Below are 57,671 nucleotides of genomic sequence, written 5' to 3' on the forward strand. Positions count from 1 at the left end.
GCCGAGTTCGGATGGTTTAGCCTTGTGCAGTAATTTTTAGCTTAAGGAGTCATAGCCTTGACTTTTTGGTTCGTTTGTGTCAAGACAAAAGAACAGAGTAAAAAATTTATTGCATTTAGATTCTTCCTGTCGTCAGAATGACAACCTCATCTATCATGTCGACAACAGGAGACATCTCCATTCAAAATGTAAAAGAGATTTCTCCACTACACTTCGTTTCGGTCGAAATGGAAAACAGATTCTTTCCTTCGTCAGGATGACAAACATTCCTGTCATTACGAGGAAGAACGACGCGGCTATCTAAATCTACTCCAATAAAAAAAGCAGCCCTAAGGCTGCTTTTAGTGAGTTTTAGTTTAGTTATAATCTTAAGGGAAAATTCCTCTTTGTTTATAAGCCATTTCAATTCTGGTTAGTGCCTGTATGTAAGCGGCAGTTCTCCAGTCTGTTTGATACTGTACAGAAGTGTTGATTACTTTATTGAAAGCATCTTCAAGTTTCTTTCTCAGTTTCACAATAACATCGTCCATTGTCCATATCTCACCGTTACGGTTTTGCAGCCACTCAAAGTAACTACCAATAACCCCACCTGAGTTACAAAGGATATCCGGAATCATTTGTACACCGTTAGCAAGTAAAATAGCCTCACCTTCGGTATCAATAGGTCCGTTAGCACCTTCTGCAACCACTTTAGCTTTTACGGTGTTAGCGTTATCTTCGGTAATCTGGTTACCTAAAGCAGCAGGAATAATTACGTCACAGTCAATCCCGAAGAAATCTTCAGACGGGTAATCCTGTGTACCTTTATAACCTGTAATGGTAGCATTATCACTTTGGTATCTTAATAAAGCTTCCGGGTCAATACCTTCAGGATTATAAATTGTACCTGTAGCATCCTGTACACCTATAAGTATTGCACCGTTTTTGTGCATAAAGTGTGCAGCCCAGTAACCTACGTTACCAAATCCCTGTACAATATATTTTTTCCCTTCAAGTGAAGTACCGTTAAGCTTAGCCCACGACTCCAGTGTAACAACTACACCAAAACCGGTAGCACGATCACGTCCTTCAAGACCACCCGATCCTACAGGCTTACCTGTAACCACGTGTTGGTTTTTAGAACGCTCGCTTGGAGATTTTGTAGACATATAAGTATCTGCAATCCAAGCCATCATTTGTGCGTTGGTATTTACATCGGGAGCAGGAATATCGTGCTCAGGACCAATATTGTCACCCAGTGCATAGGTGAAACGTCTTGTAATCCTTTCAAGTTCACCCTGAGAGTATTTTTTAGGATCCAATTGGATACCACCTTTACCACCTCCGTAAGGAAGTCCGGCAAGCGATGTTTTCCATGTCATCCAGGTAGCAAGAGCCCTTGCGGCATCAATATCTACTGTTGGGTGATATCTTAAACCTCCTTTGTAAGGACCTAAAGCATTATTGTGTTGTACCCTATAACCGGTAAAAACTTCTACTTGACCGTTATCCATCTTTACAGGAAAGTGAACTACGATTTCGTTATTTGTAATGGAAAGGATTTTCTTTACGCTTTCATCCAATCCCATAACGGCTGCAGCTTTTTCAAACTGATTCTTTACGTTTTCGTACATGCCCACGCGACGGGGCTTTTGAGTTGTTGCCATAACAAATTTTTTACAACGTGTGTTCTCTATAACAAAATTGCCTTAAAAAGACGTACAAATATATGGGAATTCCCAATATACAACGCTTTTTGATTAATAATTTTACAAAAAATAAAACCTAAAATTATCATTGCTGTAATTTGAACGTATTTTTAAGTATTAAAAATATACATATCATAAAATGTACCAAACTTCACAATTACCTAAACCACTAACTATCAACGTGCTATAATGGCAGTTATTTTTTTCCGTATTCAAGTTGTAAATAGTTCACTTTTATAATATTATCTTTAGCCGCATTAACTAAAAAAATGGAACTGATAACAGCTTATGCCGGAGCGTGTGCCATTGGTCTTGTTTTAGGATTAATGGGCGGTGGTGGCTCTATACTTACCGTACCCCTGTTAGTATACGTAATGGGCATAAACCCGGTTTTGGCAACCGGCTACTCGCTGTTTATTGTAGGCTTCACTGCCGCTTTTGGCGGAGTGCAAAATTTCCTTAAAGGGAATGTTGCCATAAAACAGGGATTACTAATAGCCGTTCCGTCATTTATAACCGTATACTGCACCCGTAGGTATATAGTACCTTCCCTACCGCAAATTATTATTGATACTAAGAACGTTACCTTACACAAAGATACGTTTATTATGGCATTATTTGCTATAATAATGCTGCTTGCAGCACTTTCTATGCTTACAAAAAAAGAAACCGTACAACAACCTGACACCAATAAAGAAAAAACCAGCTATGTGCGCATACTTCCCTATATCATTTTAACAGGTATAACCATGGGGCTTGTAGGTGCCGGCGGCGGATTCTTAATTATACCTATGCTGATATTTTTTGGCGGTCTTAGCATGAAAAAAGCAGTAGGTACATCCCTATTAATCATTGCAGTAAACTCCCTAACCGGGTTTTTAGGCGATTTACATAACACAACCATAAACTGGCAGTTCCTGTTATCTTTTACTGCCATCTCGATTTTTGGTATATTTGTGGGCAGTTACCTGCACAGGTACATAAACGAGAAACAGCTAAAAAAAGGTTTTGGAGTATTTATACTTGTTATGGCCTGCTTTATTCTCTCAAAAGAAGTTTTTGGATATTAATCTAACCACGATATGAAAATAGAACAAATATACACAGGCTGTATTGCACAGGCAGCCTATTACCTTGAAAGTAATGGCGAAGCTGCCATTTTTGATCCGTTAAGGGAAGTGCAGCCCTACATTGAAAAAGCGGCAAAAGACAACGCTAAAATAAAGTACATTTTTGAAACCCATTTCCATGCCGATTTCGTTTCGGGTCACTTGGATCTGGCTAAAAAAACCGGAGCCGAAATTGTATATGGTCCAACAGCTGCTCCCGAGTTTAACGCTATTATTGCCGAAGACAATCAGGAATTTAAAGTTGGTAAATATACTATTAGAGCTATATATACTCCGGGACATACTTTAGAAAGTACCTGCTACCTGCTGTTAGATGAAAACAATAACATGCATGGTATTATTACAGGAGACACCTTATTTATTGGTGATGTAGGAAGACCCGATCTTGCACAGGCTCTTACCAGCGAACTAACGCAGGAGGTACTTGCCTCTCACCTGTTCGATTCGCTTCGCAACAAGATAATGGTATTGCCCGATGAGCTTATAGTATACCCTAGCCACGGTGCCGGAAGTGCCTGCGGAAAGAACATGAGCAAGGAAACTACCGATACACTGGGTAACCAAAAGAAAACCAACTATGCCCTAAGGGCAGATATGACTAAAGAGGAATTTACCGCCGAACTACTTGACGGACTGGGAGCTCCTCCTGCCTACTTCCCTCAAAATGTTTTAATGAACATTAAAGGGTACGACAGCCTTGACAACATTATAAAAAAAGGTGCTACACCACTTACTGCAAACGAACTGGAAGCTACAGCAAACAGCACCGGTGCCATAGTACTTGATGTAAGACATGAAAACGACTTTGTAAAAGAACATATTCCTAACTCTATATTTATAGGTCTTCATGGAGGTTTTGCTCCTTGGGTAGGTGCGCTTATCCGCGATGTAAACCAGCCTATACTACTGGTTACTCCCGAAGGTAAGGAAGAAGAAACCATTACAAGACTTGCACGTGTAGGGTTTGATAACACACTAGGCTACCTTAAAGGTGGTATTGAAGCATGGAAAGCGGCAGGTTTTGAAACCGAAAGCATCCGCTCTATCTCTCCTGATGAGTTTGCCGAAGGACTGGCTCAAAACCCAATCACAGTGGTAGATTCACGTAAACCGGGTGAATTTAGTAACGGTCACGTAGCTGAAGCCGTAAACATTCCGCTTGATTTTGTAAACGAACGTTTTGCAGAAGTACCTGCTGAGGCCGACTTTTACCTTCACTGTGCAGGTGGTTACCGTTCGGTAATAATGGCATCAATTTTGAAAGCAAGAGGTTACCATAATATGATTAATGTAGAGAAAGGTTTTAGCGGAATTAAAAATACAACAGTGCAAACAGTTGTAAGCCAAGCTTCTTCATGCAGTAATTCATAAATATAAAATAATTGTTAATGCTGCTGTATACCATTTATTTTTAGATAATTTAGCAGCTTAAATAAAAAACTATAAAAACCACATGAAAAAATTTCTTCTGTTTGCATCTGTAGCTGCTTTAGCTGTTTCATGCAACGATTCACTTAAAGAAAACGAGTTCCTTGTTTCAGGAACTATAGATACTATTTACAACGGTAAGCAAGTATTCCTTAGAGAAGCTCCAAAAGAGCGTAACGCTCCGGGAGTATCTTTAGACACTGCGGTTGTTGAGAACGGTAAATTTACTTTTAAAGGAATGACCGAAACTCCGCAGGAACGTTTCCTTTTTATAGAAGGTGAAGAACAAAATGCACCTATCAGATTTTTTGCTGAAGAAGGTAATATTGCTGTTAACGTAAATAAAGATACTATTTACAATTCTAAAGTTAGCGGTACATTTAATAACGATGTGCTTGCTAAGTACAACAAACTTAATAACGAAGTAAGTAAAAAAGGGCAGGAACTTAGCCAGGAATACACCAAAGCTTCTCAGGAACAAGACGAAAATGCTATAAAGAAAATTGAAGAAGAGTTTGAAACATTCTCTGACCAGATGTATACAAAATTCAAAACTTTTATTGAAGAAAACCCTACAGCAGAAATCTCTATTCAGGCATTTCCTTCTTTATTAAGAAGTCAAAACGCTACTTACGAAGAGCTACAGTCTGTTTTTGACAAACTGTCACAATCAAGTAAAGACAGTGATTTAGGTAAAAAAATAAGCGAATACCTGGAAAAGAAAAAAGAGGCAGACAACGCTAAATCGGCTACTTCTGTTGGAAAACAGGTTCCTGATTTTGCTGCCCCAACTCCAGACGGAAAAATGCTTTCTATCAAAGAAGCTATGGGTAAAGTTACTATTATCGACCTATGGGCATCTTGGTGTGGTCCTTGCCGTAAAGAAAACCCTAACGTAGTTGCTATGTACAATGAGCTTCATGGTAAAGGTCTTAATATTATTGGTGTTTCTCTTGATCAGGATGGTGACAAATGGAAACAGGCTATTGCTGCCGATAAACTTACATGGCAACATATCTCTAACCTTAAAGGTTGGGATGAGCCAATTGCAAAACAGTTTGGTGTAAACAGCATCCCTGCTACTGTAATACTTGATGCTAATGGTGTTATTGTAGCAAGAGACCTTAGAGGTGATGAGCTTAAAGCTAAAGTAGAAGAACTTTTAGCTAAATAATTCATTTACAACAAAAAACAAAAGGCGCAGTTAACCCCTGCGCCTTTTTTTATAAATATAATTTAGTAACTTAGGCGTACCTATGTAACAAATCAAAACCTTTACACTATGAAAAAAATTCTTGTAATCACCTTAACCGTTTTAGCCATTATGTCCTTTAAAGGCATTGATTTGGCTGGAAACGAGTTTAAAATTGTTGGGACAGTAAGTACTGATTTTAATGGGCAGAAAGTTTACCTGGCAAAAACTATTAATGAAGAAGTAATGGACAAACTGGACTCAACTACAGTAAAAAACGGAAAATTTACTTTTAGCGGTGTGGCAGACAAGCCTGAACAGCGACTGATATATTTTGAAGATAAACTAATGGACGGGCAAATTGCTCTTTATACCGAAAAAGGAAATATTACCGTAAATGTTAATAGCGAAGACATTCCAAAATCAGTAGTAGGCGGCACATTAAACAATAACGCACTGGCTAAGTTAAACGTAATACTTATTGAAGTTGGCAAAAAAGAGCAGGCTTTTAAAGATGAACACATGGACAACTTTAATAAAGCCAAATCAGAAGGCGATGTTGAAACTCAAAACAGGATAGTTAATGAGTACTCAAAACTTACTAAAGAATACAATAAAAAATATATTGCCTTTATAAAAGAAAACCCAAACAGCCTAATATGTGCAGAGTTGTTTCCTATTATACTTAAGGATCAGGATGCTAAAGCAAAGGATTTGAAACCGGTTTACGATAAAATGGGACCTGAGCCAAAATCTACTCAAATGGGGCAGAAAGTAGAAGAATACCTTAACCAAATGTTAGCTAGTGAAAAAGCTATGGAAGCTACCGAAATTGGTAAAACAGCTCCTGATTTCTCGGCTGCCACTCCAAACGGAAAAACGCTTTCCCTTAATCAGGCTAAAGGTAAGGTTACCATTATTGATTTTTGGGCTTCATGGTGCGGACCATGCCGTAAAGAAAATCCTAATGTAGTCGCTATGTACAACGAACTACATGATAAAGGTCTTAACATTATTGGGGTTTCTCTTGATAAAGACGATGCCAAGTGGAAAGGTGCTATTGAAAAAGATAACCTTACATGGCAACATATCTCTAACCTACAGGGTTGGGACGAACCAATAGCGGTACAATATGGTGTTACATCTATACCAGCTACAGTAATACTGGATAAAAACGGTGTTATTGTTGCCCGTAACCTGAGAGGTGAAGCACTTAAAGCCAAAGTAAAAGAGCTTTTAGCGGAGTAATTCTTGCTATAAAAACATAAATAAAAAGCCACACTATAGTGTGGCTTTTTCCGTTTTATAATAATTAGTATATTTATTTTCAAATATTTACATCTTACCAAACTAAACTGTTATGAAAAAATTACTCCTTATTGGCGCAGCTATACTGGCTGTTTCCTGCAACAACCTTAAAGAAAATGAATACCTTATTACAGGCACTGTAGATTCTGCTTTTAACGGCAGATATGTTGTTTTAAAAGAAAATGGCGGAAGTATTATAGCCTTAAATACGGTTGACTCTACCACAATAGAAAATGGGAAATTCAGTTTTAGAGGCACCACAGACAGTATTAAAAGCGGATTCTTTTACATTGAAGGAAAAGAGGAAGACCCTATGGCTCTATACATTGAAAAAGGGACTATTGATATTAAAGTAGATAAAGATACCGTTTCTAACTCAGTTATTAGTGGTACACTTAACAATGATGCATTTTATAAGTACTTACAGCTTGATAAAGAATTCAATAACCAATATTCCAAAATATATAATACTTATAATGATGATTATATGAAAGCGGTTAAAGATAATGACACTATTAATGAAAAAAGACTTGAAAATATATTTGATGATTTTTACAAAAAAAACTGTAGCAAATATATTGATTTCATTAAAGAGCACCCTGACTCTGAAGTGTCCCTTTTAGCATTTACCTCCTATTATCGTTATACAAAAAACAAAGGCTTTACCTCAATAAATAAAGTTTATCAAACGTTAAGTCAAAAAGTAAAAGAAACCGAAAAAGGTAAAAGACTAGGCGAACTAATTAAAAATATGGAATAAAGTAAGTAACCAGTAATAAGAACCAAATAGCTTTTAGTATGGCTTACGCTAAAAAATATAAATAAAAATCCCCGCAATTGCGGGGATTTTTATATTCCTTTAGTTTCTGTTCTGTAAATCAGCTGTAATCGTCGGGTTCAATGTGTATCAGTACACGCCCTACTCCGGTGATTTGCTTACGCAGGTAATCTTCCAGTTCATGTGCCAGCTTATGCCCTTGCTTAACTGTTATATTGGCATTTACAATGGCATGAAGCTCTATGTGATATACCATTCCTGTTTTCCTTACAAAACACTTTTCGGTACCCAATATACCTTTTACTTTAACCGATGCTTCTCTTATATCCTCAACCACATCATCATACAAATGCTCGTCCATTATCTCGCCCAGTGCCGGGCGGAAAATAAGATAACTGTTGTAAATAATAAAACCTGAAGCAAACAGCGCAGCCCAGTCGTCTGCCGACTCATACCCCTTGCCGCAAAAAAGTGCAATAGAGATTCCTATAAATGCAGCTATAGATGTTATAGCATCACTACGATGGTGCCAAGCATCGGCCTTAAGTGCCGAACTGTTGGTTTCCTTACTTCTTTTAAGCACCAACCTAAATGAGATTTCTTTCCAAATGATAATAGCTCCAAGCACGATTAATGTCCAGCTTTTGGGCAAATCGTGTGGTGTTTGTATGTTCACTATACTCTCATAAGCAATAACGGTCGCTGCCGTAATTAAAAAGCCCACTACGATAAAGGTGATAAGTGCCTCTGCCCTTCCGTGTCCGTAAGGGTGGTTCTCATCTGCCGGACGTGTGGAATATTTAATTCCAAACAGCACCAGTATTGACGAGAATATATCGGTGGTCGATTCAATCGCATCGGCAATAAGCGCATACGAATTACCAAAAAAGCCCGCCGCACCTTTAAACAATGCCAGCAGGGTATTGCCTATAATACTAAAGTAAGTGGCCTTTATGGCTTTATCTATATTCTCTTTAACCATATAAATTTTTACGCAGGATTATAGTCAGAACAATCATCGGCAGGCTTATGTACCCCTGCACCCTGCTCGTATACTACCGATGCTCCAAGGTGACCCGCATAGCCTAAAATTATTCCGCCTGCTATTAATAAAATTACAATTAAAACATTAATTATTAACCTGTTTAGTGCTGCAATATATTTTTTAAATACCACTAGCAGCAATGCAACCGTGTAAATAATAACAGATACATAGCTCCAGTACTGATGGTTTTGCAACACCTTTGGATCACATATTTTGCGAACCTCAATATTATAAGCCAGCTGACCTGTGTAAATACCTGCCCAACCGGTTACAACACCTATAGCAAGCATTACAAAAATGAACCTTTCTAAAAAAATTTTATCATTGCTTTTTGCCGGATACCTAAGTAGCCCTGCCACCGACGCAAGCAGCAGGGTTACAACAGGCAAATGGACTATAAGCGGATGAAACAGTTCTGTTCTCCACATACCATTTGTATTTAAGGATTAGTCTAATATACTAACAGAAAGGGGCTCCAGCCTGTTTCCTTTTTTCTCTACCTTAACTTCAACGTTACCGCCTTCGTGCAGTTCACTAAACTCAACAGCAGTACCATCTTTAGTAAGTGTTGTAGCATCGGTAAAATAAAGTTCAAGCAGTTTGTCATCTGCTGTTCTTACATAAATCTCTTTTTCATCGGCATCTACCTCTTCGGCTTTACCCTGGTAAGTTCCCGATTCTACAATGTCAGTGTCCTTGTTTTCCCCGCAGGAAACAAATAGCGACAGGCCAGCAAAAGCAAGCATTGCAATACTTTTTTTCATGATAATAAAATTTTAGGTTAATAATAAAAGATTACCACAAGCCGGTATGGCATATGGAAATATGATAGTATGAGTAGGTACTTACCCACTCCTTACATAAGTTAAGATGGAATTATAAAGCCGGGGGCTTAATAAGCGAACTGTAATACAGGCAGGAATACAGGTTATTTTTGTATGCCGTTACCCTGTTTACAAGAGGTTGTATATAAACCGCAGTAAGTGTTGCGGTAAGGTTTTGTGGTAAGAACACTACAGTTAACACATTATGGGCAATGTTTTTAAACGGTAGCTGCATATCACGGTTATCATCGTTATCATTTAGGTCGGTTCCCCAGTAGTGCATGGACAGGAAGTCCATTATGCTTATATCATTATTCACCGATTTATGCTCCATATAATGCTGGCACAGTACAGGTAGTTTTAAAAACTCCCTTATGCTCAGGCTATTGAAGCTAATCAGCGAAATTAATATGTATACAAGCGCTTTTCTCACAGTACAAAAGTACTACACGAGGGTTAATATATAAAGCTATTAACACTTTTTAATTTAAAGATAACACCCAAAACACAAAAAGTAAATTTTTATTTATTTAGATTCCAGCCATTTAAAAAATAGTTTTTAAAATACCCCAAAATATGTTTGTTTAGTAAGAAAACAGTACTATATTTGCACCGCATTAAAACAATAATGCATGTCTAAAACGGCATGGGGAGATACTCAAGCGGCCAACGAGGACGGACTGTAAATCCGTTGGGAAACCTTCGCAGGTTCGAATCCTGCTCTCCCCACGAAATGGGTTAAAATAAGGAAAACTAAGCTTTTCCAAATTTTTTAAAAACCCGTGAAAAACGTGTAAAACCCTGTAAATCCAACGATTTGCAGGGTTTTTTATTTCCCTGCACTTCATCAGAATTTATAAAATGGCATAAAAGTTTTGTGGCAAAATCGTGGCACATTTACCTCTAAAAAAAATGTGCCACAGAATTACACTTAAACACCTGTATATCAACAGGTAAAACAGGTTAACGACTTGATTTTAAGACGCTGTATTTCTACATTTATTAATCTAAAAAGTTGAATTATGTTAGAGAACAGTTTTGGGTTGTCTTTCTTTTTGAAAACACCCCGTAATGGAGGTAATCTGAGGAATATCTACCTGAGGATTACAGTAGATGGCGTTCCTAGGGAAACCTCTACTAAAAGAAAGTGGGAAGTAAGCCGATGGGACCAGAAAACAGAGCGGGCTATAGGAACTAAAGAAGATGCTAAGGCACTTAATTTTTTCCTGGACTCGTTGCTGATGAAAGTAAATGAGTGCAAAACCGAACTCCTCTACAGCGGCAAGCCGGTCACTTCGGAAAAGATTATGGATTATATTTTAGGAAGGTTAAAACCAAGAGTTAAGGTCCTCGAAGAGTTCGAATCTCATAACCGGGAAATGGCTGCCCTGATAGGCAAAGGGTATGCAGAAGGTACGCTGGACCGTTTTACGATAACGATAAATCATTTAAGGGAGTTTATCAGGATAAAGTTCAACCGTCTTGATATGGAATTCGCTGATCTTGACCTTACTTTCATTAAAGATTTCGAATTTTATCTTCGGACAGTGAGAAATTGCAGTAATAATACGACCTTAAAGTATATTGCCAATTTCAAGAAAATCGTATTGCGCGCAATAGACAAAGAAATAATACTGAAGGATCCGTTCAAGAACTTCAAAGGCCGTAAGACTAAGGTAATCAAGAAGCCATTATCAAGCCAGGAACTGTATGAACTGGAGAACCATTACTTTACCACGGATAGGCTGAACGTTGTCCGTGACGTTTTCGTATTCCAGTGTTATACAGGATTAGCCTATATTGATGCCTATCAATTGAAGAAGACAGAGATTAAGAAAGGAATTGATGGGAAACTCTGGATTATATCCGCCAGGCAAAAAACCGGCTCAGAAACCAACGTTCCGCTTTTACCGCAAGCCTTAAAAATAATTGAAAGGTATAAGGATCATCCTCTTTGTCTTGAACGGGGCACTGTGCTGCCTGTATCATCGAATCAAAAGATGAATGAGTACCTAAAAGAGATAGCCCATTTATGCGGATTTCCCTTTACCCTTAACACGCACATGGCACGCAGGACTTTTGGCAGTACCGTTACCCTGAACAACAATGTACCAATCCATGTGGTGAAGGAGATGTTAGGGCATGCATCAGTAAAACAGACAGAAGCCTACGCAATTACCGAACAGGCTTCAATTGGACGAGAAATGACTATTCTGGATAAACGACTGAACAAAAAGAGCAGAAAGATATCAGAAACAGACAGAGAACTACTTACCAAACTGGAAAAGGAAATACTCAAAATAAAAGAAAAGTATAATATCTGATCCCTTTATCGTATTAAATTTCAGAGAGTTTACCCTTTAAATCGTCCTGGTAACAAAAAATAACAGACACAGATGTAGTTTGGCAATAGCCAAAAAACAAATGATATTGCTATTCCTTCTAAATAAAAAAACCACCTTACTTTACTGGTAAGGTGGTTTTTTTATATCTACTTCACTTTTAACTCCCGGATGATAGGATGGTCTGTAAACGATTATTCCCCACTCCTGTAGTTCCCTGAAGTACTTATGATACGTAGGTAAGGTCCGGATATGTGCCAGAGTCATAATTCTGCTTCTGCTGACCCTGATACCGATAAAACGTTTTTGTCTGACTGCAAGCAGAAAAAGTGCAGTCAGTAGCGCACCATGCCACACCGTTAACTTGGGGTCTTTTGCCATACTGTACTGATAATCGATAAAATCGCTAAAGGTCATGATTATTCTGTTTCATCATTAAAAAGATTATCTACATCGGCTTTATTGTAGTAGTAAGAGCCTAAAACTTTCCTGAATCGTACCTTTCCCGTTATTCTAAGGTTCTGAAGTGATCCGGGTGAAATATCCAGTATTTTACGCACTATCCGTCCTTTCAGCCAGTGTAAAGTAACCCCCTTTTCTTCCTTTACTTTTTCTTGCTCTATCATTATACGTATCTTTCCCAAAAGAAAATCTCCAAACTGGTGCAGGTCATTCTTAGTAAGCTTTTCTCCCATATAAATTCCATAATTAAATTATTCTGCTATGTCATCCTCACTCTATAAAAAAGATGGTACTGGGTCTTGTTTTCTTTTTTGAAGGCGTATACTGAAGGTATCCGTATGCATCAAGATCTTTAAGGCAACGGCAATAGGTCTTCAATGCTGAAATTTTGGCCAGAGGCATAATCTGCCTGCTATAGGCAGCAATAGGATTAACAAAATCCTTTTGCTGCCGGTAGTATAACAGGGCTGCAAATATCCCGATGTGGGTGCTGCTGATACGGCCGTCATCCCGAATCCGCTCAAAAAAAACCATCAGAGGATGTAACTGATTCATCACTATAGTTTTGTGGTTTTACGACGCTGTTTCTTTTGCGGTTTTGCATCATCACTTTTCGATGTCGAATTTTTCTTACTTTTTGTGCTTTTTCTGTCATGACCTTTTTGTTGTGACTGTTCCTGCTGCTGACTTTTACGGTTATCTAGCCTGTTTCGGTTACTGTCGAAAACAGTAATAGTTTTAAATTGCGGATTGGCTTCGATATACTGTCTGACATCGGTTCCTTCCTTTTGAAAGGTTACCGATTGTTGGTTTCCTTTCTTCAGCGAGTTGATTAGGTCTTCTTTATGGGACTCATTCTGTAGCTCTTTTATCGGTAGCCTGGAAAGGGCAGCCTCAAGATCATATCCGTAATTCTCATGATAGTGGTTCAGTTTGAAGTTGCCGTTAGGGTCGGTATCTTTAAAATCGAGTTGCACCCAGCTATTATAGACTTCACCTTCCCTACTGGTAAGATTCTTGTTTACGGCCCTACCCTCCATAAGATTATAGGCCTCCTTCAGGGTAATATTATTGCCTTTATTGATATAAAAGGTTTGTTCGAGCGCTTCTTTTGTTCCCTCTTTCTCCAGCTTTACACCGTAAGAATTAAAAAAATAAAGATCGGTCTGTTCAGACTTTTTAAAATGAAGTTCAGCACTTACATGATCATTGCCATAAAACGTATCGTGTTTAAGACTAAAAGCTGCCTGAAGCTGCTCCATATTATTTTTCAGTTCTCCTTCCATAGCTTCCCCAAAACCGGTATACTTTAACTGGTCTTTCAGGTACTCAAAATTTTTATCATTCATAATATAATCGTTTAAGGTTATTCTGAAAACAAGGGTAAAGTGAGTACTGCGGCAGTTTTAGTGTTACGCAGTTTGAGTTGCAGGTGCCTTCCTCCTGATTTTTCAACCAGTTGAATATGCAGGTTCTTGCGATCAGGAATAGTAAACTTAGGCAGTACGCAGATGAAAGTGACCTGGGAATGGGGTCGTACGTTCTGCACTTCCCTATACCAGGATAAGGGTTGGATTTCCAGATCCTGCGAGGCAGTACGTTTGGCTCTTTTCTGATCCCGGATATAGAATCGAAGCTGGTCGATATCATAACTGATCGGGGTAGAATTCTCCAAACGCATACGGTAAAATATATAATCATTTGCGGTATACATTCCGGTAACTGCCAATGCTATACCATACGCATTTTCCCCGAATTCTCGTGTATAATTACGGTCATGATAAGCAAGTTCTGAGAGATGATCTAAAACTGCTGCATTATTGCCGTCCACAATGGTTTTGGGATACGGTTCACTGTTTTCATTACAGGAATAAGCGGTAATTTCAGGTGCTGCTTCATAACAAAGATTAAAACTGTATACCGTTCCGTCAGCTGTAATTACAGTAAGATTGGTAGCACAGTAATTTTCCTGTGCTGCTTTTATCTGTAATATATTCTCCAGTCCCTCCGGTATCTGAGCCAGGACCTCTCCGTTACCCCTATCCACACTGACTATGGGATAGGAAAACAAAAGGCTCGTGGTATAGTTGTAGGATACCGGGAGCTGCTGTCCCGTTATCGGATGGGACAGTGGCTGTGCACCGGCTAAGGATACGGCCAGCAACACCAATAAAAATAGATTTTTTTGATATTTCATATAACTATCGGATAATAGGTTCATCTTGTTGTTTTTCATCAATTAATAAAATCTGGTAACCTGCCTTCAGGCTGACCTTAACCTGTTTTGCCTTTTTCCTTACCAATCCTTTAGCGGCCTCAATACCGGCACCTGCGGCCTGGGCGCTCCAGGAATCACTAAGGGTCGTAAGACCAATGTTCTGGGAAGAACGCTCAACACTGTTTTTGGCTACATCCCTTGTAATGGCACCGGGAATATAGATTCCTTTCAGTCCATCCAGGTCATACGCTTCAAGCTCCACCGGATAAATCGAATTGCCGGAGCGGATGCCCGTAACAGAGATCATCAAACGTTCCCCCTTAAGGCCGGCCAGACCATAGATAAATGTATTGGGTTCAATTGTACTACCGTTGAGATACACTTGTTGATCCAGTCGTAATTTGACGGTTGCTCCACTCACCAGCGTCTGTGCTTCAGCTATACTGGCAGTAATAGCATTAGGATAATTATCCGTCGTCTTCGACTCTTCCAGGGAGTAGAAACGGTTTGTACCGCTACTACTTCTCTCTGTTGTATTATATGCTCTGATGATGTTGGGTGAAAGATATCCCACCTTGGATTGCTGCGGTGATGCGAATACCGAAAATACCGTGCCTCTGGACTGTTGTGAAGCTTTTCTGAGTTTCTCTTCCATTCGTTCCGGATATTGTATATCCAGTATCGTTTCCAGCATACCATTTATCTGTTCCATCTCGGGATCCCTTTCCGGGGCTTTTTCCATGGAAGTCATAAGAGCCTGCATTTGTTCCAGTTCCCTCCTCCCGTTACGCTCCTCTTCAAAAGCAGGAGCAATGCTATGTTGTTGGGTAGAATAATTGGGTTGTTCAAGTACTTTTTGAAGTGCTTCCAGTTTTTTATAGACCTTTTGTTCGTTGGGGTTATGCAGCAACTGTAATCCCTTCGGTTCACCATCGTCCCTGTAATCGGAATCCGGACTGTCCCCGGTGGGCTCTTCCGTCTGCGCAAAACGATAATTAGGATCTTTTTTTCGCCATTCTTCCGTCTTCGCCTCTTCTGCTTCTGCCCTTTCGTAATAGCGTAACTTGTTTTGCAGTTCTTTCTGCTTTTCCCCCGAAGTGGGAAGTATCAGGTTAAAACCTTCCCTTTTCCTAACCGTCTCTGAAGTACTTCCGCCACCCATTACCATAAAAAGAGCCGCAGAAAGTGGCAGGAGTATCAGGGGTAGTAACAGGAGTACTTTACGGTGTCGTTTGTTCTTTTCCTTTTTTTCTTTTTTCATAGTTTTCCATTTTAGAGTACGTGTAATAATGCCTGAACATTTTAATACTATCCAAAAAGCCGGGATTTAGCCTTTGGATACTGTCGTAAAAGATCAATCCTTCTTCTGGGTATCTAAGACGTTCCAAAAAATGGTTTAAGTCCGGGATGGCATTGCTAAACGCACTGTCGGTTACCACGGGAAAGGGGTCATCGGGTAGCGGAGGTATCAATACCCGTACAGATTCCAGTACCACAGTTGGCGGAGCATATCCCCTGATGCCTCTGTAAACGGAATACGTACATCCCAGCAGTCCTAAAACAAAAAAAGAGACCAGACTAATTCGCAATTGTACGTTGCTCATTTTGGCTGATTGCTCTTCCAACCATTCTATCCATTTGTATTTGTACTGTAGATACAAGTTATAGGCCTGTCCCTTTACGGACTTCAGAGAAAAAATCCCTTGTATACTATTCCCTTTATTCATGATTAGTTTCTGTTTTCTGTTTTCAAATCCCGGTTTTCTATGGTCTCCCAGCGTTCAATTAAGAAACCGTGAGGATTGTTGTCACTTCGTGATACATTTCGCAGTTGTCCCTCGGTAACCAGCGAACGTGTAAGGATGCTTGTAGGACGTACAATCTCCTGCCGACCGTAGCAGCGGAAACGATACGGGTAATTATCCGTTACTACCTGAATGCTGTCAACAGTAAGCCTTTGGCTGATATTTCCCGAGATGATTCCGGCATAATATCCGTTTTCCCTCAGATCATCATAGGTCCTTTTAGCCGAACCGTCAGCCATATAGAGCGCCGAAGTAATATGATCACGGATAGCTTTGTCGTCAGGATCAAGGGTAAAAAATAACTCATGGAAGGTTCTGATATGGTCGCGCGCTTCAACCGGAATATTATCCCTGCGTTGGGACGCCTCTGCCTGCAAAACTTTACCCCCCGAGAGAATATAGATCTTATCCTGCATCCTGTTGACTGTGCTGAAACTCTGGTATAGGACTAAAAGGCTTATCGTCGTACAGCAGGCAATAATAACCAGCGTAAAAGTACGCACATGTCGGAAAGCCGTGTCAATATTCTTTAGTCGTTCAAACATGATTCACCGCTTTAGGAGTTGCCTTTTAATTTATTACTGCTATAGTGGTCTCCCTCATTGAAATAGGGACTGTTGGTGCCGTGGCCTGCCATACTGTTCGAGAGTTGTCCTGCTGCATTTCCAAGGGCATCGGCAGTCATTGCCGTTCCCATCGAGACACCTTTCAGTGCACCACCTGCCGTACCACCAAACATACGTGTTACCTTTTGCCCCAGTGCACTTCCTCCTCCGGCATGCACGATATAATTGGCGACCGAGGGTACGGTAAAATAACCGACAATACCAATGATCATAAAGACGAGATACGCCATATCGGTACGGCTAAAAAAGGTATCACCGTACTGATTGACCTGTGCAATATCCAACTGTAGCATTTGTTGCTGAATCTGCCCAATAATACTTCCGAAAATATTGGCGATGGGAAGCCATAGGAAAATGTTGATGTATCGCGCCAGCCAAACCGTCAGCGTATGCTGAAAACCGTCAAAAACGGCTAATCCGAAGACCAGGGGCCCCAGAATGGAAAGTACCACCAGCTGAAAGGTACGCAGGGTATCGATACACAGGGAGGCGGCCTCAAAAAGGATGCGCAGTACTTCGCTCATCCACTCCTTTACCGAATTGCGAAAATTGTAAGAGGCTTTGGCCATAGCAAACTTAATGTCATTTCCGATGCCTTCCATGATTCCTTCTCCCGAGGGGCTGTCCCCGTCGTGAGTGTACCTATACCAGCGATCCCTGTCACCCGAGCCGTCACTACCAACATACATCTGCCAGGCATCGGTCGTTTTAATGGCGTCCTCTTTCTGCTGTAATAACTCGGCGATCGCCTGATTGGAATCCCCTACCATGGAAGCCGTTGCGTTTACCGTTGGCTGTAATACACCATTGATCAGAGCAAGCACCATCGGGAAAAATGCAATGCAGAAACCAATGGCAAAAGGGCGCAGCAACGGATAAAAATCAATAGGCTCCGCATTAGCAAGATGGCGCCATACCCTCGAGGCAATATACCACAGGGCACCAAAACCAGCCAAACCCTGAGCCACACTGACCAGATTACTGCAAAGGGGCATCATCTCGTTGTAGAGCTGTTCCAGTATGCCGTGCAATCCGTTCATCTCATCGGCAAACGACTGGGAATACAGGGCTGCGGGCATCAGTAATAATACTGTTATAATTACTTTTGAAATTATTTTATTCTTCATCTCTGACTGGTATTAAGGATTACTTTGAAGAAGTAGCCGCATGGCATTGACATCATTGTATTCACGGGCACGCTGCAGGACTAATAACAAAGCGTCCTGGCTAAAGTTTTCCACAAATAACACTTTGTCCTGCATAGCTGCGTGTATACGGTCAATTGCGGTAAGACGCTCCTCATCCGACATCCGCAGGCGTCCTGCAGTTAATATTGTGGTCAGTTCCTCAATGTTCTGTAGGCTTTCATCGACTACTCTTGCATACACACCATCTACATAATAGAGTTCTTCCTGATGAAGAAGTTCACTGCTGTTCAGTTGGTTTAGGGAACTGCCACACGCGGAAATTATTTTTATCTGGTAATGGATGACCTCACCAACTTTATAATAATCCCTAACCGTAGGACTAACCTGTAAAAGGGCATCCAAAAACGTTTTATGAAGTTGGAAATTGCCCTGGGTTAGATCTCTAACCCCGTTATACCCCCCCTCAAGCAGATCATAGCCTTTTTTCATATCACGTAGCAGGGTTCGGAATTGAGCCAGTTTTTCCACATTCAGGGCCAGTTGGCGCAGCTCCTGTACCTGTCCCCTGGCGCTCAATACGGTGATAAAAGTCAACAGAAGACTAAAACAGACGATTTTCTTCATGGCGTAACGGTGAGGTTATACAATCGGCGCACAGCCTGGGTATCACGATAATCTGCCGCCCGGACCCTGACCACTGTGGTGAGACTTTTCAGAAAATTGCGGTAAAAGATATAGTTATCCTCCATATCCAGATAAAGCTGTTCGATACGCCTGATTCGCTGCGCATCCTCCATTGCAAAGCTGCTGTCACTGACAAGCAGGAGAAGTTCAGACAGCCTTGTCTGACAATCCTGCAGCACTCGATCAAAAACCCGTCTGAGGTAGTCCTTTTCGTCTCCGTAAAAAAGATCATCTGAGAGCAATCCTGTTACCTCCGTTTCGTTCTCAAGTATTTTCTCTTGCAGAGCAATAATCTGCAGCACCTTTGAATGGCCGCTAACAAGCGGACTGATCCTGTCCATTCCCTGGTAAAAAAGCCTGTGTAGGGAAAGTTCTCCGTTTTTCAGCCCGTCAATCAGCCCCAGTCCATCGTGTGCAATACCATAGCCTTTATTGATATAGTTCCCGTAAACTTTTAAGGCTGCAATCTGTTTGATTAGTTCCCCCGACTGGCAGTAGCCGTTCAATGAGAGGAAACTCAATAGGAAAAAGCATAGCATTTTCATAAATCGAATAGTTAAGGGTTACTGTTGATTCCGTGTAGCCTTCGTATGGCATCGGTATCCTGCTGTGTTTTGCTGCGTTGTAGTTGCAGTAGCAGGTTTTCCCTGTTAAAACGAAGCAGGTCCAGATAATTTACTTCAACTTTCGCTGCTGCGGTATTGATCAGTTCCAGTCGTTGCGCATCACTCATACTGGTAGTAAAGGATTCCAGGATTCCCAGAATATCATCCATGTTACTCAGGCTCTCGGCTAAAATGCCGTTATACACTTGCTGCATATAAGATAATTCCTCCTCATTAAAGTGTCCGCCCTGCACCAGAAGAGGCCAAACCTGCTGATAGGAAACAAGCAGTGTCGCCTGCTTTTGGGTAACATCACGAATCCGCTGATAATAGCTAATCACATATTTTACTTTTTGAAGTTCCTCATAATAATCACGATAAAGATCGCGCTGTCGTTGTGCCCAGCCCGATATGTCCTCCAACTTTAATTTGGTAAGGGTATTCTCTATCTCCTGTTGCGCATTCTGTAACCATATGGTCTTGTTCTGCAAACGCTGTATCTTAAGATCCATGGCCTTTATGGCCCTGACAACTGCCTCACGAACCAATCCGAAAAGCGGTAATGCCACAGGGGGCGATGCCGGTCGGAATGAAGTCAGACCGATGAGCAGTAGTCCGCAGAATAGTTGTCGTATCCAATGCTGTATTTTCATAATTGTAGATTTAGATGGTGTTTTCTCTCATTTCTCTGACCAGTGCCTGTATCCCTTTACGAATATCACCCCCGAAACGGGCAGCAGCCTCATGCACCCGGAGCTTTTCACGCTCTTCCGTGGTATAAGCCAGGTACTCCTCTGGCGATACTTCGGTTCGATAGACCTTAGAGAGGACTCCCCCCAGGGATATGAAAACTTCTTTGTAGTTATGGTTTGGGTCATTGGCCCGGTTCACTGACAGTACCAAAGCTTTTTCCTTTTCGGTAAGTCCAAGCAGTTCCTGTATCTGGTCGAACTTGTTCTGGTACTTACTCTGGTCCAGCAGTATCTTACAGTCACTGTTATTGATGATAGCCTGTTTGACCACCGGTGAGGAAATAATATCCTCCACTTCCTGGGTTACCACAATGGCTTCTCCATAGAACTTACGTACGGTCTTAAAAAGGTACTTTATGTATTCTGCCATGCCTTCCCTGGCTATAGCTTTCCATGCTTCCTCAATAAGTATCATTTTACGCACGCCTTTCAGTTTCCGCATTTTACTGATAAACACTTCCATGATAATAATGGTGACCACAGGAAAAAGTATGGGGTGATCCTTGATGTTATCCAGTTCAAATACAATAAAGCGCTCCTGTAACAATTCGAGATTGTCCCGCGAATTCAGCAAATAGTCAAATTCACCGCCATGGTAATACGGGCGCAGCACATACAGGAAGTTATCGATATCAAAATCCTTTTCTTTCACTTTATCTCCCTCCAGGCTCCGTGTAAAATCCGCTGTAAGGAAATCATAAAAGGTATCAAAGCAGGGAAATAGTTCCGGTTGCCGCTCCAGCTTTTCATAGTACTGCTGAAGCGCATTGGAAAGGGCCACATATTCGCTTCGTTTAAACGTCTCGTTATCCTTTTTCCAAAGTGCCAGAAGCAGGGTCTTGATACTTTCCTTTTTTTCGGTATCCAGACGGTCACCTTCTCCGATATAAAACTGGTTAAAACGTATCGGATCCGCTTCACTATAGGTAAAGTAATAGCCCTTTACAAGATCACATAACCCTTTGTAACTATGTCCTACATCTACCAGTACGATATGGGTGCCCTGCTCGTAATAGCTGCGCAGCATGTGGTTGGTAAAAAAGGATTTTCCGCTACCGGAGGGTCCCAGTATAAACTTGTTACGGTTAGTACAGATTCCCTGTCGAACCGGTTCATCACTGATATCCACATGGACCGGTTTCCCGGTAAGCCGGTCTCCCAAGCGAAGTCCGCAGGGACTCAGGGAGGAGCGGTAACCTGTCTCCAGGTTGAGAAAACACACTGCCTGTTGTGCAAAAGTGTCAAAGGTATCATTCATAGGAAAGTCAGCAGCATTACCCGGCAGGCCTGCCCAGTAAATTTGAGGGGCGCCCACAGTTTCTTCCTTAACGATGGCATCCATCTGTGAGAGTGCTGCTGAAACTTTCTTTTTCAGTTCTTTTTCTTCTTCCCTGTCATCACTCCATACCAAAAGGTTAAAATGTGCCTTTACAGGCAGCCTTCCTTTGGAAATGGCCTCATTCAGGAAATCATTGGCGGCATCCCTGGCCAGCAGGTTCTCACGACTGTAAGCAGAGAGCGACTGCAGTCGCAGCCTTTTGCTCTCGATGCGCTGTAAGGTTCTGACACGGTCTCCGATAAACAGGTATTGGCTGTAGATATGATTGCAGGACAATAGCTGCCCCAAAGGCGAGGCAAAACCTACGCTGAATTTGGTTTTATCCGTACTGTATTTATCAAAATTAACCCTTGAACCGCACAGCCCCGGCAAATCAGCAGCATCACCAAGGGTGTATAAGCGCCCCTGTTTTCCTCCTGCCATCAGGCCCTTCTCAAAATTCAAATCACCGTACATGACCGCAGCGGACTCCCCCGATAGAGTGAGGTAACGTTCCAGAAGGCCTTTTTTTCCCTTTTCGCTGTACAGGGATTCCTCTCTTAGGGCCGTACACTGCACAAAGCCACTATCCTCCAGTATACGGGAGAATTGTCCTGCCATATCCCTGAAATCCTGTAGGGTTTGGGTATCCAGCAACGCTGGCGGTACCGGTGAACTGCGCAACAGACCTGAGAAAAGAGATGTCGATTCCCTGCGTCCTTTTGCCTTTCTGGTCAGTAACAGATAACAATGATGTTTCAGGTAAGGGCGTTCATTAAAAAAGCGGTTACTGCTGCGGGTAAAAAAGCTATCATCAATCCCCTGTTCCGCTTCAAACCCACGTTCCAAAAACCAGTCCTGTTTGCAGAGTACCGTATCAGCAGCTAAAGATCGAATAGCTTTAAGCCAGGTCTGGTGAAAAGCCTCGTACTCCTCATCCGAAAGGGTAAACAGTTCGGGAAGCTGCAATTCAAAACAAAGGGTCATATCGCCCCTTCTCGATAAAAGGCAGTCCTCACTGATTTCCAGTATCGGGTAAATATCTTCCAGTCTCTTTTCCATAATCCATTCTTCCCTTGTTCATAAATATATCCCTGTTACGACACCTAACCGCTGTGGGCAGTTGCCTTCTCGCCAGCGCCTTCATCATACCGTACTGGCCGTACTTCCGGCTTAAGGCATATACCTTCACCACCCAAAAAGCCCCCAATCCCCCAATGAGTATCATACTGATTACCGAAGGTAATCCCAGTATAAATAAACCGGCAAAAAGTATCATCAGCAGGATAACTCCGGCTCCCAAATACCAGATGTACTGTGCCTTTAGTCCTTTAAATTCGATGCTTTTATTGATACCCTTATTAATGCTGTATACACTGTTCATTATCAAATACCAAAGAAGGATTCGATTACCGTAGCAACCACCACAAGAAAAACGCAACTTCCAAACCAGGCAGCAGCCACCTTCCCAGTATCGGGATCTCCGGCATTCCATTTCTGATATACCTTCACAGCACCTATAAGTCCTAATATGGCACCTACAGCATACATCAGGTCTGTGCCTGCATCAAAATAACTTCGGACCTGCTGATTGGCCTGATTAATACCGGCTATACCATCCTGTGCATTCATGGATAGCGAGCCGGCTATAAGAAATAATATCAGGAGTCTTCTCCAATACTCTTTTGTGCAATTGGTACTTTTCATAGTAATAGTATTTTAAAGAAAAAATAGCGGAGGACGGCCGCCGTTACACTCCTCCTCTTTTCTGTCACCTTCTTTCCTCTGCTGTGGGATGAACAGGGGACGAACCTCCGCTTTGATAAGTAGTATTAAGGCCAAAGCCCGTTAACATTTTCTTCATGAAGAAATTCGATGCCCTGTTGACGGGCTTCGGTTACTATAAATTCGTTGATGGCGGGTCGGAAACCTGATTCCTTTAAAGAGGGGTAATCCCTGAGAATTGTAGTAAGTGTTTGTGTTACGGTCTCCTGATCCTTGTCAGAACCGACAACCCTGCCAAAAGTGCTTTTTACCCTTTCAATCATCTCCTCAACCGTCTCATAATCCGTAACAGGTCCCTCTATTCCACCGGCCGGAGTCAGGTTATCCATAATGTCATGATTCAGTGCGGAATCTTGATGATCTGCATCGGCTATTAATGCATTTCCGCTGACGGCTCTTCTCCCCTGTAGCGTAGGGAGGTAAAATTTAAGCAGTAGCAACAGGTAGTATACTAGTGTTGCAAGCACGGAAAATCGAAAGTAGTCTGTCCAGGTAATGTGTGTAAGCATACGTTTTGTTTTTTCGTTCAACAATCATCCTCTTCATTGGCGCTGAGGCCAAAAACATATTTACACTGGCAAAGTAAAGTCATAGCTGTACGCTGAAAAAGTACAACTTTAACCTGTACCCCAACTTGTACCCTTCCCTACGTCATTATAGTCTAGTTTAGTACGATTTGACTTTGGTGATGATTTTTTGCAGTAAAAGAACCAATGCTTCTTTATCACGCTCCTCAGCATTGTAGGATTTACTGCGAACCGAATCGTAAGAGAGTTCGGTTTTAGCCGGAGTGGCCAAATGGGGGACAATCTGGCGGAATACCTGACTCAGGGAACGGGCCTCTATAAGACGGGATTCATCGCAGGCACGAAGGAAAAGGGCAATCTGGTCGGTGGATATGTTTACCTTCACTTTTTTTGCCACCGAAAGTGGGGTCATGACTTTTTTGAGTCCCCGAACCGGGTCGGGATGAAGCGTAAGGGTTTTCTCCAGATAAGTAATCTCATGCTCAAACCAGTTGCCTACTACCGTCTTTAGTCCCTGCTGCTGGGGAAAAAGTATCATGTTCTGATGGCATTGCAGTTGACGGAATTCCTTGTAATGGAAGTGTAGACTGTCCAGCCGCTCTGCTTTATCCTCAAGGGTATTGATTTTATCGGCAAGAGTACGGGTAAAATACCGTATGTAGTGCCTGCTGTTAAAATTCATGTAGATCAGCAGTTCATTAAGCGCTGAATAAATACTGGTACGATTATCACCTTTACCCAAAAGATCCAATTTATGGACCAGTTCACGCCGGTAGAGTAAATCCCTAAATGTCACACCTTCGTTATTCCTGCTGTTTATAAACCGTTGCAGTTGTTCCAGTACTATTCCGGTAAAGCAAGGGTCAGCCACATCCTTTACCAGCTTTTTCTGTAACCGATCCAGTTTAATTTTAAGCTCCTTTCGTGAGACAGCAAGATAGGTTACCGGTACCCGTTCTTCCAATCCGAGAAAATCCGCAAAACGGTTCTCTATGAAAAATAAGAGCTCATCCAGACAGGAAATCAGTGTCTTGGCAAGGTTGCTGTAATCCGAATGCTCAAAGGCCTTATCCTCCCTGTAGGCCATAACAGTGTCTAAAAGAATGATCAGTGCCGAATGGTATTTCTGTACCAAAAGTCGGATTTGTGATTCCTTATGTAGGGAAAAGACCTGATTCTTAAGTTCCGACTGGATGTGTACGGTTTCAATAATCGCTTTTTCGGTAAGTTGCTGAAGATGCTCCCTGGTGAGATCCTGAAGATAGATCTTAGCGGGGTTTAGCGTGAGGGAAATCAGTGAATCAAGCCATTCAAGGGGATATTTCTGTATCATTATCTGATAGTTTGTTATAGTGTTTGCGGTACTGGGAAGGGGAAAGTCCGGTGTGGATTTTAAAACCCACACTGAAAAGACTCGGTTCGAAAAAACCAAGTTCAGAAGCAATTACCTTAACCGGAAGTGTAGTCTCCGTAAGCAATCGGGCAGCCTCGCTATAAAGCTGTTGCAACAACAGGTTTTTCGGGGTCATACCATAGGCAGCACGGATGATTTTCCGTAGATGTCCTGTACTGATAAAGAGATGATCCGCGTAGAAGCGCACTTTATGCTGCTCCCTGTAATGGGATTCAACTAATTTTTTAAAACGCAGGGGAACTGATTCGGGCTCCTTCCCACCTATTTTATTTTCTGCTTCACTTATGCTATACTGTAGCAATAGGAAACAACAGTACAAAAACAGGGAAGGAACTGACGTTGACTGCAATTCATTCAGGTCGATATAGTATTGTAGCATACCCTGTTCCCCTGGAGCGAGTTCCGTTTCAAAACTCTTCAAATGGTCGAGTGCGGCAGTCCCAAACGGAAAACCAAAATATATACCTTGTACATTATTGTCATTATCCGTATATAATGACATGTTACTTCCAATAGGAATAAAGACCAGCTTTGCCTGCTGTACGCCCCACTCCTGCCCTTCCCCCTTTAAATAGAGCGAACCTTTTCTAACATATACGATAGTGTGAAAGAGATTTCGGTTTTCCATCCAGATCCTCATGCATTGTTTTCCGCATGAAAAAGTTCTGATAATAAATTTCTGATCCGACAGTGACAGTCTCATAATGAAGGTTAATAGTATAGTGAGATGGGACTATGCTACGCATCTTATTGTACAAAAAGACAGCTGGTGATAGCATTTCCAATGCTGTGTGAACTCCCGTATGCTGTTGCTGTGATGTGACCTATAGAAAGTTCCCAGTCCCTGTCATCATCATGGTCACAGTCGTCTGTATGATCTTCACAGTCTCTACTAAGAGAACAACTGACCAGTATCATTGTGGACTTCAGAACACTGAGGTCCTCGGGGGTAAAACCGTTAGCTGTATTCAGTAAATCTTCCCTACCCTGCAGATAGGCTATGACTTCAGCACGGGAAGCATTAGCGGCCTTTATCTCCTGTAGTGCTGTAATCATGGATGTAAATTCAGATTCGCCCTCCGTAGACAATCCCAAAACTGACAGAAAAGAAGGCATATCCTCCAAAGCAAGCGACATTATAGCGGTTAACTCCTCTTGGGTGATACCCTGATAATCCGTCAGATACTGATTTACAAACTGCTCATTTTGCATGGCAACGGATTCTATCGTTTTTAAACTCATGCCCTGACCTAGGTCAATTTGTTTTCTAATTGCTGTATAAACAGGTCGTATACTAGTATAGCTGTCTTCTTCCGATACTGAATTTTCATTGGTAGTCAGACTATAGGATTGTATAGTATCTTTTGTATTATCCTTTACAGGAATCTCATCAGGGTTACAGGAAAGTAACGGTATTAAAAACAGGATTAAAAAAGTGGTTTTCATAACTAGCAAATGTTGGTTTGGTATCATTTGCCCGGGCCCGTTCAGGGACAATCCCATCACGGTGAATTCAAAAACAAAACTATCCTACTCTTTCTTTCACCGCAAACACTTAGATATGGTGTTCAGGAATTATAGCTGTGTAATTCCGGAAATACATATCTTAAAATTTCCCTAAAACCAACCTGTTTTACAGCTATTGGCTGTACTTTTGGCTGTTACCCCACATGATACCGCCCGCATTATAGCATTGAATTGACACTACTATGAGACTACAACACGTTTTAGCCTGCCTTACCATGCTAAGTGTTACCATCCCGCTCGGGGCGCAACAGCATACAGATACAGAATTGGCTTTAGACTATAGCCAACTAAAGGAAATTATAAAGAGAAAATCAGGTACTGGTGAGGTTTGGCAGTATCTTACTCTTTGGATTAGCAAAGCCAAAAAGGAAAAAGAGTACCTTCAGGAATTCAACGCATATAAAAGCTGTATCTATGAAGTTGTACAAGAGCAAAAAGCGGTCTATGCCGATAGCATGCTCTATGCGGCGGAAAAAACCCAACGAAATGAAATTATAGGTTCAGCCTATCTCACACGTGGCATCGTATACTACAGCAGCAAGCAGCACAATAAGGCTTTGGAGAATTATATCATGGCCAACCGATATATCGCCACAACCGATAACCAATACCTCAGGTACAAGACCAAATACAATATGGGGCTTATAAAATATTACCTTGGGTATTATAATGAGGCATTATCGCTGTTTGCCCAGAGCACTGACTATTACAGGAATCAGCATCAAAAAGCATATATTAATTCACTGCACAATCTGGCGTTGTGCCACAGTCAGCTACTAAATGTGAAGGAGTCAGCCCGGTATACTAATCTCGCACTGGAATTGGCTACAAAAAACGGGTATCACGCTATACTCCCGCATCTTACTTTACTCAAAGCTGTCAATGATTTTGAATACGGGGCGTATGAACGGTCTCTGAAAACACTCGATAGCGTGACACCCAAACTGACTAGGTCCGAAGATTTTGCTGCTCTGGCAGTAGCCTATTACTATACAGGTCTGAACTATTGGAATACCAACCGCAGAGCCCGTGCCCTACCCTGGTTTGAAAAGGTAGACCGCATAGCCCTGGAGCATCACTATATCCGACCGGATCTTCGCAGGGGCTTTGAGTTACTCATTACTTACTACCAGCAGGAAGGCAATCAGGTAAAAGAACTGCATTATATCAAACGCCTGTTGGCTATTGACCGGATTCTCGAGTCCGACTTTAAATACCTATCCTCGGTAATACACCGTCAGTATGATACCTATAGCCTTACAGCCAGCAGGGACCGGATTCAGGGTGAACTAACCCGTGAAAAGAAAATGAGGGGTATAGCCTATATAACACTCAGCGGAATAACTATAGTTTTTATAGCTGTGGTCAGTTATCAGGTGATGATAAAAAGGCGGTACAAAAGGCGTTTTAAACTCCTAATGGAAAATAACACCAAAGAAAAGGATACTCCGTTAAAACCGGTGGTAAACAAAAGCCTGGATATTAACCCTGAGGTGGTCGAAAGTGTACTTTCACAGCTTGAAAGCTTTGAAAACGAACATCTTTTTATCCGGCAGGATATCCGCGCGGATGATCTGGCCAGGGAATTTGGCACCAACTATAAATACCTAACTAAAATCATTCATCATTATCGGCAAAAGAACTTTACGGTATACCTTAACGAGTTGCGTGTGGATTACATCGTGCAGCAGCTTCAGGACAATCCCAGATTACGGCGGTATAACAATAGGGCTTTAGCCGGAGAAGCCGGATTCAGCACCACACAACATTTTGTAAGGGCCTTTGGAGCAAGGACGGGAATGCCTCCTACTTTTTTTATACGGGAACTGGAGAAACAAACTGCCAAAAAGAAATCATGAAACTTGTATGGATAACCGTAAATACTATCTTTGCGCTACTTTAAAACCAATTTAATACGTAAATCATGAAAGAACTATTTGACCAGATTAACGCGCAATATGAAGCTTTTAAAGCGGAAGCAGAACAACACATTGAAAAAGGTAACAAAGCAGCAGGTACACGTGCCCGTAAGGCAGCCCTTTAGGTGAGTAAACTGATGAAAGATTTCAGAAAAGTTTCTGTGGAGGAATCTAAGAAATAAAACTATATTTACATACGATTATAATTAAGGTAAGGTGTTTTTGTAATCGTATTCAAAGCAGGCTATTAGCCTGCTTTTCTTTTTTTATACAAATAGAGAAGATGGTTGGTGTATCACCAAATAAACGCTATATTTAAAGTATTTTACCAAACGATGTGATCTGGTAAACTATGATTTTTTTTAAGCAGGCTTCACGGCCTGCTTTTTTGTTTATATCAATCTGCGGGGACTGCATTTTTCCAGTACCGAATAATATTATCCAGCATATCTGTCATTTCGGTAAAGTCACTTTTCTTCTCAAAATAACCGTGAAACGAATTGCTACAGTAGGTTTTCATCATAGTCCTGTTAGCACAGGTGGAAATAAATACAAACGGAATAATACGGTTGGAAGTCTCGGCATCCGAGAGTACCTTATCTCTCAGTTCAAAACCGTTCATTTTTGGCATGTTGATATCCGATATAATAAGGAACGGATACGCCTCAGGAGTTTTTAGATACTGATAGGCGTCCTCGCCATCATTAAACACTACCAGCCTGTTCTCAAAAGGTAGCGTGTTATATACCTCCTTTAAAATTTCAAGGTCATCAGTATCGTCATCCACAATGATTATTTCTCCCCTGCTGTTCATGAGCTTATCGTTTTAGTACAAACACAAAGTAAGTATTTAAGCTTAAACGATTACTAATAAAATGTAAAATTAATGCAAAGGCACAACGTCCTAATAATTAATACTAGTGTTTGTTAGGTACAACTAAAAATTGTTTTCGTGGTAAATATTGACATTAGCTTCAAAATTCAAAATCGGGATATTCGCCATATTCAATATCCAAGACATCGCACCCCAATTGCTTGGCGCTTTTTTCCAAATCTTTCCTCCAAAGTTTATGTGTTTCAGAAAAAAAAGAAGTATACTCTACAATTAAATTAGGGATATTACGAAATCGTGTTTTTGATGGTTTTTGAGAAAGGTATTCAAAATTGATCCCCTGAAGTATCAGGAATATCAACGGATCGTGAACATTAATTCTTTGTCCGATAAAAAGTTTAAGGGTTTCCGCTCCTTTCGGATCGTATGCTGTTAAACTGCTTTTCAGATTATACTCCAAAATATACAGGTTTGCCTGATCAAGTTCATCCATAGTGACATAACCGGCATTTAGCCGTAATACTGAAACAGCAAATAGCAGGTCAGTCCACAAATATTGGAATCCAAAATACTCAACTCTGTTATCGGAATCGAAACTAAACTGCTCACGTAATCGGGAACCTTCAAATGATTTTCTGACCTCGTAAGCTAAAGACATAATGATATCAGACTGGCCTTTAAATTTATTATCATATTCATTAAGGCGATTTCCAATTTTATGTATAGTTTGGTGAAGGCCAGCCAAATCGCCATAGTCTCCCCAGATTTCGATACCGGTGCCTTTTGGGGATGGATTGCTTTGAAGCATGATATTTTATTTAATTATTTTAAAAAATCTCGTATTTCATTTGCCATTTCAATAAGCAGATTGTTTGAAACATTCGTGCTTAATTGACGGGTATGAATTACTAATTTTGTTTTGTCAGTATTATAATGAGTCCAGAATAATTGTTTTTGGCTTCCGAATTGTTTATCAAATTTCACCTTGAATACTTCTTCTATTTCCTTACCATTTATATAATTACTACAAGCTAATATAACGACTGGAAAATTTTGAAAAAAAGCACTTTCTTCAATAACCTTTTTCCTGTCCGGAATACCACTTTTATCAGCATCCTTAGTAAATTTTGCTGGAGAACTGTTCATTTCCGTTAAAAAGAAATTATTATGAAAGTCTATTTCTTTATCTTTTACAGATGATACATCATTCAGAAATATTAAATCGTGGAGTTTTTGATACTTGCTCCATGTTTGACCCTCTCTCAATTCTTTTGCATGCAAGCTTTTGAAAGGGAACAATGGATTTGAAGTCAACGGAGAGTCTTTTCCCCCAGTCCAATTAGGTATAGCAGCTACATTTATAAGCCTTTCTATATTCGAACTCCATTTATTTGCATTTTCTTTAAAATCCTGAAGCATTTCATTTTGAAACCTAAGGTAAAGCTCATTTCCGTTAGCTTTATTTTCAATGTCAGTTGCTGTTTCTTTTCCTACAATTAAAATCTTACTGTTTGGATTTCCAGTGCCAATATAGCTTCCTGTCTTCTTGCTTTCAAAAACTTTCTTTATAAAAATTTCAGGATATTCCATGTTTTATAATTTATATCAAAACTACTTGAGAGTAGATAAATTAGTATTATTTGTTATTGTTTACCAATCAGCGGATGGTATTTTTCTCTTAAGATACGCTCTATATGAGGGACGATAAAATCATAGTTTATCACATCAATTTCAATTACTGAAACTCTAAACTGAAGACCATGCAGATTTTTCCTATGTTTAAGTTTCATTGCATAAGTATTTTTATCGGTCGACAAATTAATGTGTTCAAGGATTCTTTTGTAAATATCCTTGTTTTTACCAATGTATAAAGGCAGCCATTGCTTATCGAATTTTTCATACATGGACAATCTCTTTTTAATAACGCTAGATGAAAAAAAAGAATCATGCTTTTTCTTTGACCAATCCTCTGCGAAATTTTTAATTTTCGTTTCCCTTTTTTTACCCGATAAACGATCACTATCTAGATTAAGTTCAAAGAGATAAACACCTTTCTTCTTGACCTGGGAAAAGAATGTTGTGTTATCAAAATCATCCGATAAAGTAAAAAGCACACCGTTTTCGGTATCGAAAGAGACATTGTTTAAATGAGTTGCAAATTCAGAAATATGAGCAGATATGCTTGCGTCAAATTGATTAAGTATTTCGATATATTTCATTCTTAATTTTTCTTATTATCCATATTTTTGCTATAGCTATATTTTCACTAAACTCATATAAAACGAGTTGATTATCATAAAAAACAACGGTTTATTTCAGTACTCCCTGCCACATAATTTTTTAAACTCATCAACCACATCTTCAAAGGTAGGTCCACCAATATCTTTAATTTTTTGATAAGAATCTTTGCCTCTTTCTGTTGACATTGCAGTATAGTAAAACTGTTCAACTTTTTCAGCACTCACCTGTTCATTTAATCTCATTCTGGTCCCGTGAATTTTCTTTTTTATTGTAGCTGTAGCCTTGGGATGATTTTCTACCGGTACAAGCACTTTATCCTCTAGAAATCTGATTAGTTCTTCTTTGGTTGCTTTCATAAATTGAAACTGTTATGATTAGTACTGCTAATGGATAATTTCAGATTACCTGTAATAGCTTTATATTACAAACCTCTAATTCGAAAAACCCTAAGAGTTGAGCTGTCGAAGTGCAATAAAATAATAATCTGGAAATCTGCCTTTAAATTATGTTCTGTATACCAAAAAATGCATTAATCTCCCGGTTTGTGTTTATGGGGTTTTAGACCTGGATATTTCGGTTTGTTGTCAGGATTGACACGGCGGCGTTTGTCTGGTTCGCCATTGGGCTTAAGAGGTTTAGGGCCCGGCTTGATGGATTCAATATTATTCATTATGTAAGGTGTGTTATGTAATTTTAACAAATATATAAAAAAAGATAGATAGTATATCGAACCAAAAAGATATTCGTTAATTGAATCCCCTCAAATAACATTATCGTTACATGCGATTATAATTAAGGTAAAGTGTTTTTGTTTATATCAATCTGCAGGGACTGCATTTTTCCAGTACCGAATAATATTGTCAAGCATCTCGGTCATTTCGGTAAAGTCACTTTTCTTTTCAAAATAACCGTGAAACGAATTACTACAGTAAGTTTTCATCATAGTCCTGTTCGCACAGGTGGAAATAAATACAAACGGAATAATACGGTTGGAAATCCCGGCATCCGAGAGTACCTTATCCCTAAGTTCAAAACCATTCATTTTTGGCATGTTGATATCTGATATAATAAGGAACGGATACGCCTCAGGAGTTTTTAGATAATGATAGGCATCCTCGCCATCATTAAACACTACCAGCCTGTTCTCAAAAGGTAGCGTACTATACACCTCCTTTAAAATTTCAAGGTCATCAGTATCGTCATCCACAATGATTATTTCTCCCCTACTGTTCATGAGCTTATTATTTTTAGAAATCACAAATTAGCAATTAAAGTCTAAACAATTATTAATAAAATGTGAAATTACCGCATCACCGCGCTGTCCCAGTAGTTAATAATATTATTTAGAGTACTGCGCAGTTCCTCAAAATCAGCTCTTTTTTCAAAAAAGCCATTCTCAGTGAGGTGATCATGACCGTCATGTGGCAACTCAGCAGCACCGGTTATGAAAACAAACGGAACCACATGGCTCGAAAATTTAGGGTTAGCCTGTACATTTTCACGGAGCTCAAAACCGTTCATTTTGGGCATAATAATATCACTGATTACCAAAAAAGGAATAACATCGTTTTCTATTAGGTAGTTGTAGGCCTTAATACTGTCGTGAAAAACTAAAAGTTTGTTTTTGTGAGAAAGAGTGCCATAGGCCTCCGCCATTAAATCGATATAATCAATATCATCGTCAATAAGTACAATTGGTTTAAGATTTTCCATCTGGTTAGCTTTTGATTTCTAAATTAACAATTGTTTAATTAAGAAAAGCTAAAGGAAATCTCAAAAAATGCAAAATGTATCTTAAATTTATAGTCTACGGATTTAGTTGGTTATAACAAAACTTACTGCTCTAAAACCGTACTATGCTGCCTTATAATGGTATCTAACAGTTTTTTTAGCTCACCAAAATCACACTGCTTTTCAAAATAGTAATGCATAATCAAATCGTTATCCCCCATTGTAGGAGGTGGCACAGGAGCGCCCGAAAAAAACACAAACGGAATATAATATTCCTTAAACCCCGGGAAGGCTCGTAATTTTTCGTACAACTCCAATCCCGTTAATTTAGGCATAAGCATATCGCTAATAATAAGGCAGGGTACAACGGTGTTCTTAGTAAGGTAGTGGTAGGCTTCGCTACTGTCGTGAAAAGTTAGTAACTCATTTTTGTAAGGTAACGCTTTGTAGGCTTCGATCAGCATATCAATATCGTCAACATCGTCGTCTATAAGTACAATAGGTCTCAGTTCATTCATCACTTCGGTATTTTGAGGACCACTAAAGTACCTAATCAATAATACAGTACGTTACAGTTAAATACCCGAACCGTTATGATGTGAAATGCTATCTATATGTTTAGATAAAATAGGCTATACTAAAATAAATCATGTTTGCTTTTTATCTTGGTAAAAACCTGCATAGTCCATCCCATTAAACTCTTGATATGTCTCATATCAGCATACAACTCATCAACAGGTATTGTTTGTCCGTAACGGAATGCAGTACTCTCAGGATCTACGCTGTCAAAAGACGATATAAGATTGTGCAGCCATGTTGGCAATGATAAAGACAATTCTTTCTCAATTTTCACGACTAGTTTATCCAAAAGATTTTTTAGATTATGATTCTTTTCTTCACCAATGATTGATTTTATATACAGTTCCAACGCATGTCTATAGGAATACATAGCTGGCTGAAATAAATCACGCTCCTCATAGTTTTCTAATCCTATTTCTATAAGACGATCTCCGGCTAGTTTAAAGGAATTGGCTGATTCAAAAAGATCACCCAGTATAAATTCTCCACCAAACACAACACCTTTCCAACTTTGATCAATATCTTCTGGCATTGATGTAAATATTGGTTTTAAGCTTGTAATGAAATTATCAATTGATAAGTTATCAAAATGATCTTCACTGTCCAGACCCATTTTTATAAACTCGATGTCAGGGTTCTCCTCCCAATAAAAATAAACATAAGAGAATACTCTTATATCTTCAAAAGTAAAACACCTTGCAATTCCTTTACCTGGCTTAGCAAAAGAACTAAGATAGGATTGAAAATAATAAACCCATTTTTTTACAGTATCCACATCACTTTTAAACAAACGTGCTGTTTCAGCTACTCCAAAGGTTTTCATAATATGGTCCGATTTTCTTAGTAGTATTGTTTAAATCAAGTAGTATAGCGGCATCCTGTTAGATTAATATCTTAATTTCAACTAATATCTATATTAAAACTATAAATACTATTAATCGAATGAAAATCCTTCAGGAAATACACAACCAATAAATTCAACGTTTTCATAAAACTGCATAAAAATAACAAACATCCCTTCAAATTCTAAAAATTGATATTTAAATACTTTAGGGTTACTATAATCTCCCTCCTTTAATATTTCCGAATTTAAATCTTTTACTAAATAATCAACTATGGCAACTGTATTTAACTTATCATACTTAATTCTTTTTGAAACACTTTCAATAATACCCTTAGCTATCTTTTCACTGTGATAAAAGTAGATTCCTCTTATTATTTTTTCAATAAATAATTCGGGCTCGCCTTTCTCAAACTCCAAAATCATGAAGGGCTCACCGTTGATGTTTCCTATTCTAGTTTTATTATCTAAACTGGTAAGAAATCTTTTCTTCTCCTTCCGTGATAATCCTCGCATTACTCTGTCGAACAAATCTTTCTCGGCAACATCATTAGTACGAAACAGCTTGACAACAAGTTGAAATTTCTCATCCAATTCAGAAAAGCTATTATTATGCTCTTTACAGGATGGCACGGTCATTAAGTCATTTCTATAACCTTTAGGAAAAAAAGTAAGCGGCGGTACATGTTCTCTTTGAATAGTTTCAATAGTTAACGGGATACCGCACCAATAACAAATCTTTGGTAATTTATTCTTCAAAACAACTGTTAATTAATAATACAATTAAAAATTTACACCTTAGTCAGCCTATTACTATTCTTTATCAATTTTACATTGTTCTATAAAATAATTGCCAAAAGCGGTAATATGAAAATTTTGTAAAGAACTAAAATGAGCATCGATTTTTATTCTTAAAAAAGCGCGTAAAAACACCTTTTTAACTTCACCACACAGTTTTACCTCTAAACAAAAAAAGATGCTAAGAAGCATCTTTTTTCTAAATCATAGTAAATATCCTTTGTGCATCGGAATTATTTACTTGTGTACGTAATTTAGGATTTGACTCAACTGTCTTTGGAACTCTGGTATTGACATACTTATTTATAGCTTTATTTGCATTTACCTTCCTCCCATTTAAGGATAAGGCACAGATAAGCAAGTCACATTTTGCAGCAGCGTACTTGCGCACTGCATTCGCTAAAAAATTCGATTGATCCCCTGCTGAATAAAAAGCTATCTTTTTTGACTTGTACCCTGTAACTATATCTTCAAAATCACGAGGATCTTTACCAATTTGTGATTTGCCTTGTGATACTCCTTTAGCATTAATCACTAAATCGTAAACAATACCAATTGTTTCAGTTTTGCCCTTATTTGGAAGTCCTTCCAAAACTATTATTTCCATTTATTTATAAGTTTGATGAGTGTAATATTACAATAATCATTACACTAAAAACTAAGTAAAAACACTTGTTTAACTTCACCACGTAGTTTTACCTAAAAACAAAAAAAGATGCCGATTGGTATCTTTTTATTTGAATAAAGGGGAATCGAAAAATTGAGTTAATGTGATTCCAACCATCTTACAAAACCTCCTAATTGTATAAATTGAAATTCCGCGCTCCCCTTCTCTATCTTCCCAACGATTTATAGCTTGTCTATCTATAGCATGCTCTTTTGCAAACTCACTTTGACTTAAACCTGTATCTTCCCTCAAAGCTTCAATTCTTTGAGCGATTGCATTCTTAAGTTTAATATCTTCTTTGGTCAGTTTTGCCATAGTGCAATTTTGCTATATTCTGAAAATTTAACGTCATCCATTTGGATTACAAAAAACAATTCAATACATTTGATTTAATTATAATATATTTGCGATACTTCTATTTAAGATAATCGAAGCATTCGCTTAGAACTCGCATCAGAAAACTGGTAATTTTTAGCACGCGGGATGATAAGTGCAAATGCTCACGCCATATATGGCGTGGGCTCACTTATTCGCGTGCCGGTATACCAGTACCTCTGATGCAATAAGCTGAGTTTAAACCCACGCCACCCTTTTTAGGGTTGGTTGTATTATTCTCACAGCTTATTTCTTAGCGTTTTTACTTCTCTTTTTTTGCCGGATCTCGCAAACGTTGTAGTATAACCCTTAATCTGTTTCTTTTTCATGAAGTAGTTTTGTTTTCATAGTTAAGTCACCCCGGCCAGTACTGGTATTCCTTTTAGAGTTAGTTAGGGAAAGGCCGGGTACTTTTTTCTTTTAGGTTCATAAAAAAACCCTCCGTGCAAGTTTGGCGACTCACGGAGGGTATAGACCAATAAACACACGTTTCACTAATCTTATCCAATGTTATGAAAATTTTTTCAGCTAACAATGGGCTAAGGCTGCTTTTCTATTCTTTTGTGCTAGCCTCCTGCCCGCCCGCTGCATCCGCTCGGGCACACGCCTCACCACCTTACAGCGTGGGGTATTATCAACAAACCATATCAGGTACCGTTTCCGATACTTCGGGTCCACTGCCCGGAGTTTCGGTACTGGTAAAAAATTCCGGTATAAGTACCATTAGCGATGTTAACGGCAACTTTCAATTGCGGGCTGCCATAGGCGATACGCTTGTGTTCTCCTTTATCGGCTATAAGGAGGTAACCCGTGTGGCTACCTCGCCTGTAATGGCTGTAGTACTGCAGGAAGATGCCGCACAGTTACAGGAACTGGTTATTAATGCAGGGTATTATTCGGTAAAAGACAAAGAGCGTACAGGTTCTATAGCACGTATTACCGCTGCCGATATCGAAAAACAGCCTGTTTCTAATGTATTGGCTACCATGCAGGGACGTATGGCAGGGGTAAATATTACCCAAAAAACAGGGGTGCCGGGTGGTGGTTTTGACATTCTTATCAGGGGACAAAACAGTCTTCGCGGTGAGGGTAACAGCCCTATGTATATTATTGACGGGGTACCCTACTCCTCCCAGTCTGTAGGGAACTCCCTTACCTCAAACATTATCCCGGGCGATGCTAATCCGCTTAGCAACCTCAACCCTCAGGAAATCGAAAGTATCGAGGTTCTTAAGGATGCCGATGCCACAGCCATATACGGTTCGCGTGGTGCCAACGGTGTGGTATTGATTACTACCAAAAAAGGCAAGGCGGGTAAGGTAACCTATTCGGGAAGTCTCTCCAGTGGTTTTGGCAGTGTAACCCGCTTTATGGATTTGATGAACACCCCGCAATACCTTGAAATGCGTACCGAGGCTTTTGCTAACGATGGTATTACCCAGTATCCTGCCAATGCCTACGATATTAACGGCACATGGGATCAGTCACGCAATACCGACTGGCAAAAGGAACTATTGGGCGGTACGGCAGGCATTACACAGGTAAGCCTGTCGGCCTCGGGAGGTTCTGAACAGACACGCTTCCTGCTCTCGGCTAATTACCGCACCGAAAGTACGGTATACCCCGGTGATTTTGAATACCGACGAAAAGGGATGCGCTTTGCTGTAAACCATAATTCGCCCGATAATAGGTTTTCCCTCAGTTTTACCGGAGGGTATAGCCTACAGGACAACAATCAGCCCGGCACCGACCTTACCTTTGATGCCTTGCGACTGGCACCTAATGCTCCGGCCCTCTATAATCCCGACGGTTCGCTCAATTGGGAAAACAGTACATGGGACAATCCCCTGCGTATGCTGGAAGGAAAATACACCAGTAATAGCGGTGACCTTACCACTAATGCAGTACTTACATGGAAGATTTGGAAAGGGCTTGCCTTTCGTTCCAACCTTGGTTTTACCGACCTGAATTACAGCGAGAGTACTACCTCGCCCTCTACCATCTATAACCCGGCCTATGGTGCAGGTCCCGAATATTCCTCCATTTATGTGAGCAATACCGCACGCCGTTCATGGATTGCCGAACCACAGCTTTCCTGGGAAGGGCAGTTGAGAGACCTGCAGCTAAAGGCATTAGTGGGAACTACCTTTCAGGAACTTACCAATACCCAACTGGTACAGTCGGGCACCGGGTTTACAAGTAATGCTTTGATTTATAACCTATCTGCCGCAACAACAAAAAACATACTGAACAACGATCGTACTGTATACCGCTATCAGGCAGGTTTTGCAAGGGTAAATCTCAACTGGAAAGGAAAGTATATCATGAACCTTACCGGAAGGCGTGACGGTTCGAGCCGCTTCGGACCGTCAAGGCGTTTTGCTAATTTCGGGGCTGTAGGGATGGCATGGCTCTTTTCCCGTGAAAAGTTATTTACAGAGAGCACTATACTGAGTTTCGGTAAGCTTCGTGGCAGCTATGGTACAAGCGGTAATGACCAGATTGGGGACTACCAGTACCTGAATACTTATACCTCAACGGGTATCAATTACAACGGTACGATAGGTTTGCAACCCTCAAGGCTGTTTAATCCCGATTTCGGTTGGGAAACCAACAAAAAACTGGAAGTGGCATTGGAAACGGGCTTCCTTAAAGACAGGGTTTTCCTGACAGCGTCATGGTACCGTAACCGATCGTCCAACCAATTGGTAGGGATTCCCCTGCCGGGTACTACAGGCTTTACCTCCATACAGGCCAATCTTGGAGCTACTGTACAGAATCAGGGTACCGAACTTACCCTTAGGACCATAAATATTGATAATGGTGCTTTTTCATGGATTACCGCCGCTAATATTTCCTTTGCCAAAAACAAGCTAATTGCTTTTCCGGGACTGGAAAGCTCCACCTACAGTCAGCAATATGCTATCGGTAAGCCACTTAATATTGTAATGCTATATGAATATACTGGACTGGATCCCGAAACCGGTACCTATCAGTTTAGGGATGTAGATGGTGATGGGGTGATATCTTCCCCCAACGATAAGAAATACATTGCCGATTTCAATCCCCAATACTATGGCGGAATTCAAAACACGTTTAGCTACAAAGGCATTACCCTTGATTTCCTTTTTCAGTTTGTAAAACAGGACAACTGGAATCCCAACTACATGCTGGGGATGCCCGGAGCTATGGTTAACCAGCCGGTAGCAGCATTAGATAGATGGCAACAACCGGGAGATATCAGCTCCTTCCAGCAATATAGTAGCGGTACCCGTGCAGATGTGCTCAACGCTTTCAGTCGTTATACGCAGAGTAGTGCTGCTGTAAGTGATGCCTCCTACATCAGGCTGAAAAACCTGTCGGTTTCCTATGCCCTGCCCCAAGCCTGGACACAACAGTGGAAATGCCGACTGTTTGTGGAAGCACAAAACCTGCTGACCATTACTTCATATGATGGTGCCGATCCCGAATTTACGGCTACCGGATATCTTCCTCCACTTAAGATGATAACTACGGGTATTCAGTTAACTTTTTAAACTACACTTATGAAAACGATAACTAATAATAAAACTATTCAAGATCTTTTCAGGAAACTGGGCATAATACTTATTGTGACTTGTGGTACGGTTTCCTGTAATAGCTGTTCCGATTTTAACGAAGTGGAACTTCCCGCCTCACAGCTAGCGGGAGAATCGGTATACGAAAATACGACTACAGCCAATGCGGTGATGGCCGGAATATACAGCAAACTTCGCGATGGCGGATTACTTACAGGTCTTCCGGCGGGGATGTCCAACCAATTGGGTCATTACGCCGACGAGCTCGATTTTTATGGTTCCGCATCTGCCTCTACAATACCCTTCTATAATAATGCACTTTTACCCACCACACGGGATATGTCCAGCCTCTGGAACAGTACCTATAATATTATCTACTCCTGTAACGCGGTGATAGAAGGTGTGGCTACATCACAATCACTTCCGCAACAGGATAGGGACAGGCTTACCGGTGAAGCACTCTTAGTACGTTCCCTGATGCACTTCTATCTTGCCAATCTGTACGGTGCTATACCGTATGTCACCTCAACCGATTACAAGATTAACACTACCATTACCAAAACGGAAGTAAATGATCTGTATTCTTTACTCGTGAATGATCTGCTGCAGGCAATCGAGCTACTGCCGCAACAGTTTAGTACCCCTTTAAAGGTAATACCAAATCAGGTGGTAGCCAAGGCACTTTTGGCTAGGGTATACCTCTATTCAGGACTTTGGGCAGAGGCTTCAGATATGGCCTCAGCTGTAATTGGAAATCAAAACCTGATTTGGGAGACACAATTGGATCAGGTCTTCCTTAAGGAATCATCGTCTACCATATGGCAATTGGCTTCGGCTACAGCCGGAAAGAACACAAATGAGGGAGCAACCTTTATTTTTGAGACAGCCCCACCTCCCTTCACGGCACTAAGCAATGCATTTGTAGGGGCTTTTGAGCAAGGCGACCTTCGCCGGGAATATTGGGTAACTGAGGTTACCGGTGACAACCAGGTATGGTACCGTCCCAATAAGTACCAACAAAAGACAACAACTGCTACTTCCATGGAATATTCCATAATGTTCCGACTTGCCGAACAGTATCTGATACGGGCAGAAGCGAGGGTACGTCAGGGCGATTTGATCGGAGCGGCAGATGACCTGAACAAAGTACGTGAGAGGGCCGGGCTGACCGGGAGCACAGCTACAACTGTAGAAACGCTGTTAGAGGCCATACTGGCAGAACGACGCGTGGAGCTCTTTACCGAAATGGGACAGCGCTTTTTTGATTTAAAACGATACGGAATTCTTGATATGGAGCTTATCGGTGTAAAACCGGGCTGGAATAGCACCGATAGTCTGTTTCCGTTACCGGAAGCAGAATTACTAGCCAATCCAAATCTGTTGCCGCAAAATCCGGGTTACTGATGAAATACTGTAATATCATAAGAAACATACTAAGAAAGGGTTTATTGAAATCTGTCCTGTTGCTTGTTACCTGCTCCCTTTCAGGGCAGGTGCTACCGCAAAGAAAAATACTTACCAGGGAAGCATACGCCAGGTGGAGTAAACCTTCCCTTACAGCTCTCTCCAGTGATGGAAAATGGATGGCCTATACCCTATTTTACGAAACGGGAGAAGATACACTTTTTGTACAATCCGTCAGAGACGGAAAAAAGTTCTCTCTTCCGGGTGCCGTTACAGGAGAATTTTCAGATAATTCAACTTTCACGGCACTGAACCGTAACAGGATTCTAACAAAAATCAACCTGAAAAGTGAAGCGAAATATACCTATGAGAATATAATACAGCATGGTTTCACCGCTGAGGGGAATTTGATAATAATACAGAGTATTTCTCCCGGAGAAAAGGAGCTTTTGGTTATCGATAGTAATAATACTGTAAGATACCAAAAGAAAGTGACGGGAATGCTAACCGCCCCTTCCGGTGAATATATTGCTGTAACGGCTAAGGAACAACATAAAAACACTCTTGCAATCATAAGACTTGATAATTACAGTATTGTCCTTAATGAAGAAAATGTCAGCGATGAGCTCCTTCCCATGAGCTGGGATGACCAGTCGGAAACCTTTGTTTATATGAAAAAAGACGAAGGCTCCTCTAATCATACCCTCTGTTGCTACAGTATAAAATCGGACAAAAGACATACCCTGAAACCAGAATCATATTTCGGGTTTCCACAAGGATATCAACTCGCTTACGGACCGGTTTCAATCACTGATGATAAAGCGATAGCCTTTAAGGTACAAAGGCCTGAACTAAAGGAAAAAAAAGCTTCGCAGCCATCGGTACAGGTATGGAAAACTTCCGATAAATGGGTCTATCCTAAGGAAAACAGTGATACTTATCGCAAATCGCCGGAAAGGGTATGTATATGGTATCCAAATTCCGATAAAGTTCTTCAACTGACCGATTCCATACTGCCTGAATATTTTTGTAGCGGCGACGGTCATTTTGCAATACTGTTCAACGCAAAAACCTATGAACCGCAGACCCGCTTACAGCCTCCGGCAGATTATTTTATCATGAACCTGGCATCAGGAAAAAAAGAGCTGTTACTGAAAAAACATTCAGGTTCATCCCTGAAGTTGATGGCAATGCCTAAAACATCTTATTTTCTTTATTTCAGTGATGGGGACTGGTGGAGTTATGATCCCGTTAACAGCAAACATTATAATATCACTAAGGGAAGATTACAGACAGCGGCTAACAATGATATGCAGGAAGAAGCCTTTCCTTATGACAGTCCCTATAAAGTAATCAACGATGATAAGATAGTACTGACGACTTCTGATGGTATCTGGTTAGCAGACCTGCACGGCAAATCCCTAGAAAGGCTTACTCCCCCGAGTAATAATGTACATTATACAATCATTAAATCGGCTACCGTCACCGGAAAAAAAGGCAATGCAGATGGAATAACAACAGGAGAAATAAGTAATGACCTTTCCTTCTATGTAGCAATCAGCACATCTACTGGAAACGAATCCGGCTTCGGTGAAATCCATAAAGGAAAATACAGGAAACTCACTAGTGGGTCATTTCACTATCATGACTTTCTGGTATCACAAAACGGGAAGACCATCGCCTTTCAGCGGGAAGACTATAATTATCCTCCTGAAATCATGCTGAAACGACAGGAAAAGAAACCTGTGCCTCTGATACAGACTAACAGGCAACATCACGAGTACCTTTGGGGTCATTCCGAACGTATTGAATACACAGTTGGGAATCAGCGATTATCGGGAGCCTTATATTATCCGGCCGGGTATAACCCTGACCGAAAATATCCTATGGTAGTACATATTTATGAAAAACAGTCTCATCGGTTTCGGCAGTATGTAAACCCTTCCCTTTTGGATGCCTGTGGATTTAATATAACCATGCTGACCACAAGCGGATATTTGGTTCTGCTTCCTGATATTAGTTATACCCTCGGTACTCCTGGACCTTCGGCATTGGAATGTGTGATGGCCGCAATAGATAAGGCAATAACTACTGCCAAAGTCGACACGAGCTCTATAGGTCTGATCGGTCATTCCTTTGGGGGGTATGAAACCAATTATATCATAACACACTCCAATCGCTTTGCGGCAGCAGTTTCCGGTTCGGCCATTAATGATTTTATAAGAGGATATCTAACCATAGGCAATTATAAAGTGCCGGACTACTGGCGTTATGAACATCACCAGATGAGAATGGATCAAGGACTCTTTCAGAACATCACGGGGTACATTGCTAATTCTCCTGTATTCTCAGCTCAGGCACTTACCACACCTCTCTTATCCTGGTCTGGAGATAACGATTATCAGGTGCATTGGCAGCAAAGTGTAGAATTTTATTTGGCTTTGCGAAGGTTGGGGAAACCCCATACACTCCTCCTCTACCCGGGGGAAGGTCATGCGCTCTTTAAACATGAAAACCGAAAAGACCTGACCTTGAGAATACTGGAGTGGTTTGATAGGTACCTCAAAAATAGCGCAACCCCGAGATGAGGCTGCGCTTCCAATACATAAGACAGTGACGTTACTGAATTTTAAAGAGCTCTACAGGACATTGATTCCCATCCATTCCCCACACTCGGGTATTATCTGCACCTACAGTACAGAAGTCTCCTGATGTGGTCTCACATTCAATGGAAAGCTCACACGGCTGCAATGGATTACCCGTATGGATGTATCCCTGAACAACACTAATATTTTCAGGAGCTTTACCCATTGATGTGGTCAGAAAAGCACCTCCGATTGCTAACGCAAAGGTAGCCAGAGGCATTACAAATTTTTTCATAATATTAAAATTTATAAGTTAAGGCCTACTCTATTTCAGGTTTTCGGCTTTCCCTGATACAGCACTGTAGTATTTTAAGTAGTCAATGATAATGTTTAGTGATAGCCTCTTCCAGTTTATAGGACACAAGTGCGGATCCTGCAATAGCATAAAGCCTGTCTTCCCTAACCATAAAGTCCCGAATGGACGTATGATCGATATGATATAAGTAGAAACTGGAATAGTATACCCCTGTATCACGGTCATAAACATCGATAGTGCTGGTCGCGCGCCACATTTTAAGTGATTGAAAACGACCTCGCTGCATGGAAAGCACAAAAACAAGATTTTTATAAAGGGCAACAGATTTATTGACAATTAGCGGAGGGACGGCAAACTTTTTCTGCCCCTTTTCTTCCAGTGTAGCAAACGTGAGTTTGGCTCTGGTATTGGTATCTATCGTATGATGCCTGTTGGTCGTGACTTCGGAAGTAGTTGTTATAAATTGATTACGGTATCTGTAAAGGTAAAAAAGGGTGCCTGAGTCAGATTGATATAAAAGATCCCCGTCAGTATCAAACACACCATCCAGCTGTCGCTCCAGTATATGAGGATAATAGGTAACAGCATTATCTTCCAGGGACAATTTAGCCAATACGCTTTCACCATTTGCTTCATTTCTTGTTCTGATCATCAGGTGTACGGAATCCAAAACAGCACTCTTCGAAAAGAATACATCGGGACTGTACTTTTCCACTATTTTCCATTTCGCAGTACGCCCTCGTAAAACTATTGGCTCATGCCCGTCTATGAGAAAGAATTGTGGAGGAACAACAGAGAGTTTTGCAGATCGGTGAAAGGATATCTCCTTCGGTATATCTATTAGAAAGGAGGTACTTATAATCAGCGAAGTGTCTAATGCCGTTACGTAGCGGGGTGCTGTATAGTTTCCCAGGTATACTGTCAGACTGTCTGCCCCTGCCAGATAATAGGAATTAAAGTCAAGTGTAGCACGGTTTTGCTCATGGGCACTAAAAGGTATGAATTGGCGCACAAAAGGATTTCGCTTGTGAATCAGTGATTCTGAACTTCTGAACAATATTCCTACCGATAATATTCCAAAAGCAGTCAGAACAATTAAAACCAATAGTAAGATTCCCCATTTCACATTTTTTAAACCTGATACTCTTCTGTATCTTTCTGTAACTATGGCAATACCTCCTAACAGCGTAACAATAATATTGAAAGCCAGATGTTCCTGCCACCCCATTTTCTCAAGAATGCCTCCGCAGGAACAGGGTACGAAAGAACTGTAATGTAATATGAAATAGATATAAGAACTGAACATCACCATGAGCAGGTAGCCCATCAAAAAGGATATGAAACGTGTATGCTTAAAAATTAGACCTCCTGCAATCAGCAACTCGGCAATTGGCACTGCAAATGAAAGCACTCCGGCGTGAGCACTAACAAGTGGTGACTGTCCCAGTTGTATCCGGAAATTCTCAAAGTCCAAAAGCTTACTAACTGCTGCGTAACTAAATAAAAGAATATAAAAATAACTGATGACAGAGAAAATATATTTACTAAGTAGATCTGTAAAGCGCATAAGGCAGGTGTTTTTTATAGCAACCAAATTACAGTCTTACCCACTTACAACAGATTATAAAAACGAGCTTTTACATGTGGAAAACAATTGTACAAAAAAAGGATGCCATTATAGGCATCCTTGACTTATTATCATTGCTTTTGGGGCAATTGTGAAAATTGCTGAAGTTTTTCGCTTAGTTCCACAAGTCCGGCTTTCTCCAAAAAATCGACCAGAATACCTTTCAGTTCGTCTCTGGTATCATTAGAAACCGAAGCCAGCAATACATCTTTTGTCTCACCTTTACTTATCAGCCGCTGTTCGATAACATGGGTCAGCAACAAGACATTTTTTCTCGAAATACGCATATCAATACGTACCGCATCATTCATCCCCGGGCTGCTTAAAATAGTTTCAAACACCTGGGCTACTTCATTTGTTGTCAGCATACGCAATCAGTTTTAATTATTACTTATAGTCATGACAAAACTAAATCTCTTTTAGCTATTTAGCTTAATCAATATTTACCTAGGATAGGAATTGGGCTATAAGAGGGATTATCTTAGCAGATCACAACAAAACACCATCAAACCTGTCTAAAATTTACGGTTCCAAAACCTTCTGCTCAGCATCAGGATTTAGTAACGGTAGTAACGGAAAAGTAGTCGGGAAGTTCTTCTCCTCCTACACCTCCGATTGACATTGTAATCTTATTATAATCTGTATAACACATTGAAGATGAATAAAAACCTATTACAGAAATATAATATTCGATTGCCTTGTCTGCGGCAATGGCAAGATGTCCCGTTGTCGGACAACGGCATCTTGCCGCCCATTCCTCGGAACTCGGGGGCGGGGGATTATATTATGTCTTAAAACTGTTGAACCAATGAAGATGATATTATGGAGACTGAAAACAACAACCGTAAGAGGCGTATTTATGTGCGCCTTACCGAAAAGGAATTTACCACACTTGAAAGCCGCTGGAAGAACACTACCTGCCGCAGTGTAAGCGAGTATGTAAGGCATTGCCTTTTCAGCAAACCGATTACTACAATCACAAGAGATACTTCAACCGATGAAGCGATTGTACAAATGAGCTATCTGAACCGAGAGCTGAATGCTATCGGCAGTAACTTTAACCAGCTGGTAAGAAGAGTAAATGCGACTTCACAAGCCGCCGAAATAAAGGGATTGCTTTTACTTTTTGAGAACCAGAGGAAAACTTTGTTTTCCAAGATTGAAGAGGTTAAAGAGCAACTCCAAAAACTGGCTGAAAAATGGTTGCAATAATGAAGACTGGCCATTCCATCAGGGCGATGCTGAACTACAATGAGAACAAAATCAAGGAAGGCAAAGCTGAATGTATTGGACAGTGGAATTATCCTGTGGATGGCGACAGGCTAACTTATGCGATGAAACTTAACCGCCTTGAAAAGCAGTGCAAGCTGAATGAAAATGTGAAGCGCAATACTATACATATCTCCCTGAATTTCGACCCGAGTGAAGTAAGCCTGCCAAAAGAAAAACTATTGGATATAGCAGAGAGGTATATGGATAAAATTGGCTTTGGAAAGCAGCCCTACCTAATCTACCAACATCATGATGCAGGGCATCCGCATATTCATATAATTTCTATCAATGTACAGGAAGATGGAAAGCGGATTGCCATGCACAATATTGGCAAGGACAAATCGGAACCGGCACGTAAGGAGATTGAGCAGGCTTTCAATCTTGTAAAAGCGGAGAATCAAAAGAAAAAGGAATACAAACCGGAACCAGTTTCGGCAAGAGTCCAGTATGGTAAAGTTGAAACCAAAAAAGCAATTGAGAACGTTCTGAATTTTGTAGTGAACAACTACAAGTACACCAGCCTGCCGGAACTGAATGCTGTGCTGAAACTTTACAATATTGAAGCGGATAAAGGAACAGAAAATTCAAGGGTTGCGAAACATAACGGATTATTATACCATACACTCGATGAAAAAGGAAATCGTGTGGGTGTTCCCATAAAGGCCAGCAGGTTTCACGACAGGCCGACACTGAAGAACTTGGAGACGAAATTTTCAGTTAATGAGATTAAGAGACACCCGAACAAGTCCCGAATCAAAACTTTGATTAACTCAGCATTTCTAAATGGCAATATTATTATCCTTCCTCAGCTTGTAAAACATTTACAAAAGGAAGGAGTTGATACAGTCCTGCGTCAGAATACTGAAGGTTTAATATATGGGATAACATTTATTGACCACAAGACAAAAAGTGTCTTTAATGGGAGTAGTATTGGGAAAGAGTATAGCACTAAGGGGTTACAGGATAGGTGCATATTGAATCAGGAAAATATTGTAAGAGAAATTGATTACTCACAAAAAGAATTAGGTGACATTCTACGAGAGCATATCACATCTATTGGATTAAAGGAACTAACTGGTTTTTTGGGTGTGTTGATGAAAGTGGAGGATAATTTTGATTATGTATCGAAAGAGTTCAAGAGGAAAAAGAAACATTTAAAGAGAAGATAATGAAAAGGGAATCTCGCTCAGTTATAAACATAAATACATCTATAGATTATATTTATCACACTAATAATCAATACATTGAATAGATATAATGTTTATTTTTATTAAATAAACTTAAAATACCTTTATATTAAATTAATTCGCTTATGATAAAAAGAACGCTATTAGTTGAGAACAAAACGATTATTACTACAAAGAATTTACAGCTAGTTTTAAAATCAGAAATTAGAGAAAGTACTGTTCCTATTGAGGATATTGGTTTTCTTGTCATTGACAATACTGAAACCTTTTTAAGTATTCCTGCGATGAACTTATTGATAGAAAATAATACTTCGGTCATCATTTGCGCTAACAATCATTTGCCAAATGGCATGTTTCTAAATCTCAATAGTCACCATATTCAACAAGAAATTTTCAAAAATCAAATTGACGCAAGTATACCACTTAAAAAGCAATTATGGCAACAAACAATTGTGGAAAAAATAAATAATCAAGGAATTTTATTAGAAAGAATTACTGGTGCTAAAAATTCATTTCCATTTCTAGCCTCAAAAGTTCTAAGTGGTGACACTAGTAATATGGAGGGCGTTGCGGCAAATCAATATTGGAAATCTTTTTTTGAAATAAAGTTTAAACGGGAACGGTTTGGAGACTATCCAAATAATTTTTTAAATTATGGTTATGCAATCCTAAGAGCTGCTACAGCTAGAGCATTATCAGGTAGTGGTTTATTGAATACACTGGGTATTCACCATAAAAGCAAATACAATGCTTTTGCTTTGGCTGACGATATAATGGAACCCTTTCGACCTATAGTTGATGAAAAAATATATCAGCTTATGCAAAACTTTGAAGAACAGGAACTAAATACATCTATTAAAGCAGAGATCTTACAAATCCTTACTCGTACAGTTTATTTTAAAGAAGAAAAAAGTCCATTGATGGTGGCATTACAAAAAACTGCTAGCTCTTTACAGCAATGCTATACTGGGGACAGGAAAAAAATAAAATATCCTAAATTATGGAACTAAATGGATACAGAATTATGTGGTTATTTGTATTTTTTGATTTACCAACAGACACTAAAAAAGACCGAAAAAATGCATCCGGATTCAGAAATAGCCTTTTAAAAGATGGTTTTTCTATGATGCAATACTCCGTCTATGTGCGTCACTGTGCCAGTAGTGAAAGTGCTGATGTACACGAAAAAAGAATTCACAAACTATTACCTCCATTGGGAAAAGTAAGTGTACTACGAATAACAGATAAACAGTTCGGGAATATCCTGAATTTTTGGGGTAAGTCAGAAGTGCCTAAAGAACCCCAACCAACACAATTGGAACTTTTTTAATCAACTCTTATGCTTAGCAATGCTAACAACCGCTATAATATAATATATTTAGAAAACAAAAAATGCTCCAATCTTGGGTTAATCTACCAAAAAAGGAACATTTTTTATCACGAAATAGCATTGTATATTATTGTATATCAACAGACAACAAGGCGACTAATATCGTGCTTTCTAATCTTTAATCAAACCACAACTGCATCGTTTGCCCTTGCTGCGTGAAGAAAATATCGTGCTTTCTAATCTTTAATCAAACCACAACAACCTGGGGCAAAACCTGCAGTTACAGCAGAATATCGTGCTTTCTAATCTTTAATCAAACCACAACTGAATATTGTTTGCAGCTATACCTGTTGGAATATCGTGCTTTCTAATCTTTAATCAAACCACAACATATTGTCGGCAAGCGACAAAGCTACAAGGAATATCGTGCTTTCTAATCTTTAATCAAACCACAACTCTCCTTCAACAACAAGGACTATGGCGTCAAATATCGTGCTTTCTAATCTTTAATCAAACCACAACTCCTGCAAATGATTTTTGTGGAGACTATGAAATATCGTGCTTTCTAATCTTTAATCAAACCACAACTAAGGGCCGGCAACAGAAAAACTATTTGGAAATATCGTGCTTTCTAATCTTTAATCAAACCACAACCCCATATCCTTTTATGCCATGCGGTAAATTAATATCGTGCTTTCTAATCTTTAATCAAACCACAACATGGGCATGAATTATCAGCAATGTAATCAAAATATCGTGCTTTCTAATCTTTAATCAAACCACAACTGGGAAGTCCGACATCGAAGCAAGGCTATAATATCATGCTTTCTAATCTTTAATCAAACCACAACATATCTGAGGTACAAAATCAAATGAAATTTAATATCGTGCTTTCTAATCTTTAATCAAACCACAACCACATACCAGTTTTTAGATAAGGCCTTTTTAATATCGTGCTTTCTAATCTTTAATCAAACCACAACCAGTATTATACTGCCTCACACCGAAAGAAAAATATCGTGCTTTCTAATCTTTAATCAAACCACAACCGATTTACTATTGTGATGCGTATCACATAAAATATCGTGCTTTCTAATCTTTAATCAAACCACAACCTTATAGACCTGCTGGAGTTGTAAGGTCAGAATATCGTGCTTTCTAATCTTTAATCAAACCACAACCCTGTATCATACAGCCATAGTTTTTGAAAGAATATCGTGCTTTCTAATCTTTAATCAAACCACAACACTTCTAGTATTACAGGTTCTGATTGCGACAATATCGTGCTTTCTAATCTTTAATCAAACCACAACTGGTACTTCTTAACATTGATGGCATAGGTAAATATCGTGCTTTCTAATCTTTAATCAAACCACAACTTTTGCGTATTTGTGAAATTCATTTGGTTCAATATCGTGCTTTCTAATCTTTAATCAAACCACAACCCTGTGCAAACTGCGTTGCATTTACATTTTAATATCGTGCTTTCTAATCTTTAATCAAACCACAACTAGATACAATGGCGCCGGCTAATGAAATAAATATCGTGCTTTCTAATCTTTAATCAAACCACAACTACTAGGTTGGTCAGTTGTTTTGCCGCTTGAATATCGTGCTTTCTAATCTTTATAAGATTTCTGCTTAGCAAAACCGCATTCCAGTTAGATGTCTAGATGAAAAGTTGTACATCAAAAACATCTAATTAAAGAAAATTTATTTTTCCAAAAGGGGTCAATGTAAACTCATATCCTTCAACTAACATATTTAATTTACTAACTTGTAATCTAATTTGCTCAAATGGATTTTCAAAATCAATGTTATAGATTTCTTTTAAGTCGCTAGCTTGCCTCGCTTCAAAATGAGTTCTAAAAGTTAGTCTACCTTGTGCATCAAATTTTGACAACTTATACAGTCGATTGCACAAATCTTCAGTAGGAAGTTCTAAAATTTCTTGAGGACTATCTTTATAAAACAAAACCATCATACCTTTTTTCAGAATATATTTTAGAGGTAATCCGGTTTTGTCATGTGGATTCGTGACAATATCATAAGTGTTTTTATTATCATTACTTAATTTAAAATATGAGCCGGCATCAATATTATTGATCATTTCATAAGACCTTTTTGTTTTACCTTTTTTATCAATATTCTCATAAATTGCTATTGCAAAATTCTCATCATTTTGGGCATAAATCTTTTGCTTATGTCTATGTTTTGATATTGATAATAGACTATGTTCTTTGATTTCTAGTGGATTTTTAACCGAATTAGCATATAGTCGCACTTTGTTAATAGCTATTCCTTTTTCTTGATTCATCCAAACTTTTTGGTTCTCAGCTATTTTATTTTTTTGTTGGGCATTAGATGAAATAAGTAGAACCTTATTTCTTATTGCTTCTTTAACTTTTTCTTTTATTACTTCATCAACTATATTTTCAACATCAGATGCTTTGATACTTTCTAAGTCTTTACGAATAACATACTTAATTTCTTCTTGATTCAGAGGGTTTTTAATTGCTCCATAAATACTATCCTGATGTAGAGATCCGCGAACAGTATCGCCTCGCTGAAATCTTGGAATACGATTATCTTGTTTATCAACCTTGTAAATTATATTACCATTAACGTCTTTTTTTAGAATAGTTTTTCCTTTAAAATCTTTCTCAGTTTCGGCTACGTATTGTTTTTTTCCTTTAACTCTAATTATTTTCTTAGACTGCTTTTTAACAACATTTGGTATATGATGTGATACTAGTATTTCTTCTTCCAACTTTTTTAAATCTTCAGTAAAAGTTTTCCAGGGTTTGGATTTTTCTAACAACTCCTTTACAGCTTTGTAATTTTCTTTTTCCGTGTCATCTTCTAAACTCCAGGCACTCGCCAACACATCATATTTGTCTTTGGTCATACAGGCAATGGTAATTGCATCTATAGCATGATGTGTATGTTTACTTCGGTCTTTAGATTCATAATATTTTTTATTGTCTTTAATGTAAGACGGCTGTAATCCCCAAATTTTTCTAAATTCAGCGACCATACCACCTTTTACACTTTCTACCCTAGTAAAATAAGAGTTCAAATATGCACGGGAATATTTCGTTATAATTCCCGTATCCGGAATTTGACTGTTTTTAAAACCTACCTTTGGTTCAGTCCAAATAAATCGCTCATACTTTCCTTTCAAATAGTCCCGTTTTAATGTTAGGTAATGTCTTCTTCGTATTTTTTTATCTTTGGCTTCTTTAGTAGTTGCGGCTTTGGTTGATTTTACGATTTGCTCTATTTCCCATGTTAATTTTTCCGCTTCTTTACGCCAATGATCAATTCGTAATAAAACATCTTCGTGGTTAGATAGCTCAACAGGCATTTTGTTTTTCTTTACATCCCTGTTAAATCGCTGGCTACAAAGGGTTTTATTCATCAATGAATTGTCCTGTGAAATACTTCTTGGTATCGTATGTTCAATATCGTATTTAGGGTTTTCGCCAATAATGTCACAAATACTGATGTTTCTTCCTTCTTCATAAATTTCTTTTTTATCCTGTTCAATCCATAATTGATACCGTAATAAATCATCTTCGGTTGGTTCAATTTCCTTTTTACATTCCGCAAAATACAGGTCTTTAATTTCCTTTCTGAAATCATCTCTTTTCGTTTTGTTCTCATTCTGAAAATCCTGGATAGCTTTACGCTTATTAGCATCATTCAATTCACGAGCTAATTCAATATGGATTTTAGTTTTTGTATCGACTAATCCTTCTATTATTAAGGCATTTAAAACTTTTCGCAATTGATGCAAGGCACGCATTGCCATAGGGTTTTTAATTGATGAAATCAACGGACTACCTAATACAATGATTTCGTTGTTAAATTCATCCTTAATAATCTTCTTTTTAAAAACCTCTATATCTGAGGGATGATAAAGCTTTTTTAACCTGTTTTGATTACTGCAATAGATTTCTCCATCTTTATTTTTACCCTTTAAAAACTCAATTACTTTCTCGTCTAAACGTTTAATTTCGATGTATTCGTATTTCTTTAGTTGCTCAATAAAAATGGGGAATAGTTCGTTTACAATTGATTCCTGGCTATCACTATTTTTAAAAGTTGAAATTACTTTCTTTTTTAAATCTTCCCTGTAAATCGATTCAGCTTCCTTAGAATAATAACAGTTGCTAACTTTACAACCTTTAATCAATTCATTTACAACTACCAGTTTACTATTTTCGAAAGTATTAGTATCAATAAGCTTCGCAATTTCATTTTGAATAAACATACGTTCTGTAGGATTACTCCAAATATTTTCATCTACAATATTCTCAATATTAGCCATAAAAACAGCATGAGAATACAACAAGCCTTGTTTTAAATACGGAAGTATTTTATTAATGGCATTTAAACTTAAACTGGAAAAATCTTTTTTCAGTCTTATTTTACTAAACAACTTAGCACGTTTTTCATCTAAACCAAGTTTATCCTTCGCATACTCTTCTAAATAGACATCCGATGTGGAAACAGAAAGTAAATGCCAAATATCTTTGTAATCTACATTTCGGGAAACTTTTTCACCTTTATTATTCTGAGTTTGATAAGCCCAGCTTCTAACCTTCCAATCTTCTCCAAAAATATTTTTTAGCGAAGCTGAAACAACACAGCCTGAAACTGTATCTTTTGCTTTGTAATTAAATAGATAATTTGCATATTTAACAGATGGTGATTTATAAAAATCAAAGGAAGCACCCTTTAACATTAGCTCCTTCGCTAAATCATCAAAATTAAAATGATCTTTTTTTCTTAAAAATTTAGGAATTAATTTTTGCTTTTCTTCCGAAGTTAAAAAACGTAAATCCTCATCTTCAGGTGTTTTAATTTTAATCGTGTTTATATAAGTCCACATTCTGTATTCCTCAAAATCAGGATGCGAAATAGCACAGCGTGTTTTACTTTTCTCTAAAGAACATTTACCTATTAGTTCTTTTTGCGATTTTAAAGGGCGTTGGAAAAATATTGCCCTATACAATTCTTTTACTAAACCAGAGTAACGTTTTTCAATTAATTTTTCATTTTCATCTATGCCCTGTATCCCTTGGATGCTGCATATAATTTCAAACTCCTTTACATAATGTTCTTCACGCGCAGTATAATGATTTCGAATCCTATTTTTGTTATATAAGCTACAAAAATATTGACCTAAAGTAGTAAAACCTCCATCTTTTATTGCTTGCGAAATATCCCCGATTTCTTGCTTTACAGCTCCTTTATCTTCTTTTCTGTTAAGCCTGCCAATTAATTCTATTTTAGCATTTTCAAAATCGTTAGATCTAATAATCTTTTCAAGAGCATTAAATAGTGATTTTAATTTCTTTTCTCCTTCGTCTAAATCTTTAGAGTTTTTTTCAAGAATATCTAATACTTCAAAATAATCTTTAATCTCAATTAATAAATCGGCAGTAGTTTGAGCATCTTCAATTCTATTTTCAATATTTGGTGCATGTTGTTCAATAATTCCGTCAGCTGATTGGTCTAAACGGTTACTTAAAAAACCTCTTCGTTGAGCAATATGATATAACGCTCTACCCAACTCATAAGGCGAAACTTTTTGTTTACTAGCTCTATCTCTAAAAGCATAAGGATTAATATTATGATTATCATCGGTACTCAACCATTTTAAAAACTCCGGATTTAATGGATATGATTTAAAATTAGATTTACGCCAGGCTTCTACCTCCTCAACTGATAGGGGACACATACCATTTTTAGAAAGTACTTTTAAGGTTTCAAATTTTCGTAGCTTTCTTCTGAATTTAATTTTTCTGGCACTCCTGTAAGCAGTTCGTTCTGCTGCTTTAGAACTTTCAATTCCTTTTTCAGACTTTACTCCTTCAGAAAATATTCTTACTCCTTTATCCACAAGGGAAAAATCGGTTCCTTCTTTATCTACTATCGCCCAGCCAATAGAGTTAGTCCCTAAATCCAATCCTAATATTCTTACCATAATATTTATTTAATCAAAATAATAAAAGTAAGAAATAAAATACAGAGTTTTTAACACCATCATTATTTGTTAAGTTAAAAAAAAGATCTAAATTTGGAATGATTAAAATTTCTAATCTTTAATCTTATCACAATAAGGCTATATGCCGTAGATGAAAATCTTTAGTCCTGCTTCGGTGGGACTTTTTTATTTTACAAAATGAATTTAAGAAAATTAAATTTTTACATTATTAATTGTATCCTTGGAATAAGATTTATGACGTTCTTTACAATCAAATTTTGTATGTAGGGCAGATTAATGATTTTGCATAGATTCAAGTAAAGCTCTTAGCTCAACAAAAAAACAAGTATTAGAAAACATAACAATGAACCGGATTTTAACTTAAAAGTCCAAATCCTTCATCATCCCAAACGTATGAAAAACTTCAGTGAGAACTGGAGTTTTTTTTGTTGTTCATCCCGGACTTTATTTTTAGTGATTTGTACAATCATAGGGGAAGTTTTCCTATGATTGCCTGATTGTGCCCATACTCCTACTTTCGTTTGTCAGAGTGAATTATTAGTGTGTTTAATAGTTAGTGACAGGTATGGGAACAGGAGAGAACGAACAGGCGTTTCGAAAAATACTGGATATGACCCGACTGATGGGACTGATACTCCTGTTACTGCATTGTTATTATGAGTGTTACAGGGTGTATGCCAGCTGGGGGTTATGTCATGAAATAACTGATCGTATACTGGCTAACCTGGCCGATACAGGACTTTTTGATTCCTTTCACAGGGCCAAACTGATGGCAATGGGCTTACTACTGATTTCCCTTTTGGGGGCTAAGGGACGTAAGGATGAAAAGATGAATCGTCCGCTGGCACTACGTTATTTTACCCTTGGTATAGTGCTGTATTTTTTCAGTTTTTGGATACTGTATACCGGTTTGGGACGGGTTACCACTACCCTGCTCTACTCCGGGATAAGTTTTACGGGGTTTCTTCTGGTGCTCTCCGGGGGAATGAAACTCTCCCGTATCATCCATGCCCGTCTGGAGGGCGGTGATGTATTTAACAGCCTTAATGAGACCTTCCCGCAGGAGGAACGGCTCTTGGAAAACGAATATTCGATAAACCTTCCGGCCCGCTACCGCCTTAGGGACAAGGTCAGAAAGAGCTGGATCAATATCATTAATCCGTTCCGTAGCCTGATGGTACTGGGAACACCCGGTGCAGGTAAATCCTATTTTGTGATACGTCATGTCATTACCCAGCATATTGCCAAGGGATTTACCATGTTCGTTTATGATTTCAAATTTGACGATCTTTCCCGTATCGCCTATAATGCCTGGCTTAAAAATAAGGATAGGTATCCAGTTCCGGCCGGGTTTTATACCATCAATTTTGATGACCTGAGCCGCTCGCACCGTTGTAATCCCCTCGAACCTTCCGCCATGACCGATATTACCGATGCCGCAGAATCGGCACGTACCATCCTTATGGGGCTCAACAGGGAGTGGATCAGAAAACAGGGGGATTTCTTTGTGGAATCACCCATCAACTTTCTTACCGCCGTGATATGGTACCTGCGCCGTTACAGGGACGGGGAATTCTGTACCCTGCCCCATGTGATGGAACTGATGCAGGTAGACTATGACAGTCTTTTTACGCTTTTGCGCAGCGAAAAGGAAATAGAGGTGCTGATCAATCCCTTTGTCAACGCCTATCTTAATGATGTGATGGAACAGCTCGAGGGACAGATTGCATCCGCTAAGATAGCCTTGGCCAGGCTGTCTTCCCCCCAGCTGTATTATGTGCTCTCGGG

Annotated in this window: 55 protein-coding genes, 1 tRNA gene, 1 pseudogene and 1 CRISPR repeat array (1 of these 58 running past the window's edge); of the genes and pseudogenes, 17 read left to right on the plus strand and 40 right to left on the minus strand. The window is 39.4% G+C overall.

The genetic code is table 11. The features are described 5' to 3' along the window. Positions 1-368 precede the first annotated feature (368 nt). Positions 369-1,646, minus strand: a complete 1,278-nt coding sequence (locus GN157_RS12680) for a Glu/Leu/Phe/Val family dehydrogenase (protein ID WP_157483811.1) — start codon at positions 1,644-1,646, stop codon at positions 369-371. A gap of 311 nt (positions 1,647-1,957) precedes the next feature. Between GN157_RS12680 and GN157_RS12685 the strand changes: the two genes are divergently transcribed. The 5 genes from GN157_RS12685 (at position 1,958) to GN157_RS12705 (ending at position 7,506) form a co-directional block, all read left to right on the plus strand. Next, the gene (locus GN157_RS12685; RefSeq protein WP_157483813.1) at positions 1,958-2,758 is read left to right on the plus strand and encodes a sulfite exporter TauE/SafE family protein; all 801 of its coding nucleotides are present in this window, start codon (positions 1,958-1,960) and stop codon (positions 2,756-2,758) included. Between the two features lie 12 nt (positions 2,759-2,770). Beyond that, complete coding sequence (locus GN157_RS12690) at positions 2,771-4,189, plus strand: MBL fold metallo-hydrolase (protein WP_157483815.1); 1,419 nt, start codon at positions 2,771-2,773, stop codon at positions 4,187-4,189. An 82-nt stretch (positions 4,190-4,271) separates the two neighbouring features. After that, positions 4,272-5,420, plus strand: a complete 1,149-nt coding sequence (locus GN157_RS12695) for a redoxin domain-containing protein (protein ID WP_157483816.1) — start codon at positions 4,272-4,274, stop codon at positions 5,418-5,420. Positions 5,421-5,528: 108 nt separating this feature from the next. After that, entirely contained in the window at positions 5,529-6,686 is a 1,158-nt protein-coding gene (locus GN157_RS12700) for a TlpA disulfide reductase family protein (RefSeq protein WP_157483818.1), read from the plus strand. 112 nt (positions 6,687-6,798) lie between these two features. Then, positions 6,799-7,506: a DUF4369 domain-containing protein gene (locus GN157_RS12705; protein ID WP_157483820.1), complete on the plus strand. Its 708-nt coding sequence runs from the start codon at positions 6,799-6,801 to the stop codon at positions 7,504-7,506. Positions 7,507-7,624: 118 nt separating this feature from the next. Here GN157_RS12705 and GN157_RS12710 read toward each other — a convergent pair whose 3' ends face one another. The 4 genes from GN157_RS12710 to GN157_RS12725 form a co-directional block, all read right to left on the minus strand. Then, on the minus strand, positions 7,625-8,506 hold the full coding sequence (locus GN157_RS12710; protein WP_157483821.1) for a cation diffusion facilitator family transporter: 882 nt from the start codon (positions 8,504-8,506) through the stop codon (positions 7,625-7,627). A gap of 8 nt (positions 8,507-8,514) precedes the next feature. Continuing rightward, positions 8,515-8,997, minus strand: coding sequence for a DUF2231 domain-containing protein (locus GN157_RS12715; protein WP_157483823.1), 483 nt, complete (start codon positions 8,995-8,997; stop codon positions 8,515-8,517). Positions 8,998-9,015: 18 nt separating this feature from the next. Next, on the minus strand, positions 9,016-9,333 hold the full coding sequence (locus tag GN157_RS12720) for a hypothetical protein (RefSeq protein ID WP_157483825.1): 318 nt from the start codon (positions 9,331-9,333) through the stop codon (positions 9,016-9,018). Positions 9,334-9,445: 112 nt separating this feature from the next. Then, a complete protein-coding gene (locus tag GN157_RS12725; RefSeq protein ID WP_157483827.1) occupies positions 9,446-9,826 on the minus strand; it encodes a hypothetical protein in 381 nt (126 codons plus the stop codon). Positions 9,827-10,041: 215 nt separating this feature from the next. Between GN157_RS12725 and GN157_RS12730 the strand changes: the two genes are divergently transcribed. After that, positions 10,042-10,122, plus strand: a tRNA-Tyr gene (locus GN157_RS12730). A 293-nt stretch (positions 10,123-10,415) separates the two neighbouring features. Beyond that, positions 10,416-11,717: a site-specific integrase gene (locus tag GN157_RS12735; RefSeq protein ID WP_157483828.1), complete on the plus strand. Its 1,302-nt coding sequence runs from the start codon at positions 10,416-10,418 to the stop codon at positions 11,715-11,717. 141 nt (positions 11,718-11,858) lie between these two features. On the opposite strand, the gene GN157_RS12740 is transcribed toward GN157_RS12735, so the two are convergent. The 19 genes from GN157_RS12740 to GN157_RS12830 all read right to left on the minus strand — a co-directional run bounded on the left by GN157_RS12740 (position 11,859) and on the right by GN157_RS12830 (position 26,525). Further along, complete coding sequence (locus GN157_RS12740) at positions 11,859-12,152, minus strand: hypothetical protein (RefSeq protein WP_157483830.1); 294 nt, start codon at positions 12,150-12,152, stop codon at positions 11,859-11,861. A gap of 2 nt (positions 12,153-12,154) precedes the next feature. Then, entirely contained in the window at positions 12,155-12,430 is a 276-nt protein-coding gene (locus GN157_RS12745; protein ID WP_157483832.1) for a MerR family transcriptional regulator, read from the minus strand. A 37-nt stretch (positions 12,431-12,467) separates the two neighbouring features. Further along, positions 12,468-12,752: a hypothetical protein gene (locus tag GN157_RS12750; RefSeq protein ID WP_157483834.1), complete on the minus strand. Its 285-nt coding sequence runs from the start codon at positions 12,750-12,752 to the stop codon at positions 12,468-12,470. A gap of 2 nt (positions 12,753-12,754) precedes the next feature. Continuing rightward, complete coding sequence (locus tag GN157_RS12755) at positions 12,755-13,546, minus strand: hypothetical protein (RefSeq protein ID WP_157483835.1); 792 nt, start codon at positions 13,544-13,546, stop codon at positions 12,755-12,757. Between the two features lie 17 nt (positions 13,547-13,563). Continuing rightward, complete coding sequence (gene traN / locus GN157_RS12760) at positions 13,564-14,394, minus strand: conjugative transposon protein TraN (protein WP_197429451.1); 831 nt, start codon at positions 14,392-14,394, stop codon at positions 13,564-13,566. Between the two features lie 4 nt (positions 14,395-14,398). After that, positions 14,399-15,676: a conjugative transposon protein TraM gene (gene traM, locus GN157_RS12765; protein WP_157483839.1), complete on the minus strand. Its 1,278-nt coding sequence runs from the start codon at positions 15,674-15,676 to the stop codon at positions 14,399-14,401. After that, positions 15,636-16,019, minus strand: coding sequence for a hypothetical protein (locus tag GN157_RS12770; RefSeq protein ID WP_197429452.1), 384 nt, complete (start codon positions 16,017-16,019; stop codon positions 15,636-15,638). Before GN157_RS12770 ends, traM begins: the two co-directional genes overlap by 41 nt. Before the next feature lie 125 nt (positions 16,020-16,144). Beyond that, complete coding sequence (gene traK, locus GN157_RS12775; RefSeq protein WP_157483843.1) at positions 16,145-16,765, minus strand: conjugative transposon protein TraK; 621 nt, start codon at positions 16,763-16,765, stop codon at positions 16,145-16,147. An 11-nt stretch (positions 16,766-16,776) separates the two neighbouring features. After that, positions 16,777-17,973, minus strand: a complete 1,197-nt coding sequence (gene traJ / locus GN157_RS12780; protein WP_157483845.1) for a conjugative transposon protein TraJ — start codon at positions 17,971-17,973, stop codon at positions 16,777-16,779. Between the two features lie 12 nt (positions 17,974-17,985). Continuing rightward, positions 17,986-18,396, minus strand: coding sequence for a TerB family tellurite resistance protein (locus tag GN157_RS12785; RefSeq protein WP_231749133.1), 411 nt, complete (start codon positions 18,394-18,396; stop codon positions 17,986-17,988). Positions 18,397-18,614: 218 nt separating this feature from the next. Continuing rightward, a complete protein-coding gene (locus tag GN157_RS12790) occupies positions 18,615-19,223 on the minus strand; it encodes a hypothetical protein (RefSeq protein ID WP_157483847.1) in 609 nt (202 codons plus the stop codon). 11 nt (positions 19,224-19,234) lie between these two features. Continuing rightward, positions 19,235-19,936 (minus strand): conjugal transfer protein TraI, encoded by a 702-nt coding sequence (locus GN157_RS12795; protein ID WP_157483849.1) that lies wholly within the window; start codon positions 19,934-19,936, stop codon positions 19,235-19,237. Positions 19,937-19,946: 10 nt separating this feature from the next. Beyond that, the gene (locus GN157_RS12800; protein WP_157483851.1) at positions 19,947-22,415 is read right to left on the minus strand and encodes a TraG family conjugative transposon ATPase; all 2,469 of its coding nucleotides are present in this window, start codon (positions 22,413-22,415) and stop codon (positions 19,947-19,949) included. Beyond that, entirely contained in the window at positions 22,369-22,737 is a 369-nt protein-coding gene (locus GN157_RS12805) for a DUF4133 domain-containing protein (RefSeq protein WP_157483853.1), read from the minus strand. Before GN157_RS12805 ends, GN157_RS12800 begins: the two co-directional genes overlap by 47 nt. 2 nt (positions 22,738-22,739) lie before the next feature. Continuing rightward, positions 22,740-23,060, minus strand: coding sequence for a DUF4134 domain-containing protein (locus tag GN157_RS12810; RefSeq protein ID WP_157483854.1), 321 nt, complete (start codon positions 23,058-23,060; stop codon positions 22,740-22,742). A 125-nt stretch (positions 23,061-23,185) separates the two neighbouring features. Then, entirely contained in the window at positions 23,186-23,647 is a 462-nt protein-coding gene (locus GN157_RS12815) for a hypothetical protein (protein WP_157483855.1), read from the minus strand. Between the two features lie 157 nt (positions 23,648-23,804). After that, a complete protein-coding gene (locus GN157_RS12820; protein ID WP_157483857.1) occupies positions 23,805-24,998 on the minus strand; it encodes a hypothetical protein in 1,194 nt (397 codons plus the stop codon). Beyond that, a complete protein-coding gene (locus GN157_RS12825) occupies positions 24,976-25,707 on the minus strand; it encodes a helix-turn-helix domain-containing protein (RefSeq protein WP_197429453.1) in 732 nt (243 codons plus the stop codon). Before GN157_RS12825 ends, GN157_RS12820 begins: the two co-directional genes overlap by 23 nt. 119 nt (positions 25,708-25,826) lie before the next feature. Continuing rightward, positions 25,827-26,525 carry a hypothetical protein gene (locus GN157_RS12830; protein WP_157483861.1) on the minus strand — a complete coding sequence of 233 codons (699 nt, stop codon included), beginning with the start codon at positions 26,523-26,525 and terminating at the stop codon, positions 25,827-25,829. Positions 26,526-26,788: 263 nt separating this feature from the next. Here GN157_RS12830 and GN157_RS12835 point away from each other — a divergent pair, with 263 nt between their 5' ends. Next, positions 26,789-28,465: an AraC family transcriptional regulator gene (locus GN157_RS12835; RefSeq protein ID WP_157483863.1), complete on the plus strand. Its 1,677-nt coding sequence runs from the start codon at positions 26,789-26,791 to the stop codon at positions 28,463-28,465. Positions 28,466-28,530: 65 nt separating this feature from the next. Next, positions 28,531-28,647, plus strand: a pseudogene (locus tag GN157_RS17960) (histone H1); the annotation flags it as partial. Positions 28,648-28,922: 275 nt separating this feature from the next. Here the strand turns inward: GN157_RS17960 and GN157_RS12840 are convergent. From GN157_RS12840 to GN157_RS12895, 12 genes are all read right to left on the minus strand, one after another. Further along, entirely contained in the window at positions 28,923-29,339 is a 417-nt protein-coding gene (locus GN157_RS12840; RefSeq protein WP_157483865.1) for a response regulator, read from the minus strand. Positions 29,340-29,499: 160 nt separating this feature from the next. Next, entirely contained in the window at positions 29,500-30,165 is a 666-nt protein-coding gene (locus GN157_RS12845; protein WP_157483867.1) for a DUF6904 family protein, read from the minus strand. Positions 30,166-30,179: 14 nt separating this feature from the next. Further along, positions 30,180-30,947, minus strand: coding sequence for a hypothetical protein (locus tag GN157_RS12850; protein WP_157483869.1), 768 nt, complete (start codon positions 30,945-30,947; stop codon positions 30,180-30,182). A 53-nt stretch (positions 30,948-31,000) separates the two neighbouring features. After that, positions 31,001-31,576, minus strand: coding sequence for a hypothetical protein (locus GN157_RS12855; protein WP_157483871.1), 576 nt, complete (start codon positions 31,574-31,576; stop codon positions 31,001-31,003). Positions 31,577-31,672: 96 nt separating this feature from the next. Beyond that, positions 31,673-31,954 (minus strand): hypothetical protein, encoded by a 282-nt coding sequence (locus GN157_RS12860; protein WP_157483872.1) that lies wholly within the window; start codon positions 31,952-31,954, stop codon positions 31,673-31,675. A 461-nt stretch (positions 31,955-32,415) separates the two neighbouring features. Beyond that, positions 32,416-32,832 (minus strand): response regulator, encoded by a 417-nt coding sequence (locus GN157_RS12865; RefSeq protein ID WP_157483875.1) that lies wholly within the window; start codon positions 32,830-32,832, stop codon positions 32,416-32,418. Between the two features lie 68 nt (positions 32,833-32,900). Next, on the minus strand, positions 32,901-33,311 hold the full coding sequence (locus tag GN157_RS12870; protein WP_157483877.1) for a response regulator: 411 nt from the start codon (positions 33,309-33,311) through the stop codon (positions 32,901-32,903). Between the two features lie 122 nt (positions 33,312-33,433). Beyond that, complete coding sequence (locus GN157_RS12875; RefSeq protein ID WP_157483880.1) at positions 33,434-33,847, minus strand: response regulator; 414 nt, start codon at positions 33,845-33,847, stop codon at positions 33,434-33,436. A 119-nt stretch (positions 33,848-33,966) separates the two neighbouring features. Beyond that, on the minus strand, positions 33,967-34,731 hold the full coding sequence (locus tag GN157_RS12880) for a hypothetical protein (protein ID WP_157483883.1): 765 nt from the start codon (positions 34,729-34,731) through the stop codon (positions 33,967-33,969). Between the two features lie 111 nt (positions 34,732-34,842). Then, positions 34,843-35,508, minus strand: a complete 666-nt coding sequence (locus tag GN157_RS12885; protein ID WP_157483884.1) for a hypothetical protein — start codon at positions 35,506-35,508, stop codon at positions 34,843-34,845. A 238-nt stretch (positions 35,509-35,746) separates the two neighbouring features. After that, positions 35,747-36,154 carry a hypothetical protein gene (locus tag GN157_RS12890; RefSeq protein WP_157483886.1) on the minus strand — a complete coding sequence of 136 codons (408 nt, stop codon included), beginning with the start codon at positions 36,152-36,154 and terminating at the stop codon, positions 35,747-35,749. Between the two features lie 126 nt (positions 36,155-36,280). Then, entirely contained in the window at positions 36,281-36,529 is a 249-nt protein-coding gene (locus tag GN157_RS12895) for a helix-turn-helix transcriptional regulator (protein ID WP_157483888.1), read from the minus strand. A gap of 572 nt (positions 36,530-37,101) precedes the next feature. Between GN157_RS12895 and GN157_RS12900 the strand changes: the two genes are divergently transcribed. The 3 genes from GN157_RS12900 to GN157_RS12910 are packed head-to-tail and all read left to right on the plus strand — an operon-like array spanning position 37,102 to position 44,138. Beyond that, on the plus strand, positions 37,102-40,125 hold the full coding sequence (locus tag GN157_RS12900; RefSeq protein WP_157483891.1) for a SusC/RagA family TonB-linked outer membrane protein: 3,024 nt from the start codon (positions 37,102-37,104) through the stop codon (positions 40,123-40,125). Positions 40,126-40,134: 9 nt separating this feature from the next. After that, complete coding sequence (locus GN157_RS12905; protein WP_157483892.1) at positions 40,135-41,550, plus strand: RagB/SusD family nutrient uptake outer membrane protein; 1,416 nt, start codon at positions 40,135-40,137, stop codon at positions 41,548-41,550. Further along, the gene (locus GN157_RS12910) at positions 41,550-44,138 is read left to right on the plus strand and encodes an alpha/beta hydrolase family protein (protein WP_157483894.1); all 2,589 of its coding nucleotides are present in this window, start codon (positions 41,550-41,552) and stop codon (positions 44,136-44,138) included. Before GN157_RS12905 ends, GN157_RS12910 begins: the two co-directional genes overlap by 1 nt. Before the next feature lie 31 nt (positions 44,139-44,169). Here the strand turns inward: GN157_RS12910 and GN157_RS12915 are convergent, their stop codons facing one another. The 3 genes from GN157_RS12915 to GN157_RS12925 form a co-directional block, all read right to left on the minus strand. After that, entirely contained in the window at positions 44,170-44,430 is a 261-nt protein-coding gene (locus tag GN157_RS12915) for a DUF6520 family protein (RefSeq protein WP_157483896.1), read from the minus strand. An 82-nt stretch (positions 44,431-44,512) separates the two neighbouring features. After that, the gene (locus GN157_RS12920; RefSeq protein ID WP_157483897.1) at positions 44,513-46,018 is read right to left on the minus strand and encodes a MauE/DoxX family redox-associated membrane protein; all 1,506 of its coding nucleotides are present in this window, start codon (positions 46,016-46,018) and stop codon (positions 44,513-44,515) included. A 131-nt stretch (positions 46,019-46,149) separates the two neighbouring features. Next, entirely contained in the window at positions 46,150-46,446 is a 297-nt protein-coding gene (locus tag GN157_RS12925; protein ID WP_157483898.1) for a hypothetical protein, read from the minus strand. Positions 46,447-46,900: 454 nt separating this feature from the next. On the opposite strand from GN157_RS12925, the gene GN157_RS12930 reads away from it, so the two are divergent. The 4 genes from GN157_RS12930 to cas2 all read left to right on the plus strand — a co-directional run bounded on the left by GN157_RS12930 (position 46,901) and on the right by cas2 (position 49,867). After that, on the plus strand, positions 46,901-47,290 hold the full coding sequence (locus GN157_RS12930; protein WP_157483900.1) for a plasmid mobilization protein: 390 nt from the start codon (positions 46,901-46,903) through the stop codon (positions 47,288-47,290). Beyond that, on the plus strand, positions 47,278-48,519 hold the full coding sequence (locus GN157_RS12935; RefSeq protein WP_157483901.1) for a relaxase/mobilization nuclease domain-containing protein: 1,242 nt from the start codon (positions 47,278-47,280) through the stop codon (positions 48,517-48,519). Before GN157_RS12930 ends, GN157_RS12935 begins: the two co-directional genes overlap by 13 nt. A gap of 143 nt (positions 48,520-48,662) precedes the next feature. Continuing rightward, positions 48,663-49,547 carry a type II CRISPR-associated endonuclease Cas1 gene (gene cas1 / locus GN157_RS12940; RefSeq protein ID WP_157483903.1) on the plus strand — a complete coding sequence of 295 codons (885 nt, stop codon included), beginning with the start codon at positions 48,663-48,665 and terminating at the stop codon, positions 49,545-49,547. Next, entirely contained in the window at positions 49,538-49,867 is a 330-nt protein-coding gene (cas2, locus tag GN157_RS12945) for a CRISPR-associated endonuclease Cas2 (RefSeq protein WP_157483905.1), read from the plus strand. The genes cas1 and cas2 overlap by 10 nt, the downstream gene beginning before the upstream one ends. A gap of 158 nt (positions 49,868-50,025) precedes the next feature. Next, positions 50,026-51,443: direct repeats of the CRISPR family, unit length 36 nt; unit sequence AATATCGTGCTTTCTAATCTTTAATCAAACCACAAC. 126 nt (positions 51,444-51,569) lie between these two features. On the opposite strand, the gene cas9 is transcribed toward cas2, so the two are convergent. After that, positions 51,570-55,862: a type II CRISPR RNA-guided endonuclease Cas9 gene (gene cas9 / locus GN157_RS12950; protein WP_157483907.1), complete on the minus strand. Its 4,293-nt coding sequence runs from the start codon at positions 55,860-55,862 to the stop codon at positions 51,570-51,572. 586 nt (positions 55,863-56,448) lie between these two features. Between cas9 and mobC the strand changes: the two genes are divergently transcribed. Further along, positions 56,449-57,671: the 5' portion of a conjugal transfer protein MobC gene (gene mobC, locus GN157_RS12955; protein WP_157483909.1), read on the plus strand. Its footprint extends 760 nt past the window's final position; only the first 1,223 of its 1,983 coding nucleotides appear in the window; its start codon is at positions 56,449-56,451; its stop codon lies beyond the right edge, outside the window.

This window comes from Flavobacterium rakeshii, assembly GCF_009741375.1.
GTDB classification, from domain to species: Bacteria; Bacteroidota; Bacteroidia; order Flavobacteriales; family Flavobacteriaceae; genus Flavobacterium; species Flavobacterium rakeshii.

Excerpts from the sequence above, each read along its gene's own strand:
- GN157_RS12680 (WP_157483811.1), bottom strand. The coding sequence starts at position 1,646 with ATGGCAACAACTCAAAAGCCCCGTCGCGTGGGCATGTACGAAAACGTA.
- GN157_RS12685 (WP_157483813.1), top strand. The coding sequence starts at position 1,958 with ATGGAACTGATAACAGCTTATGCCGGAGCGTGTGCCATTGGTCTTGTT.
- GN157_RS12690 (WP_157483815.1), top strand. The coding sequence starts at position 2,771 with ATGAAAATAGAACAAATATACACAGGCTGTATTGCACAGGCAGCCTAT.
- GN157_RS12695 (WP_157483816.1), top strand. The coding sequence starts at position 4,272 with ATGAAAAAATTTCTTCTGTTTGCATCTGTAGCTGCTTTAGCTGTTTCA.
- GN157_RS12700 (WP_157483818.1), top strand. The coding sequence starts at position 5,529 with ATGAAAAAAATTCTTGTAATCACCTTAACCGTTTTAGCCATTATGTCC.
- GN157_RS12705 (WP_157483820.1), top strand. The coding sequence starts at position 6,799 with ATGAAAAAATTACTCCTTATTGGCGCAGCTATACTGGCTGTTTCCTGC.
- GN157_RS12710 (WP_157483821.1), bottom strand. The coding sequence starts at position 8,506 with ATGGTTAAAGAGAATATAGATAAAGCCATAAAGGCCACTTACTTTAGT.
- GN157_RS12715 (WP_157483823.1), bottom strand. The coding sequence starts at position 8,997 with ATGTGGAGAACAGAACTGTTTCATCCGCTTATAGTCCATTTGCCTGTT.
- GN157_RS12720 (WP_157483825.1), bottom strand. The coding sequence starts at position 9,333 with ATGAAAAAAAGTATTGCAATGCTTGCTTTTGCTGGCCTGTCGCTATTT.
- GN157_RS12735 (WP_157483828.1), top strand. The coding sequence starts at position 10,416 with ATGTTAGAGAACAGTTTTGGGTTGTCTTTCTTTTTGAAAACACCCCGT.
- GN157_RS12740 (WP_157483830.1), bottom strand. The coding sequence starts at position 12,152 with ATGACCTTTAGCGATTTTATCGATTATCAGTACAGTATGGCAAAAGAC.
- GN157_RS12745 (WP_157483832.1), bottom strand. The coding sequence starts at position 12,430 with ATGGGAGAAAAGCTTACTAAGAATGACCTGCACCAGTTTGGAGATTTT.
- GN157_RS12750 (WP_157483834.1), bottom strand. The coding sequence starts at position 12,752 with ATGAATCAGTTACATCCTCTGATGGTTTTTTTTGAGCGGATTCGGGAT.
- GN157_RS12755 (WP_157483835.1), bottom strand. The coding sequence starts at position 13,546 with ATGAATGATAAAAATTTTGAGTACCTGAAAGACCAGTTAAAGTATACC.
- traN (WP_197429451.1), bottom strand. The coding sequence starts at position 14,394 with ATGAAATATCAAAAAAATCTATTTTTATTGGTGTTGCTGGCCGTATCC.
- traM (WP_157483839.1), bottom strand. The coding sequence starts at position 15,676 with ATGAAAAAAGAAAAAAAGGAAAAGAACAAACGACACCGTAAAGTACTC.
- GN157_RS12770 (WP_197429452.1), bottom strand. The coding sequence starts at position 16,019 with ATGAGCAACGTACAATTGCGAATTAGTCTGGTCTCTTTTTTTGTTTTA.
- traK (WP_157483843.1), bottom strand. The coding sequence starts at position 16,765 with ATGTTTGAACGACTAAAGAATATTGACACGGCTTTCCGACATGTGCGT.
- traJ (WP_157483845.1), bottom strand. The coding sequence starts at position 17,973 with ATGAAGAATAAAATAATTTCAAAAGTAATTATAACAGTATTATTACTG.
- GN157_RS12790 (WP_157483847.1), bottom strand. The coding sequence starts at position 19,223 with ATGAAAATGCTATGCTTTTTCCTATTGAGTTTCCTCTCATTGAACGGC.
- GN157_RS12795 (WP_157483849.1), bottom strand. The coding sequence starts at position 19,936 with ATGAAAATACAGCATTGGATACGACAACTATTCTGCGGACTACTGCTC.
- GN157_RS12800 (WP_157483851.1), bottom strand. The coding sequence starts at position 22,415 with ATGGAAAAGAGACTGGAAGATATTTACCCGATACTGGAAATCAGTGAG.
- GN157_RS12805 (WP_157483853.1), bottom strand. The coding sequence starts at position 22,737 with ATGAACAGTGTATACAGCATTAATAAGGGTATCAATAAAAGCATCGAA.
- GN157_RS12810 (WP_157483854.1), bottom strand. The coding sequence starts at position 23,060 with ATGAAAAGTACCAATTGCACAAAAGAGTATTGGAGAAGACTCCTGATA.
- GN157_RS12815 (WP_157483855.1), bottom strand. The coding sequence starts at position 23,647 with ATGCTTACACACATTACCTGGACAGACTACTTTCGATTTTCCGTGCTT.
- GN157_RS12820 (WP_157483857.1), bottom strand. The coding sequence starts at position 24,998 with ATGATACAGAAATATCCCCTTGAATGGCTTGATTCACTGATTTCCCTC.
- GN157_RS12825 (WP_197429453.1), bottom strand. The coding sequence starts at position 25,707 with ATGGAAAACCGAAATCTCTTTCACACTATCGTATATGTTAGAAAAGGT.
- GN157_RS12830 (WP_157483861.1), bottom strand. The coding sequence starts at position 26,525 with ATGAAAACCACTTTTTTAATCCTGTTTTTAATACCGTTACTTTCCTGT.
- GN157_RS12835 (WP_157483863.1), top strand. The coding sequence starts at position 26,789 with ATGAGACTACAACACGTTTTAGCCTGCCTTACCATGCTAAGTGTTACC.
- GN157_RS12840 (WP_157483865.1), bottom strand. The coding sequence starts at position 29,339 with ATGAACAGCAGGGGAGAAATAATCATTGTGGATGACGATACTGATGAC.
- GN157_RS12845 (WP_157483867.1), bottom strand. The coding sequence starts at position 30,165 with ATGCTTCAAAGCAATCCATCCCCAAAAGGCACCGGTATCGAAATCTGG.
- GN157_RS12850 (WP_157483869.1), bottom strand. The coding sequence starts at position 30,947 with ATGGAATATCCTGAAATTTTTATAAAGAAAGTTTTTGAAAGCAAGAAG.
- GN157_RS12855 (WP_157483871.1), bottom strand. The coding sequence starts at position 31,576 with ATGAAATATATCGAAATACTTAATCAATTTGACGCAAGCATATCTGCT.
- GN157_RS12860 (WP_157483872.1), bottom strand. The coding sequence starts at position 31,954 with ATGAAAGCAACCAAAGAAGAACTAATCAGATTTCTAGAGGATAAAGTG.
- GN157_RS12865 (WP_157483875.1), bottom strand. The coding sequence starts at position 32,832 with ATGAACAGTAGGGGAGAAATAATCATTGTGGATGACGATACTGATGAC.
- GN157_RS12870 (WP_157483877.1), bottom strand. The coding sequence starts at position 33,311 with ATGGAAAATCTTAAACCAATTGTACTTATTGACGATGATATTGATTAT.
- GN157_RS12875 (WP_157483880.1), bottom strand. The coding sequence starts at position 33,847 with ATGAATGAACTGAGACCTATTGTACTTATAGACGACGATGTTGACGAT.
- GN157_RS12880 (WP_157483883.1), bottom strand. The coding sequence starts at position 34,731 with ATGAAAACCTTTGGAGTAGCTGAAACAGCACGTTTGTTTAAAAGTGAT.
- GN157_RS12890 (WP_157483886.1), bottom strand. The coding sequence starts at position 36,154 with ATGGAAATAATAGTTTTGGAAGGACTTCCAAATAAGGGCAAAACTGAA.
- GN157_RS12895 (WP_157483888.1), bottom strand. The coding sequence starts at position 36,529 with ATGGCAAAACTGACCAAAGAAGATATTAAACTTAAGAATGCAATCGCT.
- GN157_RS12900 (WP_157483891.1), top strand. The coding sequence starts at position 37,102 with ATGAAAATTTTTTCAGCTAACAATGGGCTAAGGCTGCTTTTCTATTCT.
- GN157_RS12905 (WP_157483892.1), top strand. The coding sequence starts at position 40,135 with ATGAAAACGATAACTAATAATAAAACTATTCAAGATCTTTTCAGGAAA.
- GN157_RS12910 (WP_157483894.1), top strand. The coding sequence starts at position 41,550 with ATGAAATACTGTAATATCATAAGAAACATACTAAGAAAGGGTTTATTG.
- GN157_RS12915 (WP_157483896.1), bottom strand. The coding sequence starts at position 44,430 with ATGAAAAAATTTGTAATGCCTCTGGCTACCTTTGCGTTAGCAATCGGA.
- GN157_RS12920 (WP_157483897.1), bottom strand. The coding sequence starts at position 46,018 with ATGCGCTTTACAGATCTACTTAGTAAATATATTTTCTCTGTCATCAGT.
- GN157_RS12925 (WP_157483898.1), bottom strand. The coding sequence starts at position 46,446 with ATGCTGACAACAAATGAAGTAGCCCAGGTGTTTGAAACTATTTTAAGC.
- GN157_RS12930 (WP_157483900.1), top strand. The coding sequence starts at position 46,901 with ATGGAGACTGAAAACAACAACCGTAAGAGGCGTATTTATGTGCGCCTT.
- GN157_RS12935 (WP_157483901.1), top strand. The coding sequence starts at position 47,278 with ATGGTTGCAATAATGAAGACTGGCCATTCCATCAGGGCGATGCTGAAC.
- cas1 (WP_157483903.1), top strand. The coding sequence starts at position 48,663 with ATGATAAAAAGAACGCTATTAGTTGAGAACAAAACGATTATTACTACA.
- cas2 (WP_157483905.1), top strand. The coding sequence starts at position 49,538 with ATGGAACTAAATGGATACAGAATTATGTGGTTATTTGTATTTTTTGAT.
- cas9 (WP_157483907.1), bottom strand. The coding sequence starts at position 55,862 with ATGGTAAGAATATTAGGATTGGATTTAGGGACTAACTCTATTGGCTGG.